The organism is Micromonospora sp. NPDC126480, assembly GCF_040302465.1.
Classification (GTDB): Bacteria; Actinomycetota; Actinomycetes; order Mycobacteriales; family Micromonosporaceae; genus Micromonospora.
The window spans coordinates 1-55,902 of sequence record NZ_JBEORU010000010.1 but is presented as its reverse complement, the minus strand read 5'-3'; the positions used below and the strand labels follow the sequence as shown (position 1 = coordinate 55,902).

General features: G+C 74.6%; 54 protein-coding genes and 1 tRNA gene (1 of these 55 only partly in view). 23 read left to right on the top strand and 32 right to left on the bottom strand.

Features of this window, described 5'->3' with window-relative positions:
• Positions 1-153, top strand: the 3' end of a protein-coding gene (locus ABTW87_RS11845; protein ID WP_350650794.1) for a hypothetical protein. 498 nt of this gene lie to the left of the window's left edge; only the last 153 of its 651 coding nucleotides appear in the window; its start codon lies beyond the left edge, outside the window; its stop codon occupies positions 151-153.
• A 10-nt stretch (positions 154-163) separates the two neighbouring features.
• On the opposite strand, the gene ABTW87_RS11840 is transcribed toward ABTW87_RS11845, so the two are convergent.
• The 9 genes from ABTW87_RS11840 to ABTW87_RS11800 form a co-directional block, all read right to left on the bottom strand.
• On the bottom strand, positions 164-334 hold the full coding sequence (locus tag ABTW87_RS11840) for an amidophosphoribosyltransferase (RefSeq protein WP_350650921.1): 171 nt from the start codon (positions 332-334) through the stop codon (positions 164-166).
• 84 nt (positions 335-418) lie between these two features.
• Positions 419-616 (bottom strand): hypothetical protein, encoded by a 198-nt coding sequence (locus tag ABTW87_RS11835; RefSeq protein WP_350650793.1) that lies wholly within the window; start codon positions 614-616, stop codon positions 419-421.
• A 57-nt stretch (positions 617-673) separates the two neighbouring features.
• On the bottom strand, positions 674-2,431 hold the full coding sequence (gene selB / locus ABTW87_RS11830; RefSeq protein ID WP_350650792.1) for a selenocysteine-specific translation elongation factor: 1,758 nt from the start codon (positions 2,429-2,431) through the stop codon (positions 674-676).
• A gap of 2 nt (positions 2,432-2,433) precedes the next feature.
• The gene (selA, locus tag ABTW87_RS11825) at positions 2,434-3,741 is read right to left on the bottom strand and encodes an L-seryl-tRNA(Sec) selenium transferase (protein WP_350650791.1); all 1,308 of its coding nucleotides are present in this window, start codon (positions 3,739-3,741) and stop codon (positions 2,434-2,436) included.
• Between the two features lie 18 nt (positions 3,742-3,759).
• Positions 3,760-3,855: transfer RNA gene (locus ABTW87_RS11820), tRNA-Sec, on the bottom strand.
• Positions 3,856-3,905: 50 nt separating this feature from the next.
• On the bottom strand, positions 3,906-5,039 hold the full coding sequence (gene nrfD, locus ABTW87_RS11815) for an NrfD/PsrC family molybdoenzyme membrane anchor subunit (RefSeq protein WP_502891572.1): 1,134 nt from the start codon (positions 5,037-5,039) through the stop codon (positions 3,906-3,908).
• 137 nt (positions 5,040-5,176) lie between these two features.
• Positions 5,177-6,091, bottom strand: a complete 915-nt coding sequence (locus ABTW87_RS11810; protein WP_350650789.1) for a 4Fe-4S dicluster domain-containing protein — start codon at positions 6,089-6,091, stop codon at positions 5,177-5,179.
• Positions 6,081-9,368, bottom strand: coding sequence for a formate dehydrogenase (gene fdh, locus ABTW87_RS11805; protein ID WP_350650788.1), 3,288 nt, complete (start codon positions 9,366-9,368; stop codon positions 6,081-6,083). Before fdh ends, ABTW87_RS11810 begins: the two co-directional genes overlap by 11 nt.
• Before the next feature lie 513 nt (positions 9,369-9,881).
• Positions 9,882-10,469 (bottom strand): hypothetical protein, encoded by a 588-nt coding sequence (locus tag ABTW87_RS11800; protein WP_350650787.1) that lies wholly within the window; start codon positions 10,467-10,469, stop codon positions 9,882-9,884.
• A gap of 451 nt (positions 10,470-10,920) precedes the next feature.
• Here ABTW87_RS11800 and ABTW87_RS11795 point away from each other — a divergent pair, with 451 nt between their 5' ends.
• Both ABTW87_RS11795 and ABTW87_RS11790 read left to right on the top strand, forming a co-directional pair.
• Positions 10,921-11,262 carry a hypothetical protein gene (locus ABTW87_RS11795; RefSeq protein WP_350650786.1) on the top strand — a complete coding sequence of 114 codons (342 nt, stop codon included), beginning with the start codon at positions 10,921-10,923 and terminating at the stop codon, positions 11,260-11,262.
• On the top strand, positions 11,259-11,918 hold the full coding sequence (locus tag ABTW87_RS11790) for a nucleotidyl transferase AbiEii/AbiGii toxin family protein (RefSeq protein ID WP_350650785.1): 660 nt from the start codon (positions 11,259-11,261) through the stop codon (positions 11,916-11,918). The genes ABTW87_RS11795 and ABTW87_RS11790 overlap by 4 nt, the downstream gene beginning before the upstream one ends.
• A gap of 16 nt (positions 11,919-11,934) precedes the next feature.
• On the opposite strand, the gene ABTW87_RS11785 is transcribed toward ABTW87_RS11790, so the two are convergent.
• The 3 genes from ABTW87_RS11785 to ABTW87_RS11775 all read right to left on the bottom strand — a co-directional run bounded on the left by ABTW87_RS11785 (position 11,935) and on the right by ABTW87_RS11775 (position 14,394).
• Positions 11,935-12,831 carry an SDR family oxidoreductase gene (locus ABTW87_RS11785; RefSeq protein WP_350650784.1) on the bottom strand — a complete coding sequence of 299 codons (897 nt, stop codon included), beginning with the start codon at positions 12,829-12,831 and terminating at the stop codon, positions 11,935-11,937.
• A 164-nt stretch (positions 12,832-12,995) separates the two neighbouring features.
• Positions 12,996-13,172: a hypothetical protein gene (locus ABTW87_RS11780; RefSeq protein ID WP_350650783.1), complete on the bottom strand. Its 177-nt coding sequence runs from the start codon at positions 13,170-13,172 to the stop codon at positions 12,996-12,998.
• Positions 13,173-13,239: 67 nt separating this feature from the next.
• Complete coding sequence (locus ABTW87_RS11775) at positions 13,240-14,394, bottom strand: geranylgeranyl reductase family protein (RefSeq protein ID WP_350650782.1); 1,155 nt, start codon at positions 14,392-14,394, stop codon at positions 13,240-13,242.
• 135 nt (positions 14,395-14,529) lie between these two features.
• Between ABTW87_RS11775 and ABTW87_RS11770 the strand changes: the two genes are divergently transcribed.
• The 3 genes from ABTW87_RS11770 (at position 14,530) to ABTW87_RS11760 (ending at position 18,012) form a co-directional block, all read left to right on the top strand.
• Positions 14,530-14,766: a hypothetical protein gene (locus tag ABTW87_RS11770; protein ID WP_350650781.1), complete on the top strand. Its 237-nt coding sequence runs from the start codon at positions 14,530-14,532 to the stop codon at positions 14,764-14,766.
• A 36-nt stretch (positions 14,767-14,802) separates the two neighbouring features.
• Positions 14,803-16,242: an MFS transporter gene (locus ABTW87_RS11765; RefSeq protein ID WP_350650780.1), complete on the top strand. Its 1,440-nt coding sequence runs from the start codon at positions 14,803-14,805 to the stop codon at positions 16,240-16,242.
• 147 nt (positions 16,243-16,389) lie between these two features.
• Positions 16,390-18,012, top strand: a complete 1,623-nt coding sequence (locus tag ABTW87_RS11760) for an alkaline phosphatase D family protein (RefSeq protein ID WP_350650779.1) — start codon at positions 16,390-16,392, stop codon at positions 18,010-18,012.
• Positions 18,013-18,061: 49 nt separating this feature from the next.
• On the opposite strand, the gene ABTW87_RS11755 is transcribed toward ABTW87_RS11760, so the two are convergent.
• Positions 18,062-18,655, bottom strand: coding sequence for a helix-turn-helix domain-containing protein (locus ABTW87_RS11755; RefSeq protein WP_350650778.1), 594 nt, complete (start codon positions 18,653-18,655; stop codon positions 18,062-18,064).
• Positions 18,656-18,736: 81 nt separating this feature from the next.
• On the opposite strand from ABTW87_RS11755, the gene ABTW87_RS11750 reads away from it, so the two are divergent.
• Together ABTW87_RS11750 and ABTW87_RS11745 are read left to right on the top strand one after the other, a co-directional pair.
• Complete coding sequence (locus ABTW87_RS11750) at positions 18,737-19,078, top strand: hypothetical protein (protein ID WP_350650777.1); 342 nt, start codon at positions 18,737-18,739, stop codon at positions 19,076-19,078.
• The gene (locus ABTW87_RS11745; protein ID WP_350650776.1) at positions 19,075-19,995 is read left to right on the top strand and encodes an alpha/beta hydrolase family protein; all 921 of its coding nucleotides are present in this window, start codon (positions 19,075-19,077) and stop codon (positions 19,993-19,995) included. The genes ABTW87_RS11750 and ABTW87_RS11745 overlap by 4 nt, the downstream gene beginning before the upstream one ends.
• A 56-nt stretch (positions 19,996-20,051) precedes the next feature.
• On the opposite strand, the gene ABTW87_RS11740 is transcribed toward ABTW87_RS11745, so the two are convergent.
• Together ABTW87_RS11740 and ABTW87_RS11735 are read right to left on the bottom strand one after the other, a co-directional pair.
• The gene (locus ABTW87_RS11740) at positions 20,052-20,768 is read right to left on the bottom strand and encodes a hypothetical protein (protein ID WP_350650775.1); all 717 of its coding nucleotides are present in this window, start codon (positions 20,766-20,768) and stop codon (positions 20,052-20,054) included.
• Positions 20,769-21,107: 339 nt separating this feature from the next.
• Complete coding sequence (locus tag ABTW87_RS11735; protein WP_350650774.1) at positions 21,108-22,193, bottom strand: S-(hydroxymethyl)mycothiol dehydrogenase; 1,086 nt, start codon at positions 22,191-22,193, stop codon at positions 21,108-21,110.
• Positions 22,194-22,378: 185 nt separating this feature from the next.
• Between ABTW87_RS11735 and ABTW87_RS11730 the strand changes: the two genes are divergently transcribed.
• Positions 22,379-22,798, top strand: a complete 420-nt coding sequence (locus tag ABTW87_RS11730; protein ID WP_350650773.1) for a hypothetical protein — start codon at positions 22,379-22,381, stop codon at positions 22,796-22,798.
• 13 nt (positions 22,799-22,811) lie between these two features.
• Here the strand turns inward: ABTW87_RS11730 and ABTW87_RS11725 are convergent, their stop codons facing one another.
• The 3 genes from ABTW87_RS11725 to ABTW87_RS11715 form a co-directional block, all read right to left on the bottom strand.
• A complete protein-coding gene (locus ABTW87_RS11725; RefSeq protein ID WP_350650772.1) occupies positions 22,812-24,116 on the bottom strand; it encodes an MFS transporter in 1,305 nt (434 codons plus the stop codon).
• Positions 24,113-24,793 carry a GntR family transcriptional regulator gene (locus ABTW87_RS11720; RefSeq protein WP_350650771.1) on the bottom strand — a complete coding sequence of 227 codons (681 nt, stop codon included), beginning with the start codon at positions 24,791-24,793 and terminating at the stop codon, positions 24,113-24,115. Before ABTW87_RS11720 ends, ABTW87_RS11725 begins: the two co-directional genes overlap by 4 nt.
• A gap of 61 nt (positions 24,794-24,854) precedes the next feature.
• The gene (locus ABTW87_RS11715; RefSeq protein ID WP_350650770.1) at positions 24,855-25,982 is read right to left on the bottom strand and encodes a CapA family protein; all 1,128 of its coding nucleotides are present in this window, start codon (positions 25,980-25,982) and stop codon (positions 24,855-24,857) included.
• Positions 25,983-26,222: 240 nt separating this feature from the next.
• On the opposite strand from ABTW87_RS11715, the gene ABTW87_RS11710 reads away from it, so the two are divergent.
• Entirely contained in the window at positions 26,223-27,395 is a 1,173-nt protein-coding gene (locus ABTW87_RS11710) for a low temperature requirement protein A (RefSeq protein ID WP_350650769.1), read from the top strand.
• On the opposite strand, the gene ABTW87_RS11705 is transcribed toward ABTW87_RS11710, so the two are convergent.
• The 3 genes from ABTW87_RS11705 to ABTW87_RS11695 are packed head-to-tail and all read right to left on the bottom strand — an operon-like array spanning position 27,387 to position 30,722.
• The gene (locus ABTW87_RS11705; RefSeq protein ID WP_350650768.1) at positions 27,387-28,301 is read right to left on the bottom strand and encodes an alpha/beta fold hydrolase; all 915 of its coding nucleotides are present in this window, start codon (positions 28,299-28,301) and stop codon (positions 27,387-27,389) included. The genes ABTW87_RS11710 and ABTW87_RS11705 overlap by 9 nt on opposite strands.
• Positions 28,298-29,245, bottom strand: a complete 948-nt coding sequence (locus ABTW87_RS11700; protein WP_350650767.1) for an SDR family NAD(P)-dependent oxidoreductase — start codon at positions 29,243-29,245, stop codon at positions 28,298-28,300. Before ABTW87_RS11700 ends, ABTW87_RS11705 begins: the two co-directional genes overlap by 4 nt.
• Positions 29,238-30,722, bottom strand: a complete 1,485-nt coding sequence (locus tag ABTW87_RS11695) for a flavin-containing monooxygenase (RefSeq protein WP_350650766.1) — start codon at positions 30,720-30,722, stop codon at positions 29,238-29,240. Before ABTW87_RS11695 ends, ABTW87_RS11700 begins: the two co-directional genes overlap by 8 nt.
• A 115-nt stretch (positions 30,723-30,837) precedes the next feature.
• Between ABTW87_RS11695 and ABTW87_RS11690 the strand changes: the two genes are divergently transcribed.
• The 5 genes from ABTW87_RS11690 to ABTW87_RS11670 all read left to right on the top strand — a co-directional run bounded on the left by ABTW87_RS11690 (position 30,838) and on the right by ABTW87_RS11670 (position 37,770).
• The gene (locus tag ABTW87_RS11690; protein ID WP_350650765.1) at positions 30,838-31,512 is read left to right on the top strand and encodes a TetR/AcrR family transcriptional regulator; all 675 of its coding nucleotides are present in this window, start codon (positions 30,838-30,840) and stop codon (positions 31,510-31,512) included.
• A 126-nt stretch (positions 31,513-31,638) separates the two neighbouring features.
• Positions 31,639-32,265: an ATP-binding cassette domain-containing protein gene (locus ABTW87_RS11685; protein ID WP_350650764.1), complete on the top strand. Its 627-nt coding sequence runs from the start codon at positions 31,639-31,641 to the stop codon at positions 32,263-32,265.
• Entirely contained in the window at positions 32,262-33,557 is a 1,296-nt protein-coding gene (locus ABTW87_RS11680; protein WP_350650763.1) for an extracellular solute-binding protein, read from the top strand. The genes ABTW87_RS11685 and ABTW87_RS11680 overlap by 4 nt, the downstream gene beginning before the upstream one ends.
• Positions 33,554-35,323 (top strand): ABC transporter permease subunit, encoded by a 1,770-nt coding sequence (locus tag ABTW87_RS11675; RefSeq protein WP_350650762.1) that lies wholly within the window; start codon positions 33,554-33,556, stop codon positions 35,321-35,323. The genes ABTW87_RS11680 and ABTW87_RS11675 overlap by 4 nt, the downstream gene beginning before the upstream one ends.
• Entirely contained in the window at positions 35,320-37,770 is a 2,451-nt protein-coding gene (locus tag ABTW87_RS11670; protein ID WP_350650761.1) for a tetratricopeptide repeat protein, read from the top strand. The genes ABTW87_RS11675 and ABTW87_RS11670 overlap by 4 nt, the downstream gene beginning before the upstream one ends.
• Before the next feature lie 52 nt (positions 37,771-37,822).
• Here ABTW87_RS11670 and pdxR read toward each other — a convergent pair whose 3' ends face one another.
• A complete protein-coding gene (pdxR, locus tag ABTW87_RS11665) occupies positions 37,823-39,292 on the bottom strand; it encodes a MocR-like pyridoxine biosynthesis transcription factor PdxR (RefSeq protein WP_350650760.1) in 1,470 nt (489 codons plus the stop codon).
• 28 nt (positions 39,293-39,320) lie between these two features.
• Here pdxR and ABTW87_RS11660 point away from each other — a divergent pair, with 28 nt between their 5' ends.
• Complete coding sequence (locus ABTW87_RS11660; protein WP_350650759.1) at positions 39,321-39,935, top strand: LysE family translocator; 615 nt, start codon at positions 39,321-39,323, stop codon at positions 39,933-39,935.
• Positions 39,936-39,949: 14 nt separating this feature from the next.
• Positions 39,950-40,642 (top strand): B3/B4 domain-containing protein, encoded by a 693-nt coding sequence (locus ABTW87_RS11655; protein WP_350650758.1) that lies wholly within the window; start codon positions 39,950-39,952, stop codon positions 40,640-40,642.
• A gap of 9 nt (positions 40,643-40,651) precedes the next feature.
• Here the strand turns inward: ABTW87_RS11655 and ABTW87_RS11650 are convergent, their stop codons facing one another.
• Together ABTW87_RS11650 and ABTW87_RS11645 are read right to left on the bottom strand one after the other, a co-directional pair.
• A complete protein-coding gene (locus ABTW87_RS11650; protein ID WP_350650757.1) occupies positions 40,652-41,266 on the bottom strand; it encodes an MBL fold metallo-hydrolase in 615 nt (204 codons plus the stop codon).
• Positions 41,267-41,316: 50 nt separating this feature from the next.
• Positions 41,317-42,852, bottom strand: coding sequence for a multicopper oxidase family protein (locus ABTW87_RS11645; RefSeq protein ID WP_350650756.1), 1,536 nt, complete (start codon positions 42,850-42,852; stop codon positions 41,317-41,319).
• Positions 42,853-43,001: 149 nt separating this feature from the next.
• Between ABTW87_RS11645 and ABTW87_RS11640 the strand changes: the two genes are divergently transcribed.
• Positions 43,002-43,430, top strand: coding sequence for an archease (locus ABTW87_RS11640; RefSeq protein ID WP_350650755.1), 429 nt, complete (start codon positions 43,002-43,004; stop codon positions 43,428-43,430).
• Positions 43,431-43,457: 27 nt separating this feature from the next.
• On the opposite strand, the gene ABTW87_RS11635 is transcribed toward ABTW87_RS11640, so the two are convergent.
• From ABTW87_RS11635 to ABTW87_RS11605, 7 genes are all read right to left on the bottom strand, one after another.
• Positions 43,458-44,876, bottom strand: coding sequence for an RtcB family protein (locus tag ABTW87_RS11635; protein WP_350650754.1), 1,419 nt, complete (start codon positions 44,874-44,876; stop codon positions 43,458-43,460).
• 79 nt (positions 44,877-44,955) lie between these two features.
• Complete coding sequence (locus ABTW87_RS11630) at positions 44,956-45,204, bottom strand: DUF5818 domain-containing protein (protein ID WP_350650753.1); 249 nt, start codon at positions 45,202-45,204, stop codon at positions 44,956-44,958.
• A 39-nt stretch (positions 45,205-45,243) separates the two neighbouring features.
• Positions 45,244-46,113 carry a carbohydrate ABC transporter permease gene (locus ABTW87_RS11625; protein WP_350650920.1) on the bottom strand — a complete coding sequence of 290 codons (870 nt, stop codon included), beginning with the start codon at positions 46,111-46,113 and terminating at the stop codon, positions 45,244-45,246.
• Between the two features lie 38 nt (positions 46,114-46,151).
• A complete protein-coding gene (locus ABTW87_RS11620) occupies positions 46,152-47,192 on the bottom strand; it encodes an ABC transporter ATP-binding protein (RefSeq protein ID WP_350650752.1) in 1,041 nt (346 codons plus the stop codon).
• Complete coding sequence (locus ABTW87_RS11615) at positions 47,189-48,511, bottom strand: ABC transporter substrate-binding protein (protein WP_350650751.1); 1,323 nt, start codon at positions 48,509-48,511, stop codon at positions 47,189-47,191. Before ABTW87_RS11615 ends, ABTW87_RS11620 begins: the two co-directional genes overlap by 4 nt.
• Complete coding sequence (locus tag ABTW87_RS11610) at positions 48,508-49,368, bottom strand: carbohydrate ABC transporter permease (protein WP_350650750.1); 861 nt, start codon at positions 49,366-49,368, stop codon at positions 48,508-48,510. The genes ABTW87_RS11615 and ABTW87_RS11610 overlap by 4 nt, the downstream gene beginning before the upstream one ends.
• 25 nt (positions 49,369-49,393) lie before the next feature.
• A complete protein-coding gene (locus ABTW87_RS11605) occupies positions 49,394-52,189 on the bottom strand; it encodes a WD40/YVTN/BNR-like repeat-containing protein (protein WP_350650749.1) in 2,796 nt (931 codons plus the stop codon).
• 170 nt (positions 52,190-52,359) lie between these two features.
• Here ABTW87_RS11605 and ABTW87_RS11600 point away from each other — a divergent pair, with 170 nt between their 5' ends.
• The 5 genes from ABTW87_RS11600 (at position 52,360) to ABTW87_RS11580 (ending at position 55,439) form a co-directional block, all read left to right on the top strand.
• Positions 52,360-53,175 (top strand): SDR family oxidoreductase, encoded by an 816-nt coding sequence (locus ABTW87_RS11600; RefSeq protein WP_350650748.1) that lies wholly within the window; start codon positions 52,360-52,362, stop codon positions 53,173-53,175.
• Positions 53,176-53,290: 115 nt separating this feature from the next.
• The gene (locus ABTW87_RS11595) at positions 53,291-53,704 is read left to right on the top strand and encodes an SSI family serine proteinase inhibitor (RefSeq protein WP_350650747.1); all 414 of its coding nucleotides are present in this window, start codon (positions 53,291-53,293) and stop codon (positions 53,702-53,704) included.
• A gap of 111 nt (positions 53,705-53,815) precedes the next feature.
• Positions 53,816-54,688 (top strand): pentapeptide repeat-containing protein, encoded by an 873-nt coding sequence (locus ABTW87_RS11590; protein ID WP_350650746.1) that lies wholly within the window; start codon positions 53,816-53,818, stop codon positions 54,686-54,688.
• Between the two features lie 251 nt (positions 54,689-54,939).
• Positions 54,940-55,176 carry a preprotein translocase YidC gene (locus tag ABTW87_RS11585; protein WP_350650745.1) on the top strand — a complete coding sequence of 79 codons (237 nt, stop codon included), beginning with the start codon at positions 54,940-54,942 and terminating at the stop codon, positions 55,174-55,176.
• Positions 55,177-55,211: 35 nt separating this feature from the next.
• Positions 55,212-55,439, top strand: a complete 228-nt coding sequence (locus ABTW87_RS11580) for a hypothetical protein (protein WP_350650744.1) — start codon at positions 55,212-55,214, stop codon at positions 55,437-55,439.
• Between the two features lie 52 nt (positions 55,440-55,491).
• On the opposite strand, the gene ABTW87_RS11575 is transcribed toward ABTW87_RS11580, so the two are convergent.
• Positions 55,492-55,902: oligopeptide/dipeptide ABC transporter ATP-binding protein (locus tag ABTW87_RS11575; RefSeq protein WP_350650743.1), on the bottom strand; the 411-nt coding region annotated here is incomplete at its 5' end.

Sequence of the window (55,902 nt, the reverse complement as noted above, 5' to 3'; positions counted from 1 at the left end):
AGCGGGGCGGAGCGCCTGGGCCTGCCCCGGGCCCCGGAACGGCTGGCCGGGCTGGTCGCCGACGCGGACTTCGGGCGCCTCGCGTCGGCGCTGGTCCGGGTGGCCCTGGGCGAGGAGTCCGCGGGCGAGGTGGCCCGCGCGGCGGCCCGCTGAGCGGGCCGGCTCATTTCGCCGCGTTGTTGCCCGGCTTGGTCAGGTGCCACACCAGCAGCGCCGCGAGCACGGCGAGGACGACGAGGCCGCCGCTGAGCCCCTCACCGTCCTCCGGGTCGCGGCCGGTCGTCCCGAAGTAGATCACCGCGAGCCCGGCCAGCACCGTGACGGCGGTCCGCAATCCTCGGTCCTTCACGTTCGTCGACGGTAGCCGGACATCCGCCCAATTAGTCGCAATTCGCGTTTTTCGCCCCGATCGGGGAGTTCAGTCCACCTCGAGGTCGTCGAGGGAGATCTTGTGGGTCATCAGCCAGCGAGCCAACGCCGACATGCCGAACAGCCACAGAGGTGCCGACTCGGTGGTGCCGTTGGTGGCGAAAATCGCGAACCGCAGGTCCGGCGCCCGGTACGCCTCGATGCGCCACTTGTGCTGCCGGTCCCGCCAGATCGCGGATGGGTCCATCCCCCGACGCTAAGGCGGGCGGCGACGACGGCGGGGCCGGTTCGGGCACCCCGCCGGTCAGCGACCGACGACCATCCGCGCGTCGTCGGGCAGCCGGCGCGTCACGCCCCGCCGGTCCAGCAGCTCCAACAGCGGCACGGCCACCCGGCGGGTGGTGTCCAGGGCCTGCCGGGCGGCGCTGAGCGTGAACGGCTGCGGCAGCCCGGCGAGCACCCGCACCGCGCCGTCGAGCGCGCCCGGCAGCAGCACCACGTTGTCGGCCAGCCGTACCAGCGCCCCGGCCCGCACCGCGGCGCCGATCTCCCGGGGCCCCAGGCCCAGCGCGGCCAGGTCCGCCGCCTCCGGGGCCCGGAACGGCTGCCCGGCGTACGCCGACCGGACCCGGGCCACCGCCCGCGCCACCGGCTCGGGCAGGGCGTCGTCGGGCGCCGCCGTCACCCGTCCGGCGTGCAGCCGCAGCGGCGGCCGGACCAGGGCCGCCACCAGAACCCGGTCGGGCAGGTCCAGGCGCTGGCGCAGCAACTCCACCGGCGCGCCCGGGTCCAGCGGGTGCGCGCGGGCGTGCCGGTCGACCTCCTCGGCGAGGCGCGCCGCGAGCCGCCGCCAGTGCTCCGGGTCGGCCAGCCAGTCCCCGGCGACCGGCCGGCCGGCCGGCTCGACGCCCATCCGGAGCAGGTCCCCGGCCCGGACCAGCCGGCGCCGGCGCAGTTCCCCCGGACAGTCGGGGCGGCCGTCCAGGCCGACCAGCACCGCCGCCCGCGCGGCCGCGGCACCCCGCCGGCGAAGTGGTGGCGGGGCCACGTCGAGCACGGTCACGCCGCCGGCGACGTGCCGGCGACCCGGGTCACGCAGCAGCGCCCGGTCACCGACGAGCAGGGGCAGCGGGCGGGCCAGCCGGAGCCGGGCGGTGTCCCGGCCCAGCGGGCGGACCCGCGCCGGCACGGCCGCGGAGCCCACGTGCAGGGTGAGCGTGACCGGCAGGTCCGCGGCGGGGTCGCCGGCCAGCCGCACGTCGAGCAGGTCGGTGCGGCCGAACCGGCCGGGCGTCAACAGGGCGTCGCCCCGGCCCAGCCGTTCGCGGGGCGTCCCACGCAGGTTCACCGCCACCCGGGCGACCGCGGTGACCTCCTCGCGGGCGACGCCGAGCGCATGCAGCCCGCGCACCCGCACCGGCTCGCCGGTGCCCGCGAGTTCCAGCTCGTCCCCAACGGCGAGCCGTCCCGCGCCGAGGGTTCCGGTGACCACCGTGCCACTGCCGCGCACGGTGAAGCTGCGGTCCACCCACAGCCGCACCGGCGCGCCCACCGCCGGGTCGGGGCGGGCGGCGGCCAGCCGGTCCAGCGCCGCCCGCAGCGCGGGCAGGCCCGCGCCGGTCACCGCGCTGACCGCCACCGCGTCGACCGCCCGCAGCGACGTGCCCGCCAGCCGCGCCCGTGCCTGCGCGAGCGCCGGCCCCGCGTCGGCCAGATCCGCGCGCGTCACCACCAGCAGCCCGGACGACACACCGAGCGCGTCCAGGGCGGCCAGGTGCTCCGCCGACTGAGGCATCCAGCCCTCGTCGGCGGCCACCACGACCAGCGCCGCCGGCACCGGGCCGACGCCGGCGAGCATGTTCGGCACGAACCGCTCGTGCCCGGGCACGTCGACGAACGCGACCGTCCGTCCCGACGGCAGCGCCGCCCAGGCGAACCCCAGGTCGATGGTCATGCCCCGGCGGCGTTCCTCGGCCCACCGGTCCGGCTCCATCCCGGTCAGCGCCCGCACCAGAGTGGACTTGCCGTGGTCGACGTGCCCGGCGGTGGCCACCACGAACACGCTCAGCCGTCCCCGGGTATCCGCAGCACGGCGGCGCGGACGGCCTCGTCGGCGTCGGTGGGGACGCAGCGCAGGTCCAGCAGGAGCCGGTCGCGGACCACCCGGCCGAGCACCGGCGGGTCGCCGGTGCGCAGTGGCCCGGCGTACCGGCCGGGCAGGCTCAGCGCCCACGAGTCCAGCTCGACGCCCGGCGCGCCCCCGCCGCCGACGACCGCCACGGCCGGCACCACCTCGGCCTTGCACCCGTCGGCGGCGAGCGCGTCGCGCAGCCGTTCGGTGCGGGCCCGCAGTGCCCCGGTGTCGGCGTGCAGTGCCGCGCGGGTGGGTGTGCCCGGGTCGCCCACGGTCGCCGCCAGCGCGGCCAGGGTCAGCTTGTCCACCCGCAGCGCCCGGGCGAGCGGGTGGCGGCGCAGACGCGCGACCAGGTCGGCGGCACCGAGCAGCAGGCCGGCCTGCGGCCCGCCGAGCAGCTTGTCGCCGCTGGCGGTGACCAGCGCCGCCCCGGCCCGCAGCGTCGACGCGGCGTCCGGCTCGCCCGGCAGCAACGGGTCCGCGGCGAGCAGCCCGGAGCCGATGTCGGCGACGACCGGCACCCCGAGGGTGGCCAGCGCACGCACCGGCACCGCCGACGTGAAGCCGCTGACCCGGAAGTTCGACGGGTGCACCTTCAGCACGAAACCGGTGTGCGGGCCCACCGCGGCGGCGTAGTCGTCCAGGTGGGTGCGGTTGGTGGTGCCCACCTCCCGCAGCCGGGCGCCGGTGCTCTCCAACAGGTCGGTGAGCCGGAAACCGTCGCCGATCTCCACCAGCTCGCCGCGGCTGACCACGATCTCCCGGCCCGCGGCGAGAGCGGTCGCGGCGAGCACCAGGGCGGCGGCGCCGTTGTTGACCACGTGCACCGCCGCGGCGTCCGGAACCGCCGCGGCGAGGGCGTCCAGGGCGTCCCGGCCCCGCCGGGCCCGCCGGCCGGTGGTCAGGTCCAGCTCCACGTCGGTGTGGCCGGCGGCGGCCACGACCGCGGCGACCGCCGCCGCCGACAGGGGCGCGCGGCCGAGGTTGGTATGCAGCACGACGCCGGTGGCGTTGAGCACCGTACGCGGACCGGGATCCGGCAGCGCGGCCAGGACCGCGTCGCGTACCTCCTCGGGGCGGATCTCGCCGCGCCGCGCCCGTTCCTGCGCCCGACGCACGCCGGCCCTGACGCGGTCCCGGCCGAACGCGGTGACGGCGACGGCGATCCGCGGATCGGCCAGCAGCGCGTCGGTACGCGGCACCCGCCGGCGTGGATCGGTGCCGTCGTCGGCTGTCACGTCAACCCCCACCAGGCTTGGCGGAGACGGACGGGAATCGAACCCGCCTGGCCCGGGTCCCGGACCACACCGGTTTTGAAGACCGGGAGGGGCACCAGCCGCCTGAACGCCTCCACGCAGCATTTGACCACAGCGCGGCCCGCTCCGCCCGGCTGCCCCGCGGTCTAGTGTCCGGCGGCCTCGGCCCGGCGGCGGGCCAGGCGTTCCCGCTGCGGCACCACCGTGTACTTCGGATCGCGCGCCGAGGCGACCCCGCCGTGGAAGATCCCGAAGCGGGTGGCAAGCGACGCGGCGAGCAGCGCCGCCCCGGACGCCGCCGACACCACGCGGCTGCGCCGGCCGAGCAGCGCCCCGGCGACCCCGACGGCGGTCAGCGCGCGGCCGGCGCGCAGCAGCCGGCCGGCCCGCCCGGTGGCGTAGGGCTCGCTGAGCAGCCCGAGCCGGGTCTCCACCCGGTGCGCCCCGAGCAGTTCCAGGGCCGCGCCGGCCACCGCCATCCGCCGGGCCGGTCGGGCCTGCCCGGCCGGCGCGGCCAGCAGACCCACGCCGGCGCCGCTGGCCAGCGCGCTGCCCGCGAAGATGACCGGCAGCTCCGGGTACGCCTCGTGCCACGACGGCACGGCCGTGTCGGCGAGCAGCACGGCCGTGTACGTGGCCAGGGCGGGCGCGGTCACCGCGGCGGCCAGCCCGGCGGCGTGACCGGCCGGCGGCAGCACCCGGCGGGCCAGCCCGGGCACACCGCGCTCCGGCAGCCACGCCGCCGCCTCGGCGACCGCCGCGAGCCCGGCCGCCGGCCCGTACGCGGTGAGGATCCAGGTGCCCACCGACATCGGCGAGGTCGGCTTCGCCACCCGCAGCATGTGGTGAAAGCGCTCCGGGCGGCCCAGGTCCCGGATGAGGAACACCGTGCTGGCGGTGACCGCCGCGAGCGCCGTCACCCGGCCGGCGCGGCGCAGCGCCGGCCGGCCGGTGAGCTGCCCGCCGGCGGCCAGCAGCGACGAGCCCGCCGCCAGGCCCCCGGTGAACAGGTACGCGGCGATGTCCCACGTCCACACCGGGGCCTTCAGGATCGGCCGCCCGTAGTACGAGGTGAACTCGGCCTCCGGGACCCGCAGCTCCTCACCGCCGCGACCCCGCCGGGCCCGGCCCGCGGTGCGGTCGACGGGCGCGGCGTCGTGCGGCGGGCGGGGCTCGGGGGCCACCACGTCGGTGGCCGGTGCCGGCAACCGGCCAAGACCCGGCCCACCGGCCCGGTCGACCGCCGCCTGATCCGGGGCCGGTGCGGGTCCGGACGTCATGGCTCCCGCACCGACCCGCAGGTCGTCGCGGGGTCCACCGCCGACCTTCGGGCCGTGACCGAGCCGGGCCGACGGCCGGTTGGCGTCGTCACCCAGCAGTTCCCGGAAACGGCGGAAGCGGTCACCGACCGGTGGGCTCACGACGGCCTCCCGACGAACGCCGCGACGGCAGCCGCCGCCATGGCCAGCGCCGCCAACCCGGCCCGCCGCCACATCCGCGGCAGGTCGCGGGTGGTGACCACCGGGTCGGGCGGCAACCCGTACACCTCCGGCTCGTCCAGCAGCAGGAAGAACGCCCCGTCGCCGCCCACCCCGTCGGTCGGGTCGTGCCCGTACAGCCGCGCCTCGGTGACCCCGCGCTCGTGCAGCGCCGCCACCCGCGCCGCGGCGCGCTCCCGCAACTCCTGCACCGGACCGTACTGGATGGACTCCGTCGGGCAGGCCTGCGCGCAGGCCGGCGTCATGCCGGCGCCGATCCGGTCGTAGCAGAGCGTGCACTTCCACGCCCGGCCGTCGTCCGCCCGGCGGTCGATGACGCCGTACGGGCAGGCCGAGACGCAGTACCCGCAGCCGTTGCAGATGTCCTCCTGCACCACCACGGTGCCGAACTCGGTGCGGAACAGCGACCCGGTCGGGCAGACGTCCAGGCACGCCGCGTGCGTGCAGTGCTTGCACACGTCGGACATCATCAGCCAGCGGAAGTCGGTACGGCCGTCCGCGCCGCCGGTGCGGCCCGGTGGCTGCGACCCCGGCATCCCGAGGAACTCGGTGTGCCCCGGGCCGCCGCCGGCCGCCGGGACCGGCTGCTCGACGAACGCCACGTGCCGCCACGAGTTCGCGGTCAACGCGCCGGTGTTGTCGTACGACATGCCGAGCAGGTCCAGCCCCGAGCCGGGCACGTCGTTCCACTCCTTGCACGCCACCTCGCACGCCTTGCAGCCGATGCAGACGCTGGTGTCGGTGAAGAAGCCCATCCGCGGCGGGGCGCTGGTCCAGCCGGCCTCCGGCGCCGGGTCCAGCGGCCCGTACAGGCTGTTCGGGTCAGGAAGCACCGGCCCTCCCGTCGCCGCCTCCGCCAGCCGGCCGCACACCCGGCGTCAGCACGGGCCCCGGCCGGCCCGCGACGATGCCGGCCCGGCGGCGGTAGTCCTCGACCAGGTCCCACAGCGCCGGGCCGGTCGGGCGGCGGCCCGGCCGCACGTCACAGGTGCCGACCTTGCTCTCCTGGATCAGCACGTTCGGGTCGAGGGTGATGCCGAACAGGTCGTTGGCCGAGTCGCCGGTGACCAGGCCCTCGAACCCGAAGTGGTACGGCAGCCACACCTGGTGGATCACCCGCCCGTCCACCCGCAGCGGCGTCAGCCGGTCGGTGACCAGCACCTTCGCCTCGATCACCGCCCGGCCGGAGATCAGGTGCGCCCAACCCAGGTGCGCCAGGCCCCGCTCGGCCGCCAGCTGCGGCGACACCTCCACGAACATCTCCGGTTGCAGCTCCGCAAGGGGCGGCACGGTACGGCTCATCCCGCCGGCGGTGTGGTGCTCGGTCAACCGGCTCACCGTGAACACGTACGGGAACACCTCGCTGTGCTCCTGCGGCGGGCTCGGGTTCACCGAGTTCACCGGGTGCGCGTACACCTTGCGGGTCGGGTTGGCCTGCTGCCGGTACAGCGGGTTGCGCACCGGCGACTCGGCCGGCTCGTAGTGCGTCGGCAGCGGACCGTCCACCACGCCGCTCGGCGCGTACAGCCAGCCCTTCCCGTCGCCCTGCATGATGAACGCGTCGTCGCCGGCGAGCGCCTGCGGCCCGGAGGCACCCGCCGGCGGCCGGTACGACGGCGGCTTGGTCCTCTCGAAGTCCGGCACGTCGTAGCCGGTCCACTCACCGGCCTCGGCGTCCCACCACACGTACTTCTTCCGCTCGCTCCACGGCCGGCCGTCCGGGTCCGCCGAGGCGCGGTTGTAGAGGATGCGGCGGTTCGCCGGCCAGGCCCAACCCCACTCGGCGGCCACCCAGTCCTGCTCGTGACGGCTGCGGCGGCGGGCCGCCTGGTTGACGCCGTCGGCGTACACCCCGGTGTAGATCCAGCAGCCGATCGCCGTCGTACCGTCGTCGCGGGCCTCGGTGAACGCCGACAGCGGACGGCCGCCGGCCACCTCGTACCCGTTGATCTCCCGCAGCACCGCCTCGGCGCTCGGCTCCGCGTGCGGACCGTGGGTGGGGTAGTCCCAGGTCAGGTCGAGCAGCGCCCGGTCGCGGGGCCGGCCGGAGCTGGCCAGTTTCTCCCGCAGCCTGCGCCCCAGGTGGTAGAAGAACCACAGCTCCGAGCGGGCGTCGCCCGGCGGGTCGACGGCCTTCTCCCGCCACTGCAGCAGCCGCTGCGTCTGGGTGAACGTGCCCTCCTTCTCCACGTGCGACGCGGCGGGCAGGAAGAACACCTCCGTTCGGCACTCCGCCGGCACGATCTCGCCGGTCGCCACCTCCGGCCCGTTGCGCCAGAACGTCGCCGACTCGATCAGGAACAGGTCGCGGACCACCAGCCAGTCGAGGTTCGCCATGCCGAGCCGCTGCGCGCGGCCGTGCGCCGAGCCGACCGCCGGGTTCTGGCCGAGCAGGAAGTAGCCGCGCACCTTCCCGTCGATCATGTTGAGTACCTGCTGGTAGGTGCCGTGGTCGCCGGTCATCCGGGGCAGGTACCCGTAGCAGAAGTCGTTGTCCGGCGTCGCCGCGTCCCCCCAGTACGCCTTCAGCAGGCTCGCCGCGTACGCCCGCGCGTTGCCCCAGAAGCCCTTCTGGTCCGGGCGGCGGATGCTCTCCACCCAGTCGTCGAACGTCGGGTGGTCGGCGTGGTGCGGCATCGGCAGGTAGCCGGGCAGCAGGTTGAACAGCGTCGGGATGTCGGTGGACCCCTGGATGCTCGCGTGCCCCCGAAGCGCCAGCACCCCGCCGCCCGGTCGGCCCATGTTGCCCAGCAGCAACTGGATGATCGCGCCGGTGCGGATGTACTGGACGCCGACGCTGTGCTGCGTCCAACCCACCGAGTAGATGAGCACACCGGTGCGTTCCCGGCCCGAGTTCTCCGTCCAGGCACGGGCCAGCTCCAGGAACTTCTCCCGCGGCACACCGCACACCCGCTCCACCATCTCCGGCGTGTAGCGGGCGAAGTGCCGCTTCAGGATCTGGTAGACGCAGCGCGGATGCCGCAACGTCTCGTCGCGCAGCGTCCGCCCCGGCACCGGCATGCCGTGCGACTCGTGGCGCAGCCCGGCCGCGGTCTCCCGGGCCCGGGCTGTGTCCTCCCCGGCGGCGCCTTCGTGCCCCTCGTACTGCCAGCTCCGCTGGTCGTACGCGGCCGTGTCCGGGTCGAAACCGGAGAACAGGCCGTCGCCGTCCTCGGTGTCGGCGAACTCCTCCGTGACGATCGTCGCCGCGTTCGTGTACGCAAGCACGTACTCCCGGAAGTCCAGCCCGTTGCTCAGGATGTAGTTGACCACCCCGCCGAGCAGCGCGATGTCCGTGCCCGCGCGGATCGGCAGGTACGTGTCCGCCAGGGCGCTGGTGCGCGTGAACCGCGGATCGACGTGGAACACCTTGGCACCACGCCGCTTGGCCTCCACCACCCACTGGAAACCCACCGGGTGGGCCTCCGCCATGTTGGAGCCCTGGATGACGATGACGTCAGCGTTCGCGACGTCCTGCTGGAAGTCCGTCGCACCACCGCGACCGAAGCTGGTCCCCAGACCGGGAACGGTGGCGGAGTGTCAAATGCGCGCCTGGTTCTCGATCTGGAGCGCCCCCATCGCCGTGAACAGCTTCTTGATGAGGTAGTTCTCCTCGTTGTCGAGCGTCGCCCCGCCCAGGCTGGAGATGCCCAGCGTGCGGTTCAGCGGCCGGCCCTCGCCGTCGACGTCCTCCCAGGTCTGCTCACGCGCGGCGAGCACCCGGTCGGCGATCATGTCGAGCGCGGTGTCGAGGTCCAGGTCCTCCCACTCGGTGCCGTACGGCCGCCGGTAGCGCACCCGGGTCTCCCGCAGCGGGCTGGTCACCAGGCTCCTGCTCGCCGACCCCTTCGGGCACAGCCGGCCCCGCGAGATCGGGCTGTCCGGGTCACCCTCGATCTGGACGACCCGCTCGTCGGAGACGTAGACCCGCTGCCCGCAACCCACCGCGCAGTACGGGCACACCGACCGCACCGTCCGGTCGGCGGACCCGGTCCGCGACGTCAGCTCCGCGGAGCGGGCCGACTGCGCCGCCGCGCCCCGGCCCAGCGGGTCGGTGCCGGTGAGCTGCCGGTAGACCGGCCAGCCCTGGAGGAAGGTCCGCAGACCCACCGCGACACCCCCTCCCGGCCCCGACGCCGACCTCTCGAAGCCTAGGCCAGCCCGCCGTCACGCGCGACCCGATCGGTTCCGGGTTCGCGGCTGCGCGCCGGCCGGCGGATGTGACAGCGCCGCCCCCGGGCCCGGTTCGGGCTCGGGGGCGGCACTGGGTGTCGGTGTGCAGGTCGCCTCTCGGCGAGTGGCGCGACGCGGCTCCAGCCGGACGGTATTCCGCGAAGGCAATTTAGGTGAGGCCCGGGGACACTGGACACACCGACACCTGACTCAACACGCTACCCGCCCCGGCCCTTCCGCCAACCCGAGTGACGGCCACCACGTCGCCCCCCGCCCCCTCCCTGGTCGATCATGGAGTTGTGGTGGCCGGTTCACCCCGATCCGGGGTTTTCATCAGGCACCACAACTCCATGATCGACCCGGTGGGGGTGGGGACGCTCCTGGCCGGCACCCGGGTTCGGGTGCCGGCCAGCGTGGTCGTGCGGGTGTGGTGCTCGGTTGTTCCAGTGGTCAGCTGTTCCAGTGCTCGGCGACGAGGTCGGCGGCCTGCTGCTCCCACTGGGCGTAGTGGTCGGGGTAGGCCGAGACCTGCACGGTCTGCGCGGCCACGGTCAGCGGCATGTCCTGCCACCCGTCGACCTGCTTGAGACCCTTCAGAAACGCGGTGGTCGAGTACTCGGGGTCGGTGATCTGCTCGACCGTGCCCCAACCCGAGGACGGGCGCTGCTGGAACAGGCCCTGCGAGTCGTGGTCGTTGCGCTCACCCAGGTGACCCAGGTTCTCCAGCTTCGACTCCTGCAACGCCGTGCCGATCGCGACCACGGCGGCCCGCTCGTCCATGCCGGCCTTCTTCGTCGCCGCGATGATCGCCTTCACGTTGGCGACCTGCTCATCGGACAGGTCGATCCGCGACTGGACGCCCTGCACACCATGCGGAATCAGCTTGCCCATGTCCGGCTTGTCGGCCTGCACCGCCACAGCGGCCGGGGCGGCCTCGACGGCCGGGGCCGCGTGCGCGGCAACCGGACCGGCGACCATGCCACCGGCGAACGCCAGACCAGCAACACCCAGAACGCTCTTACGAATGATCGTGTTCATGACGGAAGCTCCATTCGGGGGATTGGCACCACCACCCGGGGGACGGGCGTGGTGGTGCAAGCACCATCCGAGGCGCTCAAAGAACTCGGGGGAAACAACCCGGCCGGGGCGGGGGAACTGCCTCACGGCGCCGGGTCCAGATGTAACGACCGACCGGCCGACATCATTCCGGCCCACCACGGCGGCCGAAGCCCCGTGGCCCTACTCGATCGTCCACGTGATGTAACGACCCCCAGCCCCGCATCATTCCGCCGACCGGGTGCCCCCAACCACACCCACAAACCCGACATACGGCCCGAGATCGTCCCACCGAACCGGATGAACCACCCGACACGGCGCAGTCGGGTCACCCGCTACACCCACCCGGCGACCGCACCAAGCAGCCCGACGCGGTAGAAGCCGACCAGCGCTTACCCGTGGACACAACCACGCGGGGAGTTACGCTGACGGCATGCAGGGCCGCTCCCCCGTCGCAGCCGGCGTGCCGCATCTGGCGCGTCCCGGCCGGCCCGCCGTGGTGGCCCGCACCCTCACCGAGCTGACCGGCCCGACCCGTGGCGTGGTGGAGCTGCCGGTCCGACTGATGTGGAGCCCGGACCGCCGCTTCGACCTCGGCGACCCGGACCAGCTGCTGTGGATGTACGAGAACGTCCTGCGCGAGACCACCCGCTCAGACGACCTGCGCGATCTGATAAACGGGCGCACGTTGCGACGGGTGTGGCGGCTGCTCAACCTGCCGCGGGGCGTACGCCAGGCGTGGGAGAGCCGACACCCGGGCCTGCGTACGGCGTGACGACGTCCCACCTGCACGGGTTCTACCGCGAGGTGGCCCGGCTGGCCCTGTCGGCGGCCGGGCCGCACCGGTTCGTTCTCGGTGGCGGTGTCGCCTGGGCCGCGTACGGCCTGGTGAGCCGCCCGACCGAGGACGTGGACCTGTTCGCCGACGTCGAGGGCGCCGCCGCGGCGGCGGCCGGGGACGTGCGGGCGGCCCTGGAGAGCGCCGGGTTCCGGGTGGAGGAGGCCGACCCGGACAGTGACCTGCCGGGGCTGTTCGACGGATTCGACCGGGACATGCGCGACTTCGTGGTCAGCCGCGACGGGCGGCAGCTGCGGCTCAGCCTGGCCCGGCTGGACCGGCACCGCAGCCCGGTCGTGATGGACCTGGGTCCGGTGATGGACGTCCGGGATCTGCTGGCCAGCAAGACCGCCGCCCTGGTGAACCGGCGGGAGGTGCGGGACTACATCGACGTGGCGGCCGTCCTCGACCGGTACGACGTGGATGAGTTGCTGGCGCTGGCCCGGCAGCTCGACCCGGGCCTGGACCCGCAGGACGTCCGCGACGCGGGCCGCTACCTGGACCGGCTGCCGGACGCCCGCTTCACCCGCTACCACCTGACCCCCGCCGACGTGACGCACATCCGCACCCGCTTCACCCCCTGGCCCCGCTGACGGGAGACGGGCGGCGTTACTTTGTGGGGCGGCCGCCGGTCACACCGAGGATCTCGCCTGTCACGTAGCTGGATTCCTGGGAGGCGAAGAAGACGTACGCGGGTGCCAGCTCGGCGGGCTGACCGGGGCGACCCTCCGGGGTGTTCTGGCCGAACTTCTCCACCTTCTCCTTCGGCATGGTCGCCGGGATGAGCGGCGTCCAGATCGGGCCGGGCGCCACCGCGTTGACCCGGATGCCCCGCTCGGCGAGCTCCTGCGCGAGCGCCTTGGTGAAGTTCGCGATGCCGGCCTTCGTGGTGGCGTAGTCGAGCAGCTGCGGTGACGGCTCGAACGCCTGGATCGAGGACGTGTTGATGATCGCCGCGCCCTCCCCCAGGTGCGGAACCGCGGCCTTGCAGAGCCAGAACATGGCGTACAGGTTGGTCTTCAACACCCGGTCGAACTGCTGGGTGCTGATGCCGGCGATGCCCTTCTCCTGCGCCATCTGGTACGCCGCGTTGTTCACCAGGATGTCGATGCCACCGAGGTCGCGCAGCGCGCGCTCGACCAGCTCCTGGCAGTGCCGCTCGTCGGTGATGTCCCCGCGCACCGCGACCCCCTTGCGGCCGGCCTCCTCGACCAGGCGCACGGTCTCCCGCGCGTCGGCGTCCTCCTCCAGGTACGAGATGAGCACGTCGGCGCCCTCCCGCGCGTACGCGATGGCGATCGCCCGGCCGATGCCGGAGTCCCCGCCGGTGATCACCGCACGCTTGCCGGTGAGCTTGCCGCTGCCCCGGTAGGACTCCTCGCCGTGGTCCGGCTCCGGCGTCATCGCGCCGGTCTCGCCGGGCGGGGACTGCTGCTGCGTCGGCTGGCCCTCCTGCTGGCCGTACTGCTCGGTGGGGTCCTGCGGGGTGTGCTGGTCCTGGGTCACCGGCTCCTCCTTCACGCGGGTCGACGGGGATCACAACGCCCTACCCGCGGGGCCGCACCGGAAACCGAGCCGGGGCCGGTACGGCAGGAGTCGACGGTGGACGGTCGCGGTGCGCCCCGACGCGCTCCCACCCGGTCGGCAGCCCAGGCGGCCCCGTCGCTGTGTCAGGCACCGTGGCGCAGGTCCCAGGCCCGGTCGTCGCCCGGCTCGGGCCGGTCGCGGCGGGGCTCGGTCTCGGTCAGCTCCGTGCGCTCCTCCGGGCGTACCGGCGTCGGCAGCTCGCCGAAGCGGACGTGCCGCAGGAAGGCGTACTCGTCATCGGTGAACGCCGGCTCGGCCATCGGCCCCTCCCTCGTACGACGTCATTCTCCGGCTGGCCGGCACCCACCGCACACCCCGTAAGGCGTCCTAGGAAGATAGGTCAGGGGTGGGCGCGGGTGGCGGCAACCGGTCCAGCAACGCCAGCGCAGCCCGCACCGGCGCCCGCGTCAACGTCTCGTCGAAGCTGGCCCGCCCCTGGCAGAACCGGACGAACATCCGCCAGCCCGGCGGCGTCGCCAGCAACCCGTGGAACACCCCCGGCCGGCGGGTGAACGCCTCCAGCAGCCGGTGCCCCGCCCGCATCGACGGGACCAGCTCGGCCGCCACCGCCCGCTCGTACCCACTCAGGTCACCCGCCGCGACCGCCGCGCCCGCGAGCGCGCCGGACCGCAGCGCGTAGCTGATCCCCTCCCGGCTCCACGGCTCCAGCAGGCCCGCCGCGTCCCCGGCCACCAGCACCCGCCCCCGGCGCAGCGGCGAATCCTCCGCCCGGCAGCGGGTCAGATGACCGGAGTCGTGCGCCGGCTCGACACCGGCGAGCCCCAGCCGGTCCACGAACGACCGCAGGTACGCCCGGGTCCGCTCCCCCGCCCCGCGCGCCGCGATCACGCCCACCGTCAACAGGTCGCCCTTCGGGAACACCCACGCGTACGAACCGGGCAGCGGACCCCAGTCCAGCAGCAACCGGCCCCGCCAGCGGGCCTGCTCCGCGGGCGGCACCGGAAGCTCCAGCTCCAGCCCCAGGTCGACCTGCCGGTGGCGTACCCCCACGTGCCGGGCGGTCACCCCGGAGGACCCGTCGGCGCCGATCACCGCGCGCGCGGCCACCGTCCCACCGTCGGCCAACCGCAGCCGTACCCCGTCGGGCTCCTGCTCCACGGCGCGGACCGCGACCCGCTGGCGCAGCTCCGCCCCGGCGTCGACCGCGGCCCCCCGCAGCCGGTCGTCGAACTCCTCCCGGCGCACCATCGTCACCAGCGGGCCACCGGCATGACGGCGGGTGAACCCGCGTCGCCCGTCCCGGGTGAACGTCACCCGGTCCACCCGGTCGTGCGCCGGCACCTCGATCCGGTCGCCCACCGCGGTCAGGGACGTGCCGATCAGGCCACCCCCGCACGTCTTGTAGCGCGGGTGCGCGGCCCGCTCCACGAGCAGGGTGCGGACGCCGGCGCGGGCCGCGACGTACGCGGCGGACAGGCCGGCGGGGCCCGCTCCCACCACCGCGAGATCCCAGACGGTCACCACGGCAGCCTAGGGCACCCGCGGCGGCCCGGTCGGGCCGCGACACCGCCCGATCGGGTGGGCATCTTCGGTCACCGGCCGGGTAACCGCGGCGCAGGCCGCCTGCACCGTGGGTGGGTACCGAAGGAGGACGACATGCAGCAGGTGCGACTGTCGGAGGTCGAGGAACGGGTGTACGACGCGGTCGCGGCGCTGGAGGCGCGCGGCCAGGTGCCGTACCCGGACCTGATCGCCGAGGAGACGGGGCTGACCGAGGAGCAGTTGCACGCACCCCTGCACCAGCTCACCGAGAAGAACCTGTTGCACCGCGAGGACTCGCCGATGGCCGGCCTGGACTTCGGCCCGCGGTTCTGCGCGCGGCAGATGGCGTGACGGTTCGCGTCCGGGGCTCGGGGTAGCGGTCGGCGTATGGGTGATCGCCGTTCCCCGGGCCCTCCTGCACATCCGGCGAACCCCCCGCCCGAACGGCAGCGCCGCTGGCCCGCTCTCGGGGTCGGCCTGGTGGCCGCCTTCATGACGCTGCTGGACGTCAGCATCGTCAACGTCGCCGTCCCGTCGATGGAGCGGGCGCTCGGCGCCACACCGAGCGACCTGCAGTGGGTGCTCTCCGGGTACGCGCTCACCTTCGGGCTGGTGCTCGTACCGGCCGGCCGGTTCGGGGACGCCCACGGTCGCCGCACCGCCTTCGTCGTCGGCATCGCCCTCTTCACGATCACCAGCGCCGCCGCCGGCCTGGCCCCCTCCCCCGGCTGGCTGGTCGCCGCCCGGTTGCTCCAGGGTGCCGCCGCCGGCGTGGTCAACCCCCAGGTCACCGGACTGATCCAGGAACTGTTCCAGGGCCCCGAACGGGCCCGCCCGTTCGGAATCCTCGGTGCCACCATCGGCATCTCCACCGCCGTCGGCCCGCTGCTCGGCGGCGTGCTCATCCACCTCGGCGGCGTCGAGCACGGCTGGCGCTGGGTCTTCTTCGTCAACGTCCCGGTCGGCGTGCTCGCCGTCGTCCTCGGCTGGCGGCTGCTCCCGCACCGACCCGCCGGTCGGGCCGACCACCGCCGCCTCGACCCGGTCGGCGTGCTGCTGCTCGGGACCGGTGTGCTGCTGGTCCTGCTCCCGCTCGTGCAGGAGCACTGGCGGGACCCGGCGAAGTGGCTGCTCGTACCGGCCGGCCTGATCGCGCTCGGCGCCTTCGCCGCCTGGGAACGCCGATACGCCCGCCGCCAGGAACCCCTGTTCGACCTGCGCCTGCTCGGCGTCCGCTCCTACGGTCTCGGCGCGCTGATCGCGCTTGTCTACTTCGGTGGCTTCACCGCCATCTTCTTCATCTTCACCCTGTACCTGCAGAACGGCCTCGGCTACAGCGCGCTCGTCGCCGGCCTGGCCATCACCCCGTTCGCCCTGGGCTCGGCCGCCGCGTCCGCCGTCGGAGGCCGCATCGTCAACCGCTACGGCCGCCCCCTCGTCGCGATCGGGCTGCTCACCGTCGTGGTCGGCCTGCTCGCCGTCGTCCTCGCCGTCGGCCGGGTACCCGCCGGTGTCCCCGTCCCCTGGTGGACGGCCGCGCCCCTGCTGCTGGCCGGTCTCGGCAGCGGCCTGGTCATCGCGCCCAATCAGACCCTCACCCTCGCGCAGGTGCCGGTGGGGCAGGCCGGCAGCGGGGCGGGCATGCTCCAGACCGGCCAGCGCATCGGCGCCGCCGCCGGCATCGCCGCCGTCGGTACCGTCTTCTTCTCCTCGCTCGCCGCCAGCGGCGGGGACTGGTCGATCGCGTTCCGCCGCTCGCTGCTGTTGGCCAGCGGCGTCATCGCGCTCGCGCTGATCGCGGCCCTGGCCGACATCGTCCGCCGATAGCTCCCGACGCCGGGTACGCGAACGGCGCCCCGGGCGCGGACCAACCGTGCCGCACCGGACGAGATTGCGAACCCATCGGGAAGGATCGAAGAACACTCGCCGTACGGGGCAGCGGACGAAGCGTGGTTGGCGGTAGACACATGGACCATGACGAACACCCTCGACCGTCGTACCCTCCTGCGTGCCGCGGGCGCATCCGCCGGCACGGCCGTGCTCGCCGGCGCCACCCTCGCCGGCCCGGCGCGCGGCGCCGGAAGCGCCTTCCGGCACGGCGTCGCCTCCGGCGACCCGCTGCCCGACGGCGTTCTGCTCTGGACCCGGATCACCCCGACCGAGGAGGCGCAACCCGGCTCCGGCGTCGGTCCGGACGTGACGGTGACCTGGCAGGTCGCGGCAGATCCCGACTTCGCTACGGTCGCGGCACAGGGGACGCTGGTGACCGGCCCGGCGCGCGACCACACCGTCAAGGTGACGGCGAGCGGTCTCGCCCCCGCCACCACGTACTGGTTCCGCTTCGGCCACGGCGACACCTGGTCCCCCACCGGGCGGACGATGACGGCGCCGCCCTCCGACGCCGAGATCGACCGGCTCCGGCTGGGCGTGGTGTCCTGCTCCAACTGGGAGGCGGGCTACTTCGCGGCGTACCGGCACCTGGCCGAACGCGGTGACCTGAACCTGGTGGTGCACCTCGGCGACTACGTGTACGAGTACGGCACCGGCGAGTTCGCGGCCGGGGACACGGTGGTGCGGCCGGTCCGGCCGGCGCACGAGACGCTCACGTTGGCGGACTACCGGATCCGGCACGGGCTCTACAAGAGCGACCCGGACCTGCAGGCTCTGCACGCGGCGGTGCCGTGGGCGATCACCTGGGACGACCACGAGGTCGCCAACGACCAGTGGTCCGGCGGCGCGGAGAACCACACGCCGGGCACCGAGGGCGATTTCGTCGACCGGGTGGCGGCGGCACGGCAGGCGTACGCGGAGTGGATGCCGGTGCGCACCGGCGCGGACGGGGCGATCTACCGGCGGCTGCGCTTCGGCCGGCTCGCCGACCTGTCCATGCTGGACCTGCGGACGTACCGGTCGCAGCAGGCCTCGGGGCTGGCGGTCGACGATCCGCGCCGGACCATCACCGGCGAGGCGCAGATGGCGTGGCTGAAGGCGGGGCTGGCCGCTTCGGACGCGCGCTGGAAGCTGGTCGGCAACCCGGTGATGATCTCCCGGCTGGACGTGGGCGCCCTGCCGGCCTGGCTGCTCGGTCCGCTGGGCACCCTGCTCGGCATCCCGCAGAACGGCGGGGTGCTCAACACCGACCAGTGGGACGGCTACAACGCCGACCGCAACGAGCTGGTCGACCACCTGCGGGCCAGCGGTACGAGGGACGTCGTCTTCCTGACCGGCGACATCCACACGTCGTGGGCGAACGAGGTGACCACGAAGGCGACGGGCGGCAGCAACCCGGCCGCCGCGGAGTTCGTGGTGCCGTCGGTGACCAGCGACAACGTCAACGACTTCCTGGGTCTGCCGGCGGGCAACGCGCTCAGCGCCCTGGGCGCGGGCCTGATCCGCTCGACCAACCCGCACGTGCGGTGGACCGAGTTGGACGGGCACGGTTACGGCGTGCTGGACGTGACCCGCCAGCGGTGCCGGATGGACTGGTACCACCTGGCCGACCGGACCCGCGCCTCGAGCGCCAGCCGCTGGGTGGCGGGCTGGTCGGTGACCGCCGGCTCGGCGAAGCTGCGCCGGGAGGGCGCGCCGCTGGTGTGACCGCACGCCGGGCGGGCTGCCTCCGGCCCGCCCGGCCACACCCGCCGGGTCAGCCCGGCTCCGGCGCCGCAGGCCCGGCCGCGCCGGGGTCAGTCCGGCGCCGGCCTTCGCCCGGCGGTTCCGACGCGGGCAGCAGCACGGTGGTGAGGAGGCGGCGGGTCCGCCCGGGACCGGGGCCGAGGGCCGCGTACTCCTGAAAGACGGCCCGCAGCCGGATCGCGAGCGCGGCGGCCTCGGTGTCGCTGGCGTAGAAGGCGTTCTGCCGGTAGCCGGCGACGTCACGGGCGAGGTCGCCGCCGCCCCGGTCGAGGTAGCGGTCGAAGTCGGCGACCAGCCGGGCGACGAACGTGAGGAAGGCCCGGCGGTGCTCGTCGGGTGTCATCGCTGCTGCCGCCTCGGCGTCCACCGACGCGCCGGCCTCGTTGAGCTGCCAGGAGCGCTCGACCGCGCCACGCACCCGCCGTTCGCCCGCCGGCCGCAGCACGTCGTGCTCGGCGAGGGCGGCCAGCTGACGGTAGAGCGTGGCCGTCGGGACGTCGGGCAGCTCGGCCCGCAGTTGGGCGGCACTGAGCGTACGGCCGCCGAGGAAAGCCTGGACGATCCGGAGCCGGACGGGGTGCAGGAGCAGCTCGGCGGTGTCCATCGCCACATCTCCCCCGGTCTTCTTTCTCATATCTGATAACGTTCTCAGTGTTGAGATTACATGAGTTGGAGAGGTGTCGCGATGGCCGTCGTCGAGATCGACCGGGACAGCGTCCACGTACGGCTCAGCACCGCCGAGAAGATCTGGGCCTTGCGGGGTGACGTGACCTTCCCGCGCTCCGCCGTACGCCAGGTGGAGGTGCTCCCCGACGGGCTCGCCGCCACGCGCGGCCTGCGTGCCCCCGGCCTCGGCCTGCCGGGGCTACGCAAGGTCGGCACCTGGCGGGGGCGCGCCGGCACCGAGTTCGTCAGCGTCCGCGGCGGCGAACCGGCGGTGCGCATCACACTCGCCGGTCAGCGGTACGACGCGGTCCTGATCGGCGCCGCCGGGCCGGAGCAACTCGCCCGGAGCCTGCGCGGATGACCGTGGACCGCCCGCTCGCGTTCACCTCGGCCGGGCTGCGGCTGGCGGGCACCCTGACCGCGCCGGCCGGGCCCGGCCCCCACCCGGTCGCGTTGCTGCTGCCCGGGTCCGGCCCGCTGGACCGCGACGGCAACCACCGCCGCCTGCCGCTGGCGGTCTCCCGGGACCTGGCGGCCGCCCTCGCGGCGGTCGGCATCGCCAGCTACCGGTACGACCGGCGCGGCGTCGGCGCCAGCCAGGGACGCTTCCTGCGGACCGGGTTCCACGACGCGGTCGACGACGCCGCGGCGGCCCGTGACGCGCTCGCCGCGGCACCCGGCCTGGCCCCGGAGCGGATCTTCCTCGTCGGCCACAGCGAGGGGGCGCTGACCGCCGCCGCGCTCGCCGCCCGGGGCGCCGACGTGGCCGGGCTGGTCCTGCTCGCGGCCACCGCCCGACCCGGCGACGAGGCGCTGCGCTGGCAGGCCGCCCGCCTGCTGCCCACCCTGCCCCGGCCGGTGCGCCTGCTGCTCCGGCTCACCCGGACCGACCTGGTGGCCAAGGTCGCCCGCAACCACGACCGCATCCGCGCGACCCGGTCGGACGTCACCTGGATCGGCGGCCAGCGGCTCAACGCGCGCTGGTTCCGCGAGTTCCTCGACCACGATCCCCGCCGGGACCTGGCCCGGCTGCACGTGCCGGTCCTCGCCGTCACCGGCGAGAAGGACCTGCAGGCCGACCCGGACGACCTGGCCGTCATCGCCGCCACCGTGGCCGGACCGGTGGAGACCCACCGGCTACCGGACATCACACACGTGCTGCGCCGGCAACCGGGCGCGCCGACGCTGCGGGCGTACCGCGGCGAGGTCCGGCAACCGGTCGATCCGGCGGTAACGGCCATGGTCACCGACTGGTTGGTCCGGCAGGCCCGGACCTGACCCGGAGACGACGAAACGGCCGGTCCCCGCGGGACCGGCCGTTCGTCATGCGGATGTCACCAGAGCTGGGCGACGATGTCGGCCGCCTGCTCCTCCCACTGCGCGTAGTGGAACGGGTACGCCGAGACCTGCACCGTCTGCGCCGCGGTGGTCAGCGGCAGGTCCTGCCAGCCGCCGACGTTCTTCAGCGCCTGGAAGAACGCCGTCGAGGCGTACTCGGGGTCGGTGATCTGCTCGGGCGAGCCCCAACCCGACGACGGGCGCTGCTGGAACAGGCCCTGCGAGTCGTGGTCGTTGTACATGCCCAGGTGGCCGAGGTTGTACAGCTTCGACTCCTGGAGCGCGGTCGCCACACCGATGACCGCGCCGCGCTCACCGACGCCGGTCTCCTTGGCGACCTCGATGATCGCCTTGGCGTTCTCGCGCTGGGCCTCGTCGAGCGGGATGCGCGACTGCGCGCCCTGCACGCCGTGCGGGATCAGCTCCTCGCGGTCCGGCTTGCCGGCCCTCGGTTTGTCGGTGCTGCCGCCGGTGGTCAGGCCCGACTCGACGCTCGGGCTCGGGGTGGCCCCGTCCTTGCCGGTGGCCAGCTCGATCGCGGCCACCGCGCCCTCGTGCGGGCCGCTGGTGACCGGGGCGGCCACGGCGGTCGGTGCGAGGGCCAGTCCGCCGATGGCGGCGACGCCCGCCACGCTGAGCAGCAGCTTGCGGTTCGGGTTCGAGTTCGAGTCCTTCGCGATGGCCGGGAGCCATCGAGTGAAGTCGTACTTCACGATGTGCCCTTTCGGTCAGGCGAAGCGCTCCGGAATGAGCACTCCTCGGGGGAACTGCCACGCCGGAGGGGGTTTGGGTTCCGGCGGTACGGGGGACACAACCAACCCGGTGTGCCTGACATTCCGGAAACGAACCCTGCCCAGAAGGCTGCGGCGCAGGTCACGTGGGGCACCGGATGTCGGGCGCAGGCGTCGCAGGAGGTGACGAAGCTCTGCGGCGGCCACGGCGGGACGACCCGGCGCGGACGACGCATAGTGGTCAGGACCGGACAGTCACCGCACCAGCATCGGGACGGTACGGCCGGGCACGAAGGCGGCAGGGTCGGCAGCCGGTCCCGGTCAGAAGACCACCACCGAGCGGAGCACGTCGCCGCGGTGCATCCGGTCGAACGCCTCCTCGACCCGCTCCAGCGCGATCTCCTCGGTAACGAACGCGTCCAGGTCCAGGCGGCCCTGCAGGTAGAGCTGGGTGAGCAGCGGGAAGTCCCGGCTGGGCAGGCAGTCTCCGTACCAACTCGACTTGAGTGAGCCGCCCCGGCCGAAGACGTCGAGCAGCGGCACCTCGACGGTCATCTCCGGGGTGGGCACGCCCACCAGCACCACCGTGCCGGCCAGGTCGCGGGCGTAGAAGGCCTGCTTCCACGTCTCCGGCCGGCCGACCGCCTCGATGACGACGTCCGCGCCGAACCCACCGGTCGCCGCCCGGATCGCCTCGACCACGTCCTCGCTCGAGGCGTCGACGGTGTGGGTCGCGCCGAAGCGGCGGGCCCAGTCGAGCTTGCGGGTGTCGGTGTCCACGGCGATGATCGTCGTCGCTCCGGCCAGGGTGGCGCCGGCCACGGCCGCGCCGCCCACCCCGCCGCAGCCGATCACCGCGACCGAGTCGCCCCGGGTGACCCCGCCCGTGTTCATGGCCGCGCCGAGGCCGGCCATCACGCCGCAGCCGAGCAGCCCCACCGCTGCCGGACGGGCGGCCGGGTCGACCTTCGTGCACTGGCCGGCGTGCACGAGCGTCTTCTCGGCGAAGGCGCCGATGCCGAGGGCCGGGGCGAGTTCGGTGCCGTCGGTGAGGGTCATCTTCCGTGCCGCGTTGTGGGTGGCGAAGCAGTACCAGGGACGGCCCCGCCGGCACGCCCGGCAGACGCCGCAGACCGCCCGCCAGTTGAGCACCACGAAGTCGCCCGGCTCGACGGCGTCGACCCCGGCACCCACCTGTTCGACGACGCCGGCCGCCTCGTGTCCGAGCAGGAACGGGTACTCGTCGTTGATGCCGCCCTCGCGGTAGTGCAGGTCGGTGTGGCAGACACCGCAGGACAGCACGCGGACGACCGCCTCGCCCGGCCCGGGATCCGGCACCACGATCGTGGTCACCTCGACCGGTGCGCCCTTGCTGCGGGAGATGACTCCTCGGACCTGCTGGCTCACGATCTCCTCCTGCCCCGGCGACGCGCGCTGTCCGGCCCGGGATGGTCGGACGCGGTGCGGTTCCGACGATCACGCCACGGGGTGACGGTACGCCGATGTTCCGTGCCGGCCTAGCGGCGCGGGGTTAGCCGGGCCGGTGCCGGGTAGGCAGGCGCCACGTTTCGCCGGTCGGACGGGAGTACGCGATGAAGGTCAGTCATGTGCCGCTGCGGGTCGCCGTCGGCGCGTTCATCCTCAACTCGGGGCTCAGCAAACGGACGCTGGAGGGCGAGGCGGCACAGGGCCTGCACGGAATGGCGGTGGGCGCCGTTCCGCAGCTGAAGCAGCTGGAGCCGGACCGGTTCGCCATGCTGCTGTCCCGGGCGGAGACCGCCCTGGGCGCCGCGCTGCTCGCGCCGTTCGTCCCGTCGGCGCTGGCCGGCCTGGGGCTGGCCGCGTTCGGCGCCGGCCTGGTGCAGCTCTACCTGAAGACGCCCGGGATGCGCGAGGCAGGCAGCCTCCGTCCCACCCAGCAGGGCATCGGTCTGGCCAAGGACGTCTGGCTGCTCGGCGCCGGGCTGACCCTGGTGCTCGACGACCTCATCCTCCGCCGCCGCTTCGGCTGAGCGCCGCCGACGCTCACGACGGAAGTGCCACCGGCACCCGGACGGTCGCGGTGTGCCGGCGCCGGGCGGCGTTGCGCCAGCGCAGCACCTGCACCAGGCCGAGCGCCCAGAGCGCGTACTGCACGGCGAAGGCCCAGCGGAACGCGGACCGGTCGGGCGTGCCGCTGCCGGCCGGGGTGGCCAGGTCGAGGACCACGCCGACGGCCAGCACCAGAATGATCGACGCGACGAAGCCGCCGACGTTCACGATGCCGGTCGCGCTGCCGATGCGGCTGACCGGGTTGAAGGTGCGGGCGTAGTCGAACCCGATCATCGAGCCGGGTCCGTTGACCGCCAGGACCAGCACGAGCGTGACCAGGAGCCAGCCGGGCGCGTGGCCGGGCCAGGCGAGCACCACCGTCCAGACCGCGGCGGTGGCGCCGGTGATCGTGAACACCAGCACCGAGCGGTGGAACGGGTGGCGGGCGCACAGGTGCGCGATCAGCGGGCCGACGAGCAGCATCGCGACAGTCATCAGCGTGAGCAGCGAGGCGGCGGCGGTGGGGCTGAGGCCCTGCGCCTGCACGAGGAACGGGTACCCCCACAGCAGCGCGAACACGGCGCCGGAGAACTGGGTGACGAAGTGCGTCCACAGGCCCAGCCGGGTGCCGGGCTCGGCCCACGCGGTGCCCAGTTCGTGGCGGACGGTGGCCAGGTCGGGAGCCGCCCGGGTGGCGGTGTCCCGGCGCGGCGTGTCCCGGACCAGGGCGATCACCAGCACCAGCACGGTGGCGCCGATCGCGGCGGCCACCAGGAACGCGGTGGTCCAGCCCGCGTGGTGCAGCAGCGCCACCAGCGGTACGGCGCCGAGGATCGCCCCGAGCTGGCCGAGCGTGCCGGTCAGTTGGGTCAGCATCGGGTTGCGGCGGCCGGGGAACCAGAACGTCACGATCCGCAGCACGCTGATGAAGGTGGCGGCGTCGCCCAGCCCGACCAGTACCCGGGCCAGCACGGCCAGGCGGACGTCGGTGGCGAGGGCGAAGCAGAGCTGCCCGGCGACCATGAGCGCCCCGCCGGCGACGAGCATCCGGCGCGAGCCGAACCGGTCGAGCAGCACCCCGACCGGCACCTGCATGGCCGCGTACACGGCGAGTTGGGCGACCGAGAAGGTGGCCAGGGCGGAGGCGTTGATGTGGAAGCGTTCCGCGGCGTCGACCCCGGTGACCCCGAGGGAGCTGCGGTGGAAGACCGCCGCCACGTACGCGCTCAGCGCCACGCCCCAGACCAGGGTGGCGGAGCGGCGGGACGCGACCGGGCCGGCGGTGGCCGGCGCCGTCACCGCAAGGTCCGCAGCACGGTCGCGGCGTTGTCGATGTGCGCGGCGACCGCCGTGAGCCACGGCTGCGGGTCGTCCGAGTCGAGGGCGGCGAGCTGTGCCGCGTGTTCGGTCAGCGCCACCTCGGCCCAGCCGGGCGAGAGCCGGAAGCTCGCCTCCCCCATCCGCAGCTGCCGGTCGCGCAGCCGCTGGTAGAGCTCGGCCAGGATCTCGTTGCCGGCGGCGTCGACGACGGTGGCGTGGAACGCCCGGTCGGCGGCCATCAGGGCGGTCAGGTCGCCGGCGGCGTGCGCGGCGCGCATCTCGGCCAGTCGCGCCGCCAGGTCGGCCTTGAGCGCCGCGCGCCGCGGCCAGACCCGCTCGGCGGCGTGCAGCTCGACCAGCCGCCGGGCCTCGATGACGTCGCCGATCTCCCGTGCCGAGACCGGGCGGATCAACGCGCCCCGCTTCGGGTAGAGCTTGATGAGCCCTTCCGCCTCCAGACGCAGCAGCGCCTCGCGCACCGGGGTGCGGGAGACGCCGGTGGCCGCGGCGATCTCCCCCTCGCTGATCAGCGACCCGCCGGGATGGATCTGCTCGAGGATCGACCGCTTCAAGTGCCGGTACGCGCGCTCGGCGGCCGACGGGACATCCGGGCGACCGGCGGCGGGCACGCGCTGGGCGGCGGTGGGACGCGTCATGTATCTATGATGCGTCCCACGCCTGTCCGGGCCGGGCCGGCCTCGCGCCGGGTGGCTCAGCTCACTCCGGCGACGCGCCGGCGCCTCCGGCGACGTCCCACCTGAGCAGGTCGTCCGGATCGACGGTCGGGCCGGCGGCGAAGGGCGGGCCGAAGCCGGCGAGCCGGTCCGCGAGCCAACGGTTGTCCTCAGCGGACGCCCGTTCCAGCCGCAGCCGGCGCATCCGCACCGCGGCGGCCCGCAGCCCGCGCAGCCGGCCCGTCGACCGGTCCAGCCGGGGCAGCCAGAGCAGACGCAGCTCGGGACGGTACTCCTCGTGCCCGCCGATGCCCTCGTAGTCGTCGACCAGGTCGCCGCAGCCGTAGAGGACGAGCCGGTCCCGGTACACCTCGACCGGGCGCGGGTGGTGCGAGGAGTGGCCGTGCACCACGTCGACGCCCGCGTCGATCAGGCCGTGGGCGAAGGACACGTGCTCGGCCGGCACGTCGTACCCCCAGTTGGTCCCCCAGTGCACGGAGACCACGACCCGGTCCCCCGGCCCGCCCTCGGCGGCGATCCGGGCCGCCAGGGCCGCCGCGGACGCGGCGGAGACCTCCGGCAGGTACGCGACACCCGGCCGGTCGGCGGTCGCCGCCCAGTGCGGCGGCACACCGGACGACGGCGCGGTGACCGACCAGACCAGCAGGCGCCCCCCGGTCAGGGGCAGCACGGCGGGCCGCCCGGCGGCGGCCGCGTCCGGGCCGGCGCCGGCCGTCGCCAGTCCCGCGCCGGCCAGCGCGTCCAGGGTGTCGGCCAGGCCGTCCGGTCCGAAGTCGAGGCAGTGGTTGTTGGCCAGGACGCAGACGTCGAGCCGGGCGGCGGTCAGCGCGGCCACGTTCGCCGGGTGCGTCCGGTAGTGGATGGCCTTCGTGGGGTCGTGCGTCCCGCGTCCGGTCACCGCGGTCTCCAGGTTGACGATCCGCGCGTCCGGCGCGAGCCGGTCGAGCAGGTCGAGAGCGTCGCCCCACGGCCAGGACGGCGGGGCGCGGCGCGGGACGGGACCGTTCGCCGCCTCGGCGAGGGCCACGTACTCGCGGGCGTCGCGCACCGCCGGCTCGCGCAGGTCGGGCGGGGCCGGCCGGGGCAGGATCGCGTCCACGCCACGGCCCGTCATCACGTCGCCGCCGAGCAGCAGCGTCAGGTCGGCCATCCGTGCGGTGTTCCCCGCCGGGCCGCCGGCTCACCTGCGGCGCGGGCCGAACCGGCGGCGGCCGAGGTGACGCTCGCGGTGCCTGTGGCGAACTGATCCCGACGGCGGCGGCCGGCCACCTAGAGTGAGGGCGGAGCGCCTACGGCGGGCGCCCGGCCCGCCCCGCGATGCCGGTCCGGTGGCCCGGCCCGGCGCGTTCCAGCCGGGCGCGGCCCGACGCGACGGTGCGAGGAGACCGGGGTGACCACGACGCGCCCGCTTCGGCCCTGGTACCGGCCGATGGTGGCCCGCCGGACCGACGAGGAGCACCGCTCGGCCACCCCGCTGGAGCTCTTCTTCGATCTCTGCTTCGTGGTGGCCGTGGCACAGGTGGCGGCGAACCTGCATCACGAGATTTCCGCCGGCCACGTGAGCCACGGCGTGCTCCGGTACCTGATGGTGTTCTTCGCGATCTGGTGGGCGTGGATGAACGTCACCTGGTTCGCCTCCGCGTACGACACCGACGACGACGTCTACCGGATCACCGTGCTGGTCCAGATCGCCGGGGCACTGATCCTGGCCGCCGGTGTGCCCCGCGCGTTCACCGAGGGCGACTTCGCCACCGCGACGTACGGGTACGTGGTGATGCGGCTGGCCGCCGTGGCCAACTGGCTGCGCGCGGCGTCCGGCGACCCGGAGCACCGGCGGACCGACCACCGGTACGCGATCGGCGTCACCCTCGTGCAGGCCGGCTGGCTGGTGCGGCTGCTGTCACCGGCCGACTGGTGGGCGGTGACCTTCGTGCTCCTGGCGGTTGCCGACGTGCTGGTGCCGGCGGTGGCCGAGCGCTCCCGGATGACCCCGTGGCATGCGGGTCACATCGCCGAGCGGTACGGCCTGTTCACGCTGATCGTGCTCGGCGAGGTGGTGCTGGCGGTGTCCCTGGCGGTGCAGGCCGGGGTGGACGCCGGCGACGACGGTCTGCGCCGCCTCGCGGCGGCCGGGGTGGTGATCGTGTTCGCGCTGTGGTGGCTCTACTTCGACCGGCGGGCCGAGGTGCCGACCCGGCTGCGCCGCACCCTCGCCTGGGGCTACGGCCACTACCTGATCTTCGCGTCGGTCGCGGCGGTCGGCGCCGGCTTGGAGGTGACCGTCGACGGGCTCCGGAACCTGGCCAAGGTGCCCGGGACGGTGGTGGGGTACGCGGTGGCCGTGCCGGTCGCCGTCTACCTGGTCACCCTGTGGCTGCTGCTGGTGCGCCCGCAGCCGGAGGCAACCGTTCCGGCGGCGTTCCCGGTCACCGCGGTGCTGGTGCTGCTGGCACCCCTCGTGCCCGGCACCGTGTACGTGCTCGCCGCCCTGCTGTTCGCCCTGGTGGCGGTCACCGTGGCGGCCCGGCGGCGGGCGCTGCGCGCCGCCGCGCCGTCAGGCTGACCGGGCCGACCCGTCCGGCGTCACCCGGTCGGGGCAGGTGGACCAGAAGTCGACGAGCATGCGGTGGACCTCGTCGGCCCGCTCGATCTGCGGCATGTGCCCGCAGTTCTCGAACAGGTGGGTGCGTGCCCGGGGCAGCCGCGCCCGGGCCGCCGCCAGGTGCGCCGCGGGCAGGATCAGGTCCTTCTCGCCCCACACGACAAGCGTGGGCAGGTCGAGTTCCGCCAGCCGTGCGAGCACGTCCTCGCGCCACTGCGGGCGGACACCGCGGAAGGTGCCGAGGTTGCGGGCGGTCTCCAGCATGACCCGCGCGGCGTGCGGCTGGCGGGCCACCGCCAGCGCGTACGCGACGCGCTCGGCGGTGACGAACGCCGGATCGCAGAAGAGGGCGCGCTCGGTGCGGCGGGCCGACCACCGGCTGGGCCGCAGCAGCAGCCGCCCGAACGGGCGCACCGCGAGCAGCCGCAGCAGGATCGTGACCTCCTGGCCGAAGCCGGCGGGCGTGACGAGGCCGAGGCTGGTCACGCGGGCCGGCTCGGTGACGGCGAACTGCATGGCGATGGCGCCGCCGAGGGAGTTGCCGACCAGGTGCACCGGCCGGTCCACGCCGACCGCGTCGAGGTACCGGCCGACGAACCGGCCCAGCTCGGGCAGCGTGTACGGCGCGGTCATCGGTAGCGAGCCGCCGTACCCGGGCAGATCGACGCTGTGCACCCGGAACCGCTGCGCGAGCCGCCCGTGCAGGTCGTCGAAGTCGCGCAGCGTCCGCCCGATGCCGTGCAGCAGCACGACGGGCGGACCGTCGCCGTCGACCCGGTGGCAGACCCGCCGCCCGGCGACGGTCACGTGCCGCGGGCGCGGGCGCGGCGCGGCGGCGTCCGGCCGGCGGGGCTGCGGGGCCGTCACGCCGGCTCTCCGGCCGGATCGGCCGCCGCCTCCGGCGCCCGGGCCGCCGGAGGCGGTGGCGCCGGAGGCGGTGGCGGCGGCGCGGACGTGGTGGTCAGCCGGCGGGCCGGGTCGCCGGCGGCGCGGTTGAGCCCCACCCGCAGCAGCGTCCCGTACGAGGCGGGCGCGATCCGGGCCAACAGGTCCGGCAGCTTCGCCGACCAGCCGATGAGCACCCGGCCGCGGCGGCGCTCGACGCCGCGCAGGATCACCTCGGCGGCCCGGGCGGGCGGGATGGTGAGCAGCTTGTCGAACTGCCGCCGGCCCTCCTCGTACTCCTCCGGGGCCACGCCGCTGCCGATGCGGGCGTTCGCGGTGATCCGGGTCGCGATGCCACCCGGGTGCACCGAGGTGACGCCGATGCCGTCGTCGACGAGTTCGTGACGGAGCACCTCGGTGAAGCCGCGCACGGCGAACTTGGTCGCCGAGTACGCGGCCTGTCCGGGCGGGGCGATCAGCCCGAAGAGGCTGGAGACGTTTACCAGGTGGGAGCCGGGTTCGGCCTTCAGGGTGGGCAGCAGCGCGTGGGTGAGCTGCACGACCGCCCGGAAGTTGATCTCCACCACCCACTGGAACTCCGCGAGCGTCACCTGGTCGAAGCGCCCGCCCAGCGCGACGCCGGCGTTGTTCACCAGCAGCCGGATCCGCGGATACCGGGCACGGATCTCCTCGGCGACCCGGGCGGTGGCGGCGGAGTCCGCGAGGTCGACGACGTACGTGTCGACCCGCCGGTCGGGGTGGGCGGCGCGGATCGCGGCCACCACGGCGTCCAGCCCCGCGCTGTCGCGGTCGACCAGGACCAGGTCGCTGCCCCGCCGGGCCAGCCCGTGGGCGAGGGCCTCCCCGATGCCGCTTGCGGCGCCGGTGACCACGGCCGTCGCGGCGGTGAACTCGAACCTACGCACGGACGGTGCTCCTCTCCGGCGTGCCGGCCCGGGAGAACCGCACGCCCTCGTCGGTGAGCCGGCCGTACCGCATCAGCAGCACGTCCCGGGGGTAGTTCTGGTACAGCCGCCACGGTGCCCGCGCTCCCTGCCGGGGCAGCGTGTCGATGCTGCGCAGCACGTAACCGGCGGACAGGTCGATGAGCGGGAGCCGCTCGTCGTCGGGCGGCGGCACGGGCGTGACGACGTGGGCTCCGGTGCGGTCCAGGTGGTTCAGCAACCGGCACACGTACGTGGCGACCAGGTCGGCCTTGAGCGTCCACGACGCATTGGTGTAGCCGATCGTCATCGCGAAGTTCGGGACGCCGGAGAGCATCATGCCCTTGTACGCGACGGCGCCGGCGAGATCGACGGGCTCCCCGTCGACGGTGAGCGTGGCGCCACCGAGGGCCAGCAGGTTGAGGCCGGTGGCGGTGACGACGACGTCGGCCGGGAGGTCCTCGCCCGAGCCGAGCCGCAGGCCGGTCCCGGTGAAGGTCTCGACGGTGTCGGTGACGATCGAGGCCCGGCCGCGTGTGATCGCCGCGAACAGGTCGCCGTCGGGCACCACGCACAGGCGCTGGTCCCAGGGGTCGTACCGGGGGGAGAAGTGCCGGTCGACGTCGTACCCGGCCGGGAGCCGGCCCCGCGCGGCCCGCCGCAGCAGGCGCTTCACAATCGTCGGCGCGCGCCGGCTGAGCTGGAAGTTCGCGGTGGTCAGCAGGACGTTCTTCCAGCGGACCGCCGGATAGACGGCGCGCTGCGGCAGCACGCGGCGCAGCGCGTCGGCGACCGCGTCGCGCGACGGCATCGCCATGACGTACGTCGGCGAGCGCTGCAGCATCGTCACGTGCCCGGCCCGTTCGGCAAGCGCCGGCACCAGGGTCACCGCGGTCGCGCCGCTGCCGATCACGACGATCCGCTTGCCCGTGTGGTCGAGGTCCTCCGGCCAGTGCTGTGGATGCACCACCTGCCCGGCGAACCGCTCGATGCCCGGGAAGTCGGGGGTGTGCCCCTCGTCGTAGCGGTAGTAGCCGGCGCAGGTGTGCAGGAACGAGCAGGTGAGGGTGACGTCCTCGCCGGTGTCGGCCCGGTGCGCGTGGACGGTCCAGCGGGCGGCGCGGCTGTCCCAGTCGGCGCGGAGCACCCGGTGGTGGAAGCGGATGTGCTCGGTGACCCCGTACTCGCGGGCGGTCTCCCGCACGTACTCCCGGATCGCCGGCCCGTCCGCGATCGCCTTCGGGTTCGTCCACGGTTTGAAGGAGTAGCCGAGGGTGAACATGTCCGAGTCCGACCGGATGCCCGGGTAGCGGAACAGGTCCCACGTGCCGCCGATCGCGCCGCGCGCCTCCAGCACCGCGTACGTCTTGTCCGGACAGTGGCGGCGCAGGTGGCACGCCGCGCCGACGCCGGACAGGCCGGCACCGACGATGAGCACGTCGACGTGATCGGTGGCCATGTCGTCTCCCCTGACGAGGGCGGTGATGCCGGACCCTATCCACCGCCGTCGACGGGAGTCAACACCCTGTCGAGAAGAATCGACACCCTGTCGAGCGGGTGTAACATCCACGGTCATGACATCCATCGCGGCCGCGTCGGCACGGGGCCGCCGCGCGGCTCGGACCTCGGGCGACGATCGCGAGTCGGCCATCCTCGCCACCGCCGAGCGGCTGCTGGCGCAGCGTTCGTTCGCCGACATCTCGATCGACGACCTGGCGCGGGGCGCCGGGATCTCCCGGCCGACGTTCTACTTCTACTTCCCCGGCAAGGACGCGGTCCTGCTGACCCTGCTGGACCGGGTCATCGAGGAGGCCAACGCCGCCGCCGGTGACGTGCTCGACCGCCTCGCCGGCGACCCCCGGGCCCGCTGGCGGGAGCTGATCGACCGGTTCCACCAGACGTTCGGCGCCCACCGGGCCGTGGTGCTGGCGTGCGCGCAGGTGCGCGGCACCAACGCCGAGGTCCGCCGGCTCTGGGCCGCGGTGATGGAGCACTGGGTACGGGCCATCGAGGGTGCGGTCGAGGCCGAGCGCCGCCGGGGCGCGGCGCCGGACGGGCTGCCCGCCCGCGACCTCGCCATCGCGCTCAACTCGATGAACGAGCGGGTCTGGTACGCCACCTTCGCCGGCGACGGCCCGGCGGTGGCCGAACCGGACGTGGTCGACGTGCTGCTCGACGTCTGGCTGGCCGCCATCTACAAGGAAGGGCCCCCTGTTAACGCCTCCGGTAGCGGAAGGGCCCCTTCTTAACGCCCGGGCCCGGCCCGGACGGCGATCAGCGTGCCGCAGACCTCCACAACGGAGGGTCGCGTACCCCTCGGGTCGCTCCGGTGTGACACGCTGGGAGCGACGGTCCGGTCACGGGAGGTGAGGCTCGTGTTACGCCTGTGCGAACTCGCCGCCGTGCCCGCGGTCCCGCCGGTCACCTTGCGCGTGGCCGCCGGCGCGACCGCCGCACTGGTGGCCGAGCCCCGGCTGGGCACCGCGATCGCCCGGGTCGTCGCCGGGCTGGCCGCGCCGGTGGCGGGCCGCGTCCTGGTCGGCGACCGCGACGTCACCGGGCTGCCGCCGCTGCGCCGCCGGATCGGGTACGTGCCGGCTGGCGGCGCCCTGCTGCCCCACCTGACCGTCCGGCGCAACATCTCCTACGGGCAGCGCAGGCGGGAGCGGGTGCGCGAGGTGGCCGACGACTGGACCGCGACCGTCGTCGACAGGCTCGAACTCGCCCCGACCCTGGAGCTGCGGCCGCACCTGCTCTCCGACGCGCAGCGGTTCCGGGTGGCCCTCGCCCGGGCGCTGGCCTGCCTGCCCGAGGCGCTTGTCGTCGACCTGCCCGCCGGTGTCGCCGGCGGTGGCCGGCTCGGCGACCTGCTCGACCGGTTGTCGCTGCCCGGCACCCCCGGCGTCGCCGTGCTGGTCTGCTCGGCCGACCCGGAGGTGCTGGCCGAGATCCCCGACCGGGTGCACGTCGAGGGGGCGGCCGACGCCGGGGCGCGCCCGTGACGGCAGCGGGCCGGCTGCGCCGGCGTACGCTTCTGCGCGCCGCCGCCGCGGTGAGCGCGACGGCCGCGACGTCGTGCGCGGGGCCGGCGCGCTCCGTGCAGGTGGTCGTGGTCTGGAGCGGCGGCGAGCTGGCCCGGTTCCGGGAGGTGGTGGCCCGCTACGGCGCCCCGGTCCAGGTCCTCGGCGCGGGCAACGACATCGACGCGTTCCTGTCCGCCCGGCGGCTGGCCGGCACCAGCCCCGACGTCGCGATCCTGCCCCGCTCCGGCCTGGTCACCGAGTACGCGCGGCGCGGCTGGCTGCGGGAGGTCACGCCGGCCGCCAGCTACGCGGTGCCGGCCGGCATGGCCGACCTGCTCTCCCGGGGCGGGCGGCGGTACGGCGTGTGGGTCAAGGCCGCGCACAAGTCGCTTTTCTGGTACTTCCCGTCCACGCTCGCGCAGCCGCCGGGCACCTGGGACGAGCTGGTCACCATCACCCGCCGGCTCGGCGCGCGGGCCCGGGCCGGCGCCGGGCCGGCGCCGCTGGCGATCGGCGCGGCCGACGGGTGGGTGCTCACCGACTGGTTCGAGAACGTCCTGGCCGACGTCGCCGCGCCCGGGGAGTACGAGGCGCTGGCCGGCGGCGGGGCGGACTGGCGGGGCCGCCCGGTCCGGTACGCGCTGGAGCGGCTGGCCGAGCTGTGGAGCGTCGCCGGCGCCTTCCCCGGCGGCGGGCGGCGGGCCCTGCTCACCCAGTTCGAGGAGTCGGTGATCCAGGTGGTCCACCACCGGCAGGCGGCGATGGTGTTCGAGGGTGACTTCGTCGAGGCGGTCGACGCCCGGTTCCGGGGCGGCGGCGAGGCGCCGGCCACCTTCCGGTTCCCCGGTTCGCGGGCGGCCGAGCGTCCGCTCATCCTGGGCGGCGACGCGGCGGTCGCCTTCGCCGATTCGACCCGCGGGGTGGAGCTGGTGCGGTGGCTCAGCGACGGTGCCAGCTTCACGCCGTGGCTGCGCGCCGGCGGATATCTCTCCCCCAACGTCACCGTCCCGCTGGAGGCGTACCCGGATCCGGTCCGGCGGCGGTTCGCCGCCGAGCTGCGTACCGCCGGCACCGTCCGGTTCGACCTGTCCGACCGGCTGCCCGGGCCGTTCACCGGCACCGACGGCGTCGGCATCTGGCGGATCATGCAGGACTTCTTCGCCGACGTGACCGGAGGCGTCGCCGCGGCGGAGGCGGTGCGGCGCGCCACCGGCCAGCTGGCGGCGGAGGCCCGGGCCGCGGAGGCCCGGGCCGCGGAGCGCGGGCGATGAGCCGGGCGCCCCTGCTGGGCGAGCTGGCCGTCCTCGACGACGTCGGTCCGCCCCGGCGTGGGCGTGCCTACCCGGCGGCGGGCGCGACCTCGACGCTGCTGCTGCCCGCGTTGCTGCTGCTCGGCGGCCTGGTGGCCTGGCCGGTGCTGCGGACGGTGCACGCCAGCGTCACCGCTGACGGCCGCTGGGTGGGTGCGGAGCACTTCCGTGCCGCGCTCGCCGCGCCCGGCACCGGCGCGGTCGTGGGCCGGACGATCCTGTGGGCGCTGCTGGTGCCGACCGTGGTGACCGGGCTCGGCTACCTGCTCGCGGCCGCCTCGCTCCGCTCGCGGGAGGGCTGGCTGCTCCGGTTGGTCCTGGTGGTGCCGACCGCGTTGCCGCTTGTGGTCACCGGGGTCACGTTCCGGCTGATGTACGACCCGGACCCGCGGCGGGGGCTGGCCACCTCGCTGCTGGCCCGGCTCACCGGGCGGCCGGCGGAGGAGCTGCCGCAGCTGCTCGGCCCCGGGCTGGTCACGGTGGCGCTGATGTCGGCGTTCGTGTGGGCCTGGGTCGGGCTCGCCGTGGTGGTGTTCCGGGCCGCGCTGGACGCGGTGCCGCCGAGCCTGGCCGACGCGGTCCGCGCGCACGGCGGCGGCCGCCGGGACGTGCTCTGGGACGCGCAGTGGCGACCGCTGCTGCTGCGTACGGTCGCGGTGGTCTTCGCCCTGGCCGCGCTCGCGACCAGCCGGACCTTCGACCTGATCCTGGTCATGACGCCCGGTTCGGTGCGTGACGAGGCGTCGGTGCTCGCGCTGCGGGTGTGGCAGACCTCCGGCGGGGAGACGACCGGCGAGAGCGCGGCCCTCGGCGTGGTGTGGCTGGTGGCGGTGGCCGCCGGCATGCTGGTCGCGGCGTTGTTCGTCCGGCAGGCGTGGCCGCCGCCGCGCCAGCCCACGGCGGCGCGACCCGGACCCGCGGCGCCCGCCCCTCGCCGGGTGGCGCGGCTGCTCACGGCGGGGGCCCTCGTCGCCTGGCTGCTGCCGCTGGGCGTCCTGGTCGCGACGTCGCTGCAACGCCCGGTGGACGCGGCCACCCGCGGCTGGTGGTCGAGCCCGCCGAGCCTCGACTCCTACCGGTCGCTTGCCGCGGGCGGCGACCTGTGGCGCACTCTCGGGTTCACTCTCGTCCTGGCCACCGTGGTCACCGTCGCGGTGCTGGCCGTCGCGCTGCTCGCCGCGTACCCGCTGGCCTGGCTGACCGGGCCGGCCGCGCAGGCGACCGGGCTGCTGCTGATGGCCGCCAGCGTGGTGCCGGTGCAGGTCATCGCCGGCCCGGTGAACGAGGTGCTCGGCGTGGTGCTGTCCTCGGGCACGTCCCGTGGGTTGGCGCTGGTGCACGTCGCCCTCGGGCTTCCGTTCGCCGTGCTGGTGCTGCGCAACGCGTTCGCCGATCTGCCCGCCGAGCAGGTGCGGGCGGCCCGGGTGGGCGGCCGGCACTGGTGGGGCACGCTGCGCCTGCTGGTTCGGCACAGCCGGCCCGCGGTGATCGCGGTGGCGGTGCTGGAGTTCGTGCAGGTGTGGAACGACCTGGTGGTCGGGCTGCTGTTCAGTGGGCCGGGGACGCTGCCGCTGGGGCTGTTCCTGGCCGGGCAGACCCGCGGGTTCGTCGCCGGCAGCGGGATGCTCGCCGCCGGCTCGGTGCTCGCCTCGGTGCTTCCGGTGCTGCTTGTGGTGCTGGCCCGCCGGCAGCTCGTGGCCGGCCTGGTCGCCGGAGGTGTGCGGTGACCGGCCCGCCGGCCCGCCGGTCCCGCCGGCCGCGGCGGCTGAGCCTGCTGCTGGCCGTCGGCGGGGTGCTCGGCGGCACGGTGAGCGCCGTGCTCGGCAACGTCACCGGCAACCTGCTCTCCGAGCTGTCGGTGACGCAGCTCGGCTCGGCGAGCGCCGCGGTGATCGTGCTCGGTCTGGCCGCCGCCGTCGTCGTCGAGTGGCGGCGCTACCAGCGCGACCAGGCGGCGGCACCGGAGCCCGAGGAGTCCGCGCCGGCGGTCGGGGCGCCGACCCTTCCGTGGCCGGCGGGCCTCACCGGCCGCGCGGACGACGTGGCGGCGGTCGTCGACGCGTTGCGGCACGAGCACGCGGTCGCCGTGGTGGGCCGGCGGGCGGTGGGCACCTCCTCGTGCGCCGTCCAGGCCGCGAACCTGTGCCGGGAGGACTTCCCCGACGGTTGCTACTACCTGGACCTGCGTCGCCGCGGGCGGCCCCGGTCGGCGTACCACGTGCTGACCGCGCTGGCCCGGATCCTGAACACCCGCGCCCCGGCGAGCGGCCGGCCCGACGACCTGGTCGAGGCGGCCGACGGCCTGCGCGGCAAGCTCGACGGCCAGCGGGTCCTGCTGGTGCTCGACAACGTGGACGATCCCGCCCAGGTCCGGGCCCTGCTGCCGCCGACCGCCCGGACCTGCCGGCTGCTGTTCGCCGGAACCGGCGCGCTCGAGGCGCAGGAGGGGGTCACCGCCCACCGGCTCTTCGAGCCGGGTCCCGACGACGCGGTGGACATCTTCGCCGCCGCGGGCGCCGCGGCGCCGGTCGCCCGGCCGCACCGGCCGGACCCTCGCACCGACCCGGCGGTACGCACGGTCGTCGAGCTGTGCGGCCGCCAGCCGCGTACGGTCGCCGAGCTGGGCCGGCGGACCGCCCAGCACGGCTGGCGGCACGCCGACGTGCTCGACGCTCTGCGCCGCGCCGTCGAGACCGCCCCGCACCAGCAGGTGGCCGCCTCCCCCGCGACGCTGCTGGTCACCGCGCGGGACACCGCGTACCACGCGTTGAGCGCGGAGGCACGACGGCTGTGGCGGCTGATGTCGCTCAGCCCGGCGCCGCTGGACCGCCCGGCGATCGCCGCGCTCGCCGCCCGCCGCCCGGACCGCGTCGCCCCGCTGCTGCACGAGCTGGCGACGGGTGGCTTCGTGACCGGCGCGGAGGGCGACCGCTACGAGGTCCGCCCGCTGCTCGCCCCGTACGCGCGCCTGCACCTGCGCGCGGGCGGGTCGGCGCGGCGGCGGGTCACCGCGCAGACCCGGCTCACCCGGCACCTGGCCCGCCGGGCCGAGCGGCACGCCGCGAACCTGGTCGTGGCCGCCGCCACCCTGGACCGGGACCGGACGCTGTCGCTGGACGACGACCCGTACGGCTGGTTCGACCTGCACCAGGAGCTGCTGCTGGCGGTGGTCAGGGTGCCGGCCGGGGCGGTGGAGTCGCTGCCGCGCCGGGTACGCCGCTGGTGGTTCCGGCTGGCGGTGGCGCTGTGCGGGTGGCTGGCGCACGTGGAGCGCCTCGCCGAGTGGGAGGAGGTGTGCCGGACGGTGCTCGCCACCCCCACCGCCGGGGACCGGCCGGAGATCGCCGGCTGGGCGCACAACGAGCTGGGCGTGCTGCGCCGGCGCCGGCACGACCCGCAGGGGGCGGCGACCGCGCTGAGTCTCGCGGTGGCCGAGCGCAGCCGACGGGGCATCGCGCAGGCCCGGATGAACCTCGGCCTGGTTCTGCTCGACCTGGGGCAGCTCGACGACGCGGTGGAGCACCTGGAGCTGTCCCGGCGGCACCGCTCCGGCGCCGACCGGGCCGGGCACGCGCTGACCGACCTCGGGCTGGGCGCCGCGCGGCTGGCCCGGGGGGAGTTCGAGGTCGCCCACCACCACCTGGTCCGGGCGGCCAACACGTTCCGCTCGCTCGGCGACGCCCGGGGCTACGCCGCCGCGCTGACGAACCTGGTGCTGGTCCACGCGGAGCTGGGCGAGCACCTCGACGCGGCGCAGGCGTGGCGGGCGGCGCTGCGGGAGTACGGCGCGGTGACGGACGCGACGAACCGGGCCGTCGCGCTGCTCAACGCGGGAGCGACGCTGCTGGCCAGCGCGCCCGGGCAGGCTCGGCAGGCGTACGAGATGCTTGCCGAGAGCCGGCGGCTGCGCGAAGGCGGACAGCCGACCGCCGGGCTGGGCCGCACGCTGCTGTACCTGGGCGACGCGGCCGACGTCCTCGGCGACGCGGACGAGGCCCGCCGGCACTGGGTGGACGCGGCGGCGGTCTGCGAGGCCGCTGGCGACGGCGACGGTCAGGCGGCCGCCGACGCGCGGCTCGGCGGCGAGGACGGAGCACCGCCGGCGCCCACACCCAGGACGCCGTCCACCGGCGTGCCGCGCGATGCCCGGCCGGCTCCCGGGGCGACCGGCTGACGGTCGCCGGTGCCCGGCTCAGTGCCGCCGGAACAGGCGGAGCGGGGCCGGATCATGGTCGACGCCGGCGCACCTCGCCGAGGACGGCGAGGCCCGCCTCGATCGCGGAAGCCGGGTTGGCCGCGTACCCGAGGACCAGGCCGGGCGGGCCGGGCCGCTGCCGGTGCCAGGACAGCGGCTGCACCTTCACGCCCCGCTCCAGGGCCGCCGTCGCCAGTTCGGTGTCCGGCACCGCCGAGTCGAGGGTGACCGTCAAATGCAGCCCGGCGGCGGCCCCGTGCACCGTGGCGCCGGGCAGGTGCCGGGCGATCGCCGCGATCATCGCGTCCCGCCGCCGGACGTGCCGCCGCCGCAGGAGGCGAAGCTGCCGCTCCAGCGCTCCGGAGGTCATCAGCTCCGCGAGCACGAGCTGCGGCAGCACCGCGTTGCCGAGGTCGGCGTTGCGGCGGGCGTCGACCACCGCCGGGCGGTGCCGCGCGGGCACGAGCAGCCAGCCGATGCGCAGCGCCGGGGCGAGCAGCTTGGAGACGCTCCCGGCGTAGCAGACGTGCTCGGGCAGCGTGGCCCGCAACGCCGGCACGGGCGGCCGGTCGTACCGGTGCTCGGCGTCGTAGTCGTCCTCGATGACCAGTCCGCCGGCCCGGGCCCAGGCGGCGAGCCGGCGGCGGCGGCCCCCGTCGAGCACCACGCCGGTCGGAAACTGGTGCGCCGGGGTGAGCATCACGGCGGGCACGTCACCGGCGGCCAACTCGTCCACCCGCAGGCCGGCGGAGTCCACCGGGACCGGTGGCGTCTCGACGCCCCAGTTGTTCAGGTGCTGGCGCACGCCGAGTGAACCCGGGTCCTCGACCGCGACGCGGGTGACGCCGACGCCGCGCAGCGCCTGCGCGAGCAGGCCGAGTGCCTGGGAGACGCCGGTGGTGACGAGCACCTCGGCCGGGTCGACGACGATTCCCCGGTACCGGGCCAGCCAGGCCGCGACGGCCCGCCGCAGCGCGGGCGCTCCGCGCGGGTCGCCGTAGCCGAAGTCGGCCGCGACCAGGCTGCGCAGCACGGTCCGTTCGGCGCGCAGCCAGGCTTCCCGCGGGAAGGCGGCCAAATCGGGTACGCCGGGCGTCAGGTCGATGCGCGCCGGCGCCGCGCGCACCGCGTCGAAGATGTCGGTGCCGGGGGCCGGCGGGAACAGTCGGGTCGGCGCGGGCGCGGCGGCGGGGACCGGCGGGGCGGCCGGCGCCGCGACCACCACCGTGCCCGCGCGCCCCCGGCCGGCCACCTGCCCTTCCTCCACCATCCGCTGGTACGCCTCGACGACGACGCCTCGGGAGACACCGAGGTCGGCGGCGAGCACCCGGGTGGCAGGCAGGCGACTGCCGACGGGGATGCGCCCGTCGGCGATGGCCGCCCGCAGCCGGCCGGCGAGCCAGTCGGTCCGGCCGCCCGGCGGTGCCTCGGCGATGTCCAGGTACAGGAAGTCCGAGCCGGGTTTGGTCCCCTCCTGGGGCGCGGTTTTGGCACTGCGCACCGGACCATCGTGCCGGCAGGGTGGAGCCATGACAATCGCCTTCGTCGTGACCACCCTCGTCGTGGTCGCCACTCCCGGCGCCGGGGTGCTGTTCACCCTCTCCGCCGCCCTCTCCGGCGGCCGGCGTTCCGCCCTGGTGGCCGCGGTCGGGTGCACGGTCGGCATCGTGCCGCACCTCGCGGCCGCGGTGACCGGGCTGTCCGCGTTGCTGCATTCCAGCGCGCTCGTCTTCGGGGTGCTGAAGTACCTCGGCGTGGCGTACCTGCTGTGGCTGGCGGTCGCGACCTGGCGCGATCGGCGTGCGCTTGTCGCGGACGGCCCGTCGGCGCCGGCCCGGTCGGTGGCCCGCACGGTCGGGTCGGCGGCGCTGATGAACCTGCTCAACCCCAAACTGACGATCTTCTTCGTGGCGTTCCTGCCGCAGTTCGTCGATCCCGGCCGGCCGGACGCGGTCCCGGCGATGCTCGGGCTGAGCGCGGTGTTCATGCTGGTGACCCTCGTCGTGTTCACGGCGTACGGGCTCGGTGCGGCGGCCGTGCGCCGGCACGTGCTGGACCGGCCGCGGGTGCTCGGCTGGCTGCGCCGGAGCTTCGCCGGCTCGTTCCTCGCGCTGGGCCTGCTGCTGGCCCGCGCCGAAGCCTGAGCGGACGGTCAGACATGTACTTCGAGCACTCGAACCGGATCCGGGCCGAGCACCCCGGGCTGGTCGCCGGGGTCCTGTACGCCGAGGGCGTCGCCGGTCCGCCGCGAACGGCCCTCCCGCTCGCCGACCTGCACGCGGTGGCCCGCGAACGACTGGCGACCGGCACCGAGGGCGCCTTCCCGGAGATCCAGGCCTGGCGGCGGGCGTTCAGCCGGATGGGCCTCGCACCGACCCGCTACCGGTGCGCGGCGGAGTCGCTGCTGCGGCGGCTGCGCACGGAGGGCGAACTGCCGTCGGTGCATCCCCTGGTCGACCTGGGCAACGCGGTCTCGGCCGCCTACGCGATCCCGGTCGGCATCCTCGACGTCGACCACGTCGCCGGCGGGATCGAGGTCCGGCCGGCCCGGGGCGACGAGCGGTACCTGACGTTCACCGGGTTCGAGGAGCGCCCCGACCCGGGCGAGGTGATCTTCGCCGACGAGGCGGGCCGGGCCCACGCCCGGCGCTGGACCAACCGGCAGAGTGGGTGGTCGGCCCTGCGCGAGGGCACCTCGCGGGTTCTGGTCGTGGTCGAGGCCCTGCACGGCGCCGCCGGCCGGGACGTCCCCCGGCTGCTGGACACCCTGACCGGCGAACTGCGGCGGGGATGGGGGGCGGACCCGCGACGGTTCGTCCTGACCGGGGCCGCCCCGCGGGTGGAGGTGTGAGCCGGCGCGTCAGGTCCCCGCGTCGGCGGACTCGCCGGGGGCGAGGTACCGGTAGCCGGGGACGGTCTCGCCGAACCAGCCGTTGACGCTGGCCAGGCCCCGCTCGTTGAGCTGGGCGTCGTGGATCGCCACCGTCCGGGCCGCGCCGGCGGCGACGGCGAAGTCGATCGCCTCGGTGAGCTTGAGCCAGGACGCCTGCGCCGGTACGAGCAGGGTCGCCACCCGGCGGCCGGGCGGGTGCAGTGAATCGCCGGGATGGTAGACCGCGTCCGCCACGAGGTAGCCGAGGTTCGCGCAGTCCGGCTGGCCACCGTGGATGGTGGCGTGCCGGCCGCCGGTGGCGGTCACCTCCACGCCGGCCGCGGTGAACCGCTGCCCGGCCGTGACCGGGACGACCGGCAGCGGCACCGGGCCGGGCAGCCGCGCGCCCGCCGGGGCGAAGACCGGCACGCCGAGCCCGGCCAGGCGCAGCACGTCGACGTGGTCGGTGTGCTCGTGGGTGACCAGCACGGCGTCGGCCCCGGCCAGCGCGGCCGGCTCGCTCCACGTGCCCGGGTCGATCACGAGGACGCCGCCGCCGGTCTCCAGGCGTACGCAGGAGTGGGTGTACTTGATGATCCGCACCGGCCGACCGTACGCGGGACGGCGGCGCCGCGCCGCCCCGCGTACGACGGTCAGCCGTGCCCGCCGTGGGCGCTGTGCGTGGGCGGGCGGCCCGGCCGCTGCCCCGGCTCGACCACCACGAACTGACCCATCATCCCGGCGTCCTCGTGGTAGAGCAGGTGGCAGTGGTACATGTACGGCACGTCCGGGTCGCTGTGGTCGCGGAAACGCAGCGCGATCCGGACCGGACGATGCGGCGCCAGGTAGACGGTGTCCTTCCAGCCGCCGAGCTCCGGCGGCGGCGCCTCCCCGGCGACGGAGAGCACCTGGAACTGCACGTCGTGGACGTGGAAGTTGTGCGGCGTGCCGTCGATGTTCGCCACCTCCCACACCTCGGTGGTGTCCCTGGTGACGGCGAAGTCGATCCGGCCCAGGTCCATCGACTGGCCGTTGATCGACCGGCCGGCGAACTCCAGCCGGCGGGTGTCGCTGGCCGTGTCCGGGTCGAGCCGCTGCAGCGGGACCAGGGTGCGCGGCACGGCCGGGGACGGGGCGAGGCGGTCGGCGGCCCGCAGTTGCAGCACGTCGAAGCGGTCCCGGCCACCGGCGAACCGGTCGGCGAGGAAGCCGGCGCCCAGGTCCGGGCCGGTGCTGCGCAGGGTCACCCGCTCCCCGGGCCGGACGGACACCACGATCTCGGCCCGCTCGCCGGGCGACAGTTGGATCCGGGTGAGGCGGGCCGGGCGCGGCAGCAACCCGCCGTCACTGGCGATCATGTCGAACGGCCGGTCGTCGGCGAAGCCGAAGTCGTACAGCCGGGCGGTGGAGCCGTTGAGCAGCCGCAGCCGGACCCGCTCGGTGGTCACGTCGAGGTACGGCCCGACCGTGCCGTTGACCAGCAGCGTGTCGCCGAGGACGCCGATCGCGTTTATCGAGTTGCGGGTCTTGGTGAACTCGCCGCTGCGGCTGAAGCTGCGGTCCTGCACGATCACCGGTACGTCGTCGACGCCGTAGCGGCGCGGCAGGGACAGCGCCGCCTCCCGGTCGTCGTCGACGATGAACATGCCGGCCAGGCCCCGGTAGACGTGGTCCTCGGTCTCGCCGTGCGGGTGCGGGTGGTACCAGAGGGTGGCCGCCGGCTGATCGACCGTCCAGGTGGGTGACCAGGTCGCGCCGGGGCGGATCGACTGGTGCGGCCCGCCGTCCATCCGGGCCGGCAGGTGCATGCCGTGCCAGTGGACGCTGGTGCGCTCGGCGAGGCGGTTCACCACGTTCACCACGACCTGCTCGCCGCGCCGGGCCCGCAGGGTCGGCCCGAGGTAGTCGCCGTCGAAGCCGGCGGTACGGGTCTGCCGGCCGTCGCCCCGGAAGTCGCGCCTGCCCTCCCGGGCGAGCAGGTCGAACACGCGCCGCCCGCGGTCGTCGACGCGGGACCCGGCCAGCGGTGGCACGGCGAGCGGGCGGGTGAACTCCACCTGACCGACGGTGTCGGTGCCGGCGCGGGCGAGCGCCCAGCCCCCGGCCGCCACACCACCGCAGCAGAGGACGAGACTGACGGCGAGCACGCCGAGCAGCAGACGGGTCAGGGGACGTCGTCGGGCGGGCACGTTGGCACCTCCAGTAGAGCCAGTACCTGTAGCCTGCCTTCCTATCTGCCGTGCCGCCACGGTCGCGGCCGGAATCCGGGGTTCTCTCCGGGTTGCCCCCGAGCCGGAACGGGGCCGCGCCGGGGCGGCCGTGCCGGATGATCGGAGGCATGGACCGACGGCCCGAGCGTGGTCACCGGTGCGTCCCGCACACCGCGGACGTGCGGATCGAGGCGTGGGCGCCGACACGGGAGGCCTGCGTGGCCGAGGCGGTGGTCGCCCTCGTCGACACGTTCACCGACCCGGGTGCGGCCCGGCCCACGGCCGAGCGGGAGTTCCACGTCCGCGCCGAGGACGACGAGGACCTGCTCGTGGACGTCCTGGACGAGGTGATCTTCCGGTTGGACACCGCCGGTGAGCTGCCGCTGCGTACCGAGGTCGCCGACGACGGCGACGGCGGGTTACGGGTGCGCTGGCACACCGTCGACACGGACGCGGTGGAGCTGATCGGCGCCGTGCCGAAGGCGGTGGCGCTGCACGAGCTGCGGTTCGGCCCGGACGGGCCGGGCTGGTCCTGCGCGGTGACCCTTGACGTGTAGCGGTCTCAGCCCTCGGCCACGCCCGGCTCAGCCCTTGACCACGCCGATCGGCACCAGCCGGGCCACCTTCCGGCACAGTCCCGCGCCCTCGGCGGCCTCGACCACCGCCGAGATGTCCTTGTACGCCGCCGGCATCTCCTCGGCCAGCCCACGCCGGGAGGCACCGCGTACGGCGATGTTCTGCTCCGCGAGCTGGCGGCGCGGGTCGAGGCCGCGCTCGGCCCGGACCGCCTGCTTGCGGCTCTGCACGCGGCCCGCGCCGTGGCAGGTCGACGCGAACGCCGGCGAGCCGGGCACCCCGGTGAGCACGTAGGAGCCGGTGCCCATCGAGCCCGGAATCAGGACCGGCTGGCCCGCGTCGCGCAGGTCCCGGGGGAGGTCCGGGTGCCGCGGCGGCAGGGCCCGGGTGGCGCCCTTGCGGTGCACGCAGAGGCGCCGCGCGTCCCCGTCGGTCCCGTGCGTCTCGATCTTCGCGAGGTTGTGCGAGATGTCGTAGACCAGGTCGAGGTCGCTGCCGGTGACGCGGCGGAAGACGCCCCGGGCCGCGTGGGTGAGCAGTTGGCGGTTGGCCCGGGCGTAGTTGGCGGCGGCCGCCATCGCCCCGAGGTAGGCCCGACCCTCGTGCGACGCGACCGGGGCGCAGGCGAGCTGCCGGTCCGGCACGTGGATGGCGTACCGGCGCATGACCTTCTCCATCCGGCGCACGTAGTCGGTGCAGATCTGGTGGCCCAGGCCCCGCGAGCCACAGTGGATCATGACGCAGATCTGGCCGGGTCGCAGGCCGAAAGCGGTGGCGACGGCCTCGTCGTACACCTCCTCGACGGCCTGCACCTCAAGGAAGTGGTTACCGGAACCGAGGCTGCCCACCTGCTTCGCGCCGCGCTCGATCGCCCGCTCGCTCACCTCGGCCGGGTTGGCGTCGTCCACCGCGCCGTGATCCTCGCAGCGCGCCAGGTCCCGCTCGACCCCGAAGCCGCGCTCGACGGCGTACCGGGAACCGCCGCGCAGCACCCCGTCCAGCTCCGCGCGGCCGGTCAGGTGCCACACCGCGCCCTTGCCCATCCCGCGCGGCGTCGACTCGCCCAGGCCGTCCATCACCGCGTCCAGCCGGGGACGCAGCCCGGCCAGGTCGAGGTCGGCCGCGAGCAGCCGGACGCCGCAGGAGATGTCGAAGCCCACCCCGCCCGGCGACACCACCCCGTCCGCCTCGACGTCGGTGGCGGCCACCCCGCCGATCGGGAAGCCGTAACCCCAGTGCACGTCCGGCATCGCGTACGAGGCCTCGACGATGCCCGGCAGGGTGGCCACGTTGGCGACCTGCTCCAGCGACTTGTCGGCGCCGGCGTCGGGCAGCAGCGACTCGGACGCGAAGACCACCCCCGGCACCCGCATCGGGTCGTGCCGGTCGATTCGGAAGCGGTACGGCGACTCTGCGACCAGCTCCATCCGCGCGACCTACCCGGTCGGACGGACGTTACACGCCGGGAACCGGCAGGCGTCACCCGCCGGGGACGGGCCGTCGCCGTCAGGCCGGGTCGGCCCGGATCACCGCCACGGTCTGGGCGAGGTCCCACTCGCCGCACGCGGCCGGCCGGGGGGCCAGGTGGCCACGCACGGTCACCCGGTCACCTGGACTCAGCGCCGCCGCCACGTCACCGGTCAACGCCCAGCGCCGCCCGCCGACCAACAGCATGGTGCAGTCCCCGACCCGCTCCACCGTGCCGGTGAGGGTGCGCGCCCCGAACGGCAGCGGCCCCGGCAACTCGCCACCCATCAGACCAACCTCCGTCCTGTCGGCGCGGCGGCAACCCGGTCAGAGCCGGTAGAAGGCGCGGTAGCGGCGGAACAGCCGCCACTGCACCACCACCGCCGCCACCGTCAGCAGGATCATCACCAGCGTCGCGGCGGCCGCGTAGCCGTAGCGCAGGTACTCGAACCCGGTGCGGTAGATGAACAGCGACAGGTACGTGGTGGCGTACGGGGGCGGGCCGCCGTCGGTCACCACGAACGCCGGCACGAAGGAGAAGTGCAGGCTCGCGATGACGTCCCGCACCGCGAGCAGGGCCAGCACCGGCGCCATCAGCGGAAGGGTGATCCGGCGGAACACGTCCCAGCCGGTGGCGTCCTCCAGCGCGGCCATCTCGTAGACGTCCCGGGGCAGGGACCGCCGGGCGGCCAGCAGCACCACGAAGGTCTCCCCCATGGTGAACACGCTCATCAGGATGATCGCGGCCCGCGCGTCGGTCGGGTCGGTCAGCCACTGCGGCGGGGTGCGGCCGAGCACGGTCAGCCCGTTCTCCCCGCCCAGCCGCAGCAACTGGTTGATCGGGCCGTACAGGGGGTTGAACAGCCAGAGCCAGAGCAGGCCGTAGGCGATCTCCGGCACCGCCGTCGGCAGCACCGCGGCGGCCCGCGCGGTGCCGACCCCGAACGCCCGGCGGTGCAGCAGCAGCGCCAGGCCGAGCGCCAGCAGCACCCGCAGGGGTACGGCCACCAGCGCGAACACCAGCGAGTTGGTCAGCGACACCCGGAACACCGGGTCGCCGGACAGCTCGGTGAGGTTGCCCAGCCCGGCCCAGCTCGGCGGGTTCACCAGGTCGTACTCGGTGAACGCCAGGGCCAGCGTGACGGCGGCCGGCAGCAGCACCAGGCCGACCAGGCCGACCAGGTACGGCGCCAGCATCAACGCCAAATGCCGGCGGGAACGGGTGTCGGGCCGGGTCACGGGTCGTACCGCAGGCCCGAGTCGGCGTGGAAGACGTGCGTGTCGGCCCAGCCGACCCCGACCCGGACGGACTCGCCCCGGGCCGGGCGGCGGGCGGCCGGCACCCGCGCCACCACCGCCGGCCCCGCGGCGAGGCTCAGGTAGGCGTACGCGTCCTCGCCGACCACCTCGACCCGGTCCACGGTCGCCGCGGCGCCCTCCGCCGCGTCCAGCACCACCGCCTCCGGGCGGAAGCCGATCTCCACGCCTTCGCCCGGTACGCCGGGCGGCGCCGCCCCGGTGGGACGGACCGGGCCGTCGGCGGCGAGCAGGTTCATCGCCGGTGAGCCGACGAACCGCGCCACGAACGTGCTCGCCGGCGTACGCCAGATCTCGTCCGGGGTGCCGACCTGCTCGACCCGGCCGTCGCGGAGCACCGCGATCCGGTCGGCGAGCACCAGCGCCTCGGTCTGGTCGTGAGTGACGTGCACCATCGTGGCGCCGAGCCGGTCGTGCAGCGCCCGCAGTTCGGCGCGCATCTCCACCCGCAGGGCCAGGTCGAGGTTCGACAGCGGCTCGTCGAGCAGGAACACGTCCGGTTCGCGGACCAGCGCCCGGGCCAGCGCCACCCGCTGCCGCTCCCCACCGGAGAGCTGACCCGGCCGCCGGGACAGCAGGTCGGCGCAGCCCACCGCCTCGGCCGCCGTCCGGGCCCGCTCCCGCGCCACCGCCCGCGGGGTGTCCCGGACCTCGAGCCCGAAGGCGATGTTCTCGGCGACGGTGAGGTGCGGGAACAGCGCGTACGACTGGAAGACCATGGAGACGTTGCGCAGGCCGGGGCGGGCCTCGGTGACGTCCCGGCCGGCGATGCGGACCCGGCCGCCGGTGACCGGCTCCAGGCCCGCCACCACCCGCAGCACGGTCGACTTGCCCGCACCGGACGGGCCGAGGACCACGAGCAGCTCACCCCGGGCGACGGCCAGGTCCACCTCGTGCAGGACGGTGGCGCCGCGGTACGCGGCACTCACCCCGACCAGGTCCAGACCCGCCTCGCTCACCCGTGCTCACCGCGGGCGAACAGCGGACGGGTCTGCTGATCCAGGTCACGGATGACGTCGTCGAGCCGGTCGCCGCGGTGCATGGCGTTCTCCAGGATCCCGTAGGTGACGTCCTCGATCTCCGGCCAGGTGGAGACGGTCGGCAGCGCGCGCACGGTGGGGATCGCGTCGAGGAACACCCTGGCGCTGCGCGGCGGCTGGGACGGGCCGAGGAACGCCGCCGACTCGGAGACGCCGATGTGCGACGGCACCGTGCGGCCGGTGGCGGCGATGATCCGCTGCCCCTCCTCGGAGATGGCGAACTCCAGGAACCGCCACGCGGCGTCCTTGCGCTTCCCGCCCCGGGTCATGCAGTACGCGTCGGAGTGCAGCACACCGACCTGCTTCTGGTAGACCGGCAGCGGCGCCACGTCCCACTCGAAGTCGATGATCGAGCGGAACGTGGTGGTGGAGCGGCGCGACGACATGAGCATGGCGAGGCGCCCGTTGGCGAAGCGGGACTCGTCGTCCTCGGCCTCGACCTCCTCGTCGGTCGGCACCACCCCGTACGCCTGGCGCAGGTCCACGAGGTTCTTCAGCGCGTCGCGGGCGGCCGGGGTGTCCAGGGTGAGCCGGGTCGGCTTGTCGAGGTCGTCGACGATCTCCGCGCCGTTGGACCACACCAGCGGGGCGAGGCGGATGATCGACGGTTCGACGCCGAGCCCGTGCACGACCGGGCGGACGGCGGCGCCCTCGCTCTCGGTGCCCTTCACCACCACGCCGCGGGAGTCCCGGGTCATCGCGATCGCGGTGCCGACCATGTCGTTCCAGGTCCAGCCGGTCTTCGGCTCCGCCACCCCGTACTTCGCGAACAGCGTCCGGTTGTAGTAGACGGCGAGGCTCGACACGTTCTGCGGCAGGCAGAGCTGCCTGCCTCCCCACTTGAAGGCGTCCATCGCCACCGGGTAGTAGTCGGCCGGGTCGATCCTGTCGGAGGCGGCGATCCGCTCGTCGAGGGACTCGACGACGTTCTTCGCGGCGAACTGGCCGTAGAAGCGGTAGTTCATCAGGAACAGGTCCGGCGGGGCGCCCCCGGCGACCGCGGTGGCGAGCCGGGCCAGCAGGTCCTTGCGGTCGCTCGCCTCGACCAGCTGCACCTCGGCCCCGGGCCGGGCCTTCTCGTACGCCTCGGTCAAGGTGCGGTACGCGGCCAGCTCCTCGGGAGCGCCGAAGACCAGCAGCTGCACCGGGCCCTTCGCGTCGCCGGACGAGCCGGCGCCGCAGCCGGTGGCGAGCAGCACGGCGGTGAGCAGCAGCGCGAACAGAGCCTTCGGCCTCATGGGCGGTCCCGTCCCGTCGGATCGTCGTGGTGGAGGAAGCGCCGCTGGGCGAGCACGAACACCAGCAGCGCCGGCGCGGTGGCGAGGACCGCCCCGGCCAGGAACACCGGGAAGTTCGTCGGGTCCAGCACCGACAGCGAGCGCAGCGCCAGCGGCAGGGTGAACAGGTCGCGGTCGTACACGTAGATCAGCGGGTCGAGGAAGTTCGACCAGGTCAGCACGAAGGTGAGGGCGGTGAGCGCGGCGGTGACCGGGCGGACCAGCGGGAGGGCCACCCGCCACCAGGTACGCATCGGGGACAGGTCCTCCACCAGGCAGGCGTCGTAGAGGTCCCGCGGCAGCGCCCGGAAGGCCAGGTAGTAGACCAGGACGTACAGCGGGGAGGTGCCCAGCAACGCCGGAGCGATCAACGGCACCAGCGTATCGGTCAGCCCGAGCGCGCGGAAGATCGCGAACCGGGGTACGAGCAGCGCGGTGGCCGGCACCATCAGCGCGACCAGGGAGGCCGCCACGACAGTGGCGGTGGTGCGCGGGGCGACCCGGGCCAGTGCGAAGCCGGCGAGCGAGGCGACCAGCACGCTCAGCGGCACCGCGACGACCGCGACCAGCACCGAGTTGAGCGAGGCGCGCAAGAGGCCGCCGATCTCGACGGCCCGCCGGTAGCCGTCGGTGGAGACCGGGTCGGGGACCAGTTGCGGCGTCGGCGACGGCGGCAGGCCCGGCTCGGTGAGCGAGCCGGAGACCAGCAGCAGCAGCGGCGGGACGAAGACGAGGATGACGAACGCCGCGCCGAGGGTGTGCCAGATCCGGCCGGCCGCCTCGGGCAGCGGTGGGGGGCCGCTCGCGCGGCCCCCCACCCGGTTGGTGCCGTTGATGACGTACCTACTTCAACTTGAGCTGCCAGGCGCCGAGGCCGTGCGACGCGGCGTAGAGGATCCGCTTGCCCGGCACGATGGTGAGCCCGGCGACCTCGACGTTCGGCATGCCGCCGGCCGCCTTGACCCAGCTCGTCCCGCCCTTGGCCAGGCGCAGCACCCCGAAGTCGGTGGACGCGTACAGGTCACCGGTGACGTCGTCGCGGACCAGGTCGGTGATCGGCTGGTCGCCGAAGTCGTACGACCGGTCGGTCCAGGTGGCCGCCGTGCCGTCCACCGTCACCTCGAACGCGTGACCGAGGGTGGCCGGGGTGTTCGAGTTGAAACCGCTGTAGGACACCCACGCCCGGTTCGGGTCGGCCGGGTCGATGTGGATGCTGGTCACGAAGCGGTTCGGCGTGCTGGCGTTGTCGATCCGGGTCCAGGTCACCGCGGCGGCCGGCTCGGCGTCGACGTTCTGCGTGACGAAGACCCGGCCGGTGCTGGTGGCCGCGTACGCGGTCGACGAGTTGCTGTCGACCCGCTGGACCACCGAGACGGCCCCGCCGGCCCGGTCACCCCAGGCGGCGTCGGTGAGCCGGGTGGTGCCCAGCTCCGCCCAGTCACCGCACTGGGCCTCGTACGTGCCGGTCCAGCTGTTGCAGATGCGGTCGGCCTCCGCCAGGGTCCGGTCACCCAGACCGAAGGTCTTGGTGCGGTAGACCGTGCGGGCGGTGCCGGCGAACATCGTGCCGCTGACCTTCGGGTCGCTGATCACCGGGGCGTAGAACAGGCTGCCCGGCTGGCCGTAGATCGGGTCGGCGGTCCAGATCCAGCTGCCGATGTCGCCGTTGTTGAAGTTCACCTCCGGCGACACGTCGAAGAAGGTGTGGAAGCGGAACTCCGGCTTGCCGACGTCGAAGCCGGAGGCGCCGCCGTCACCGATCATCGTGTTGACCCAGCGCCGGCGCTCGCCCTTGTTCTCCCAGGTGCCGTTGTCCTGCGTGCCGCCCTGGAGCAGGTTCACGTCGTGCGGGCTGACCGACAGGCTGATGAACTGCAGCGTGTTCATGCCCTTGTTGACGCCCTCCAGCTTGGCGGGGATCTTCGAGAGCATCTGCTTGCAGCGGTCCTTCTGGGCCTGCGTGGTGAGGTTGCGGTCCGGGTTGTCGCACCAGGCGGAGCGGTCGACGAACTGGCCGGTGGAGCGCATGATGCCGCCGTCGTTGGCCTCGAAGAACTGGTACGGGTTGCGCGGGTTGGTGACAAGCGCGTGCTGGTCCGGGTGCAGGCCGTTCGGGTGCAGCTCGTCGGTGCCGTCGTAGGTCATGTCGGTGCCGCTGACACCCGCGTCGGTGGAGAGGATGACCGCCCGCTTGTGGGCGACCGTCTCGCCGTAGACGTAGGAGCCACCGGTGTAGACGATGTCCGGGTGCCCGGCCGGCGTGTACACGAACACGTCGTACCAGCACTGGCCGGTGCACTGGTTGTAGGTGGCGAAGCCCGGGTCGGCCGGGTTCGAGCTGGTCAGGTCGGTGAAGGTGGGCGCGCCGGTGGCCACGTCGTCGCTGCGGAACAGCCGCGAGTACGGGTTGCCGATATTGCCCTCGTAGACGTACATCCGGGTCTTGCCGTTGGGCAGGGCGGTGACGTCGATGGCGGCGCGGGTCTGGAAGACCGCCGGGTTCAGCGACGGCTTGATCTGCGTCCAGGTCGCGCCGGCGTCCGGCGAGCGCCAGACACCGCGGGCGTACGAGGACGCGTACACGATGTCGGAGTTCTTCGGGTCCAGCTTGACGTAGCGCACGCCGCGCGGGGAGCAGGTGGCGGTGTTCGCGTACTCCGCGGCGCTGCCGGTGCAGTCGGCGGCGTTCGTCGAGCCGTTGTGGATGAACGTCCAGTTCTTGCCACCGTCGGTGGTCTTGTACAGACCCCACTTCGCGGCGTCCGGCACCGGCCGGGTCACGCCCGTGCAGCAGGCGCTCGACATGCCGCGCAGCGCGATGGTGGTGGCGACGTACATCGTCTTCGGGTCGCCCGGCTCGATGGTGATCTCGGCGATGCCCTTGCCGGAGAGCACGTCCTTGCCGAGCGGCCCCTGCCAGGTCAGACCGCCGTTTGTCGACTTGTAGAGGCCGACGCCGGCGACGCAGCCCGAGCCGCAGGTGTTCGCCTCGCCGGTGCCGACGTAGATGGTCAGGCCGTGCCGGTCGTTACGGTCGATCTTGACCGAGCCGGCCGCGTTGATTCCCAGCGGCCCGCCCAGGTAGAACCACTTGGGCTCGGCGGCGAGGATGTTGAGCGTGCCCCAGACGCCGCCGCCGGCGGGCGTGGCGTACGCCCGGCAGAGCAGCTTGTTGCAGTCCGGGCTGATGTCCAGGGAGGTCACCCGGCCGCCCGCGACGTACTCGTTGGGCACGTAGTTGAAGGCGTTGCGGTACTCGGTGAACGGGTACAGCGCCTCGCTCGGGCCGATGCTGGTCCAGCGCTCGGAGCCGCGGAACCGTCGCTCGGCCGCCGCGTACGCGGCCTTGGAGCGGTCGATCTCGGCCACGCTGATGTCCTCGGCCGGGTACGCCCGCTCGAGGAACGCCTGCTGGGCGGCGCCGCCGGGCCCGTCGGGCGACATGCCGTCGTTACCCGGGGCCGCCCGGCGGAGCCGCTCCAGGTGGCCGCCGAGGGCGTTCGGCATCTCGCCGTCCCCGACGGCCGCGGCGTTGGCCGGCACCTCGGCGCCGGTGAAGTGGATGCCAGCGGCACCCGTCGTCGCCACGAGAGCGGCGACTGCTAGTCCTGCGAGTAGATGGCGACGTCTGCGCTTCACGAGGGTCCCTCCGGAAAGAAGGCGTCGCCGCAGCGCGGCACCCAGGATTGGCGACCGTCGCTGGCAGCGTCCATGCAGGAGGATTCCAGAGGGTGATCGGCGGCACAATCCTCTGCGTCGATTCTGTTTGACGGATGGTTGCAATCGCAGCTGACGGGTAGTGCGCCGGCATGCCTGCGCGTTTCGACGACTTCCCACGCATCGCGATCATCACCGGCGCCGATTCCGGCATCGGCAAGGCCTGCGCCGTCGCGCTCGCCGATGCCGGCTTCGACGTCGGCATCACCTGGTACGGCGACCCGGACGGCGCCCGCCGCACCGCCGACGAGGTCCGCGCGACCGGGCGGCGGTGCGAGACCGCCGAGATGGACCTGACCCGGCTGCCGGGGGCCGCCGCCGTGATCGACGACCTGGCCGAGCGACTCGGCGGGATCGGGGTGCTTGTGAACAACGCCGGTACCGGCGCTTCCGTACCGTTCGTCGACACCGGCTGGGAGCAGTGGCGGGAGGTGCTCGCGGTCGACCTGGACGGGCCGTTCCTCTGCGGGCAGCGGGCGGCGCGCCGGATGCGGGCCGCCGGTCTCGGCGGGCGGATCGTCAACATCACAAGCGTGCACGAGCACGCGCCACGGGTGGGTTCGGCCGCGTACTGTGCGGCGAAGGGCGGGCTCGGGCTGCTCACCCGGGTGATGGCGCAGGAACTGGCGGCGGACGGGATCACCGTCAACGCGGTAGCGCCGGGCGAGATATCCACCCCGATGACCGGGCAGGAGGACGTCGACCCCTTCACCCAGGACCGGCCCGGGGTACCGGTCGGGCGCCCCGGCGACGCGCGGGAGGTCGCGGCGGTGGTGGCCCTGCTCGCCTCCGCCGCCGCCGCGTACGTCACCGGGGCGTCCTGGCCGGTCGACGGCGGGATGCTGCTGATGGGCCCGCAGGCCGCGGCGCTGCCCGACGACTCCTGGCGGCGGGTCGAACCGACGTAACAGTCGGTCACGAAAAGGGTTCACAGTGTCCACCTAGGGTGGTCGTCGGCCCGGTCACACGACGGTCGGGCCGACGATCGGCCCCCACCCGGGGCCCCCGACGGAAGGACACATGATGCCCCTCGCCAAGCGGGTCGCCGCGCTCATCGCGGCGGCCGTTCTCGGCACCGCCGCGCTCGCCGTCGCGGCCACCCCCGCCCACGCCGCGCCCGCCGAGCGGGCCACCACCTCGGTGCTCCTGCTCAGCGTCGTGCCCCACACCACCGGCGCGCCGCGGGCGGCCGCGCTGCGGTGCGAACCGACCGGCGGCACCCACCCGCGGGCCGCGTCCGCCTGCCAGGACGTCGCCACCGTCGACGGGAACCTGGCCGCGCTCAGCGACGTCGACCCGGGCTTCTGCACCCTGGAGTACGCGCCGGTGACGGTTCGTGCGATCGGACTGTGGCGGGACCGGCCCGTGTCGTACACCGAGACGTTCGGCAACCGGTGCGCACTGCTGCGCGAGACCGGGGCCCTGTTCGCCTTCTGATCTCCCCGCGCGGCGCCCGCTCCCCCGGGCGCCGCGCGGCCGGGCGACGATCGTGCGCGTGGGACAATGGGGCGTTCGCTTCAGGCAGCTTCAGCAGGGGAAACGGTAAGCGTGACGGAAACCGGCCCGGACGGCCTGCGCGCCGACTGTTCCCGGTGCGTGGGGCTCTGCTGCGTGGCGCCCGCCTTCGCCGCGTCGGCGGACTTCGCGATCGACAAGCCGGCCGGCCGGCCCTGCCCGAACCTGCGCCCGGACTCCCGCTGCGGCATCCACGCCCACCTGCGGGACCGCGGGTTCCCGGGCTGCACGGTCTTCGACTGCTTCGGCGCCGGGCAGCGGGTGACGCAGGCGATCTTCGACGGGCGGGACTGGCGGGACGACCCGGCGGCCGCCCGGGACATGTTCGACACCTTCGCCGTCGTACGCCCGCTGCACGAGTTGCTCTGGCACCTGACCGAGGCGCTGGCGCTGGACCCGCCGGCAGAGCTGCGGACGGCGCTGGCCGGGGCGCTGGCCGAGACCGACCGGCTGGCCGGGGCCGGTCCGGACGCCCTGCGGGCGCTGGACGTCGACGCGCACCGGGGGCGGGTGAACGTGCTGCTGTCCCGGGCCGGGGAGCACGCCCGCGCCCGGGGCGGCCGGCCCGGCGCCGACCGGCGCGGGGCCGCACTGTTCGGGGCCGACCTGCGGCGGGTCGACCTGCGGCGGGCGAACCTGCGGGGCGCGCTGTTGATCGGGGCCGACCTGCGCGGCGCCGATCTCGCCGGGGCGGACCTGACCGGCGCCGACCTGCGCGGTGCGGACCTGCGCGGCGCCGACCTGTCGGGGGCGCACTTCGTGCACCAGTCCCAGCTCGACGCGGCGCGCGGCGACCGGCACACGAGGCTGCCACCCGGGCGTACGCGCCCCGCGCACTGGACCGCGCTCCCGCTGACGCCGGTCCGGCAGCGCCCCCGCGCCGGCACGGCGCGTCGCCGCCGCTGAACGCCGCGCCGGTCGGCACCTTCGCCGGGGTGAGTGCCTGGAAGGCTCCCTGTCGAGCTGCCCGCGCAGCTGGGGCGGGCCGCACCGGTCTCCTGGCCGGGGCAGCTCGACAGCGGCGGACCATCCAGGTCGCGCCTGCCGGGCCGTTCCCGACACGTGGATCGGGTCCGCACGGAGGCGACGTTTCGCCACGGTTCGTCCGGGTAGCCGGTGCGGGGAACCGGAACCATCGCCGACGGGGAGGCGCGGGCATGGGATACCGAACGCGACAGGGTGTGCAGCCGGTCGATCCGGCGCACGCCGAGGACGAGGCAGGTCAGGCCCGGCTGGTCCAGGTCGACGCGGACACCGACGTGCCGGCACCCGACGGCACGGCCACGAATCCGGACATCGTCACCGAGGACGACGGGTCGGGCGTGGCCGGTGGATCCTCGGGCAGCAGCGGCGGCGGGTCGAGCATGCCGGGTCACCCGGACGCGGCCCGCTGACGTTTCCGGAGAGCCTGACTGGGCAGGAGTCCGCCATGACCGAGGAACACCGTTTCGATTTGGCCGACACGGACGAGCCGGACGGCGCCACCGCCATGGAGGCGTCACTACGGCCACCGGGCGAGTCGCTGCACAGCACCGATGACGTCGGCGACGACTTCGCCGACCTGCCGGCCGAGGACCGGCGTTCGGCGCGTGAGATCAGCCGCGCCGGTTACGACGTGGCCGATGTCTCCGGGACCACCGACCCGAACCGGGAGTGAGCCGGGCCGCCGCGGCGGCCCGGCTCAGCGAGCCCGGCGGGGTGGAGGAGGCTCACCCCGCCGGGGCCGTCGCTCCGACGCCCGGTTCGCCGTCGGCGACGAGCGGTCCGGTTTCGGGGAAGTGGCAGGCGGTGGCCTGCCGGCCGCCGGCGCGGGGTTCCAGGGCGGGTTCGGTGCTGGCGCAGATGTCCTGGGCCTTCCAGCAGCGGGTCCGGAACCGGCACCCCGACGGCGGGTCCAACGGGGTCGGCACGTCCCCGGCCAGCCGGATCCGCCCGGCCGGACCCAACCGGGTCACATCCGGAATCGCCGACAGCAACGCCCGCGTGTACGGATGCTGCGGCCGCGCGTAGATCTCCGCACGCTCACCGATCTCCACCACCCGACCCAGATACATCACCGCCACCCGGTGACAGAAATGCCGCACCACCGCCAGGTCATGGGCGATGAACACGAACGCCAA

What these genes read in the sequence shown, in the direction of transcription:
- ABTW87_RS11835 (WP_350650793.1), bottom strand. Translation starts at nt 616, where the DNA reads ATGGACCCATCCGCGATCTGGCGGGACCGGCAGCACAAGTGGCGCATC.
- nrfD (WP_502891572.1), bottom strand. Translation starts at nt 5,039, where the DNA reads ATGACGTCCGGACCCGCACCGGCCCCGGATCAGGCGGCGGTCGACCGG.
- ABTW87_RS11800 (WP_350650787.1), bottom strand. Translation starts at nt 10,469, where the DNA reads ATGAACACGATCATTCGTAAGAGCGTTCTGGGTGTTGCTGGTCTGGCG.
- ABTW87_RS11795 (WP_350650786.1), top strand. Translation starts at nt 10,921, where the DNA reads ATGCAGGGCCGCTCCCCCGTCGCAGCCGGCGTGCCGCATCTGGCGCGT.
- ABTW87_RS11780 (WP_350650783.1), bottom strand. Translation starts at nt 13,172, where the DNA reads ATGGCCGAGCCGGCGTTCACCGATGACGAGTACGCCTTCCTGCGGCAC.
- ABTW87_RS11770 (WP_350650781.1), top strand. Translation starts at nt 14,530, where the DNA reads ATGCAGCAGGTGCGACTGTCGGAGGTCGAGGAACGGGTGTACGACGCG.
- ABTW87_RS11765 (WP_350650780.1), top strand. Translation starts at nt 14,803, where the DNA reads ATGGGTGATCGCCGTTCCCCGGGCCCTCCTGCACATCCGGCGAACCCC.
- ABTW87_RS11760 (WP_350650779.1), top strand. Translation starts at nt 16,390, where the DNA reads ATGACGAACACCCTCGACCGTCGTACCCTCCTGCGTGCCGCGGGCGCA.
- ABTW87_RS11755 (WP_350650778.1), bottom strand. Translation starts at nt 18,655, where the DNA reads ATGGACACCGCCGAGCTGCTCCTGCACCCCGTCCGGCTCCGGATCGTC.
- ABTW87_RS11750 (WP_350650777.1), top strand. Translation starts at nt 18,737, where the DNA reads ATGGCCGTCGTCGAGATCGACCGGGACAGCGTCCACGTACGGCTCAGC.
- ABTW87_RS11745 (WP_350650776.1), top strand. Translation starts at nt 19,075, where the DNA reads ATGACCGTGGACCGCCCGCTCGCGTTCACCTCGGCCGGGCTGCGGCTG.
- ABTW87_RS11730 (WP_350650773.1), top strand. Translation starts at nt 22,379, where the DNA reads ATGAAGGTCAGTCATGTGCCGCTGCGGGTCGCCGTCGGCGCGTTCATC.
- ABTW87_RS11720 (WP_350650771.1), bottom strand. Translation starts at nt 24,793, where the DNA reads ATGACGCGTCCCACCGCCGCCCAGCGCGTGCCCGCCGCCGGTCGCCCG.
- ABTW87_RS11715 (WP_350650770.1), bottom strand. Translation starts at nt 25,982, where the DNA reads ATGGCCGACCTGACGCTGCTGCTCGGCGGCGACGTGATGACGGGCCGT.
- ABTW87_RS11695 (WP_350650766.1), bottom strand. Translation starts at nt 30,722, where the DNA reads ATGGCCACCGATCACGTCGACGTGCTCATCGTCGGTGCCGGCCTGTCC.
- ABTW87_RS11690 (WP_350650765.1), top strand. Translation starts at nt 30,838, where the DNA reads ATGACATCCATCGCGGCCGCGTCGGCACGGGGCCGCCGCGCGGCTCGG.
- ABTW87_RS11675 (WP_350650762.1), top strand. Translation starts at nt 33,554, where the DNA reads ATGAGCCGGGCGCCCCTGCTGGGCGAGCTGGCCGTCCTCGACGACGTC.
- ABTW87_RS11660 (WP_350650759.1), top strand. Translation starts at nt 39,321, where the DNA reads ATGACAATCGCCTTCGTCGTGACCACCCTCGTCGTGGTCGCCACTCCC.
- ABTW87_RS11655 (WP_350650758.1), top strand. Translation starts at nt 39,950, where the DNA reads ATGTACTTCGAGCACTCGAACCGGATCCGGGCCGAGCACCCCGGGCTG.
- ABTW87_RS11640 (WP_350650755.1), top strand. Translation starts at nt 43,002, where the DNA reads ATGGACCGACGGCCCGAGCGTGGTCACCGGTGCGTCCCGCACACCGCG.
- ABTW87_RS11635 (WP_350650754.1), bottom strand. Translation starts at nt 44,876, where the DNA reads ATGGAGCTGGTCGCAGAGTCGCCGTACCGCTTCCGAATCGACCGGCAC.
- ABTW87_RS11630 (WP_350650753.1), bottom strand. Translation starts at nt 45,204, where the DNA reads ATGGGTGGCGAGTTGCCGGGGCCGCTGCCGTTCGGGGCGCGCACCCTC.
- ABTW87_RS11625 (WP_350650920.1), bottom strand. Translation starts at nt 46,113, where the DNA reads ATGCTGGCGCCGTACCTGGTCGGCCTGGTCGGCCTGGTGCTGCTGCCG.
- ABTW87_RS11615 (WP_350650751.1), bottom strand. Translation starts at nt 48,511, where the DNA reads ATGAGGCCGAAGGCTCTGTTCGCGCTGCTGCTCACCGCCGTGCTGCTC.
- ABTW87_RS11600 (WP_350650748.1), top strand. Translation starts at nt 52,360, where the DNA reads ATGCCTGCGCGTTTCGACGACTTCCCACGCATCGCGATCATCACCGGC.
- ABTW87_RS11595 (WP_350650747.1), top strand. Translation starts at nt 53,291, where the DNA reads ATGCCCCTCGCCAAGCGGGTCGCCGCGCTCATCGCGGCGGCCGTTCTC.
- ABTW87_RS11585 (WP_350650745.1), top strand. Translation starts at nt 54,940, where the DNA reads ATGGGATACCGAACGCGACAGGGTGTGCAGCCGGTCGATCCGGCGCAC.
- ABTW87_RS11580 (WP_350650744.1), top strand. Translation starts at nt 55,212, where the DNA reads ATGACCGAGGAACACCGTTTCGATTTGGCCGACACGGACGAGCCGGAC.